The sequence below is a fragment of the Pseudomonas sp. Marseille-QA0892 genome, from assembly GCF_054950135.1.
Map to the genome: position 1 here is coordinate 858,771 of NZ_CM143104.1, position 57,164 is coordinate 915,934.

General features: G+C 60.2%; 52 protein-coding genes and 1 pseudogene (2 of these 53 cut by a window edge). 29 read left to right on the forward strand and 24 right to left on the reverse strand.

Translation table 11 applies throughout. The features are described from left to right. The 12 genes from hscA to der all read left to right on the forward strand — a co-directional run. Positions 1-1,657, forward strand: partial view of a Fe-S protein assembly chaperone HscA gene (gene hscA, locus ACY8D3_RS03870; RefSeq protein ID WP_462381794.1) — the 3' portion only. The gene continues 209 nt to the left of window position 1, outside the view; only the last 1,657 of its 1,866 coding nucleotides appear in the window; the start codon falls outside the window, past its left edge; the stop codon is at positions 1,655-1,657. Beyond that, a complete protein-coding gene (fdx, locus tag ACY8D3_RS03875; RefSeq protein WP_462381795.1) occupies positions 1,658-1,996 on the forward strand; it encodes an ISC system 2Fe-2S type ferredoxin in 339 nt (112 codons plus the stop codon). A 15-nt stretch (positions 1,997-2,011) separates the two neighbouring features. Then, positions 2,012-2,212, forward strand: a complete 201-nt coding sequence (iscX, locus tag ACY8D3_RS03880; protein ID WP_462381797.1) for a Fe-S cluster assembly protein IscX — start codon at positions 2,012-2,014, stop codon at positions 2,210-2,212. An 87-nt stretch (positions 2,213-2,299) separates the two neighbouring features. Next, positions 2,300-2,731 carry a nucleoside-diphosphate kinase gene (gene ndk, locus ACY8D3_RS03885; RefSeq protein ID WP_462381799.1) on the forward strand — a complete coding sequence of 144 codons (432 nt, stop codon included), beginning with the start codon at positions 2,300-2,302 and terminating at the stop codon, positions 2,729-2,731. Positions 2,732-2,749: 18 nt separating this feature from the next. Then, positions 2,750-3,892: a dual-specificity RNA methyltransferase RlmN gene (rlmN, locus tag ACY8D3_RS03890; protein WP_462381801.1), complete on the forward strand. Its 1,143-nt coding sequence runs from the start codon at positions 2,750-2,752 to the stop codon at positions 3,890-3,892. A gap of 14 nt (positions 3,893-3,906) precedes the next feature. Next, positions 3,907-4,671: a type IV pilus biogenesis/stability protein PilW gene (gene pilW / locus ACY8D3_RS03895; RefSeq protein ID WP_462381803.1), complete on the forward strand. Its 765-nt coding sequence runs from the start codon at positions 3,907-3,909 to the stop codon at positions 4,669-4,671. Next, on the forward strand, positions 4,668-5,684 hold the full coding sequence (locus ACY8D3_RS03900) for a RodZ domain-containing protein (protein ID WP_462381805.1): 1,017 nt from the start codon (positions 4,668-4,670) through the stop codon (positions 5,682-5,684). Before pilW ends, ACY8D3_RS03900 begins: the two co-directional genes overlap by 4 nt. A 7-nt stretch (positions 5,685-5,691) precedes the next feature. Next, complete coding sequence (ispG, locus tag ACY8D3_RS03905) at positions 5,692-6,804, forward strand: flavodoxin-dependent (E)-4-hydroxy-3-methylbut-2-enyl-diphosphate synthase (RefSeq protein ID WP_462381807.1); 1,113 nt, start codon at positions 5,692-5,694, stop codon at positions 6,802-6,804. Between the two features lie 12 nt (positions 6,805-6,816). Continuing rightward, positions 6,817-8,106, forward strand: a complete 1,290-nt coding sequence (gene hisS / locus ACY8D3_RS03910; RefSeq protein ID WP_462381809.1) for a histidine--tRNA ligase — start codon at positions 6,817-6,819, stop codon at positions 8,104-8,106. A gap of 27 nt (positions 8,107-8,133) precedes the next feature. Beyond that, entirely contained in the window at positions 8,134-8,772 is a 639-nt protein-coding gene (locus tag ACY8D3_RS03915; protein WP_462381811.1) for a tetratricopeptide repeat protein, read from the forward strand. Continuing rightward, positions 8,765-9,913: an outer membrane protein assembly factor BamB gene (gene bamB / locus ACY8D3_RS03920; RefSeq protein WP_462384229.1), complete on the forward strand. Its 1,149-nt coding sequence runs from the start codon at positions 8,765-8,767 to the stop codon at positions 9,911-9,913. The genes ACY8D3_RS03915 and bamB overlap by 8 nt, the downstream gene beginning before the upstream one ends. A gap of 108 nt (positions 9,914-10,021) precedes the next feature. Beyond that, entirely contained in the window at positions 10,022-11,503 is a 1,482-nt protein-coding gene (der, locus tag ACY8D3_RS03925; protein ID WP_462381813.1) for a ribosome biogenesis GTPase Der, read from the forward strand. A 45-nt stretch (positions 11,504-11,548) separates the two neighbouring features. Here the strand turns inward: der and cysE are convergent, their stop codons facing one another. Further along, positions 11,549-12,337 (reverse strand): serine O-acetyltransferase, encoded by a 789-nt coding sequence (cysE, locus tag ACY8D3_RS03930; RefSeq protein WP_462384231.1) that lies wholly within the window; start codon positions 12,335-12,337, stop codon positions 11,549-11,551. Between the two features lie 188 nt (positions 12,338-12,525). Between cysE and ACY8D3_RS03935 the strand changes: the two genes are divergently transcribed. Beyond that, positions 12,526-13,674, forward strand: coding sequence for a pyridoxal phosphate-dependent aminotransferase (locus tag ACY8D3_RS03935; protein WP_462381815.1), 1,149 nt, complete (start codon positions 12,526-12,528; stop codon positions 13,672-13,674). Positions 13,675-13,725: 51 nt separating this feature from the next. On the opposite strand, the gene ACY8D3_RS03940 is transcribed toward ACY8D3_RS03935, so the two are convergent. Further along, positions 13,726-14,784 (reverse strand): NAD(P)-dependent alcohol dehydrogenase, encoded by a 1,059-nt coding sequence (locus ACY8D3_RS03940; protein ID WP_462381817.1) that lies wholly within the window; start codon positions 14,782-14,784, stop codon positions 13,726-13,728. 233 nt (positions 14,785-15,017) lie between these two features. On the opposite strand from ACY8D3_RS03940, the gene ACY8D3_RS03945 reads away from it, so the two are divergent. Continuing rightward, entirely contained in the window at positions 15,018-16,580 is a 1,563-nt protein-coding gene (locus ACY8D3_RS03945) for an APC family permease (RefSeq protein ID WP_462381819.1), read from the forward strand. Between the two features lie 209 nt (positions 16,581-16,789). On the opposite strand, the gene leuA is transcribed toward ACY8D3_RS03945, so the two are convergent. The 3 genes from leuA to ACY8D3_RS03960 form a co-directional block, all read right to left on the reverse strand. Beyond that, positions 16,790-18,460 (reverse strand): 2-isopropylmalate synthase, encoded by a 1,671-nt coding sequence (leuA, locus tag ACY8D3_RS03950; protein WP_462381821.1) that lies wholly within the window; start codon positions 18,458-18,460, stop codon positions 16,790-16,792. A 388-nt stretch (positions 18,461-18,848) separates the two neighbouring features. Beyond that, positions 18,849-19,418, reverse strand: a complete 570-nt coding sequence (locus ACY8D3_RS03955) for a hypothetical protein (RefSeq protein ID WP_462381823.1) — start codon at positions 19,416-19,418, stop codon at positions 18,849-18,851. 123 nt (positions 19,419-19,541) lie between these two features. Then, the gene (locus tag ACY8D3_RS03960) at positions 19,542-20,489 is read right to left on the reverse strand and encodes an AEC family transporter (protein WP_462381824.1); all 948 of its coding nucleotides are present in this window, start codon (positions 20,487-20,489) and stop codon (positions 19,542-19,544) included. A 246-nt stretch (positions 20,490-20,735) separates the two neighbouring features. Here ACY8D3_RS03960 and ACY8D3_RS03965 point away from each other — a divergent pair, with 246 nt between their 5' ends. Further along, entirely contained in the window at positions 20,736-21,806 is a 1,071-nt protein-coding gene (locus tag ACY8D3_RS03965; RefSeq protein WP_462381826.1) for a GGDEF domain-containing protein, read from the forward strand. On the opposite strand, the gene ACY8D3_RS03970 is transcribed toward ACY8D3_RS03965, so the two are convergent. Genes ACY8D3_RS03970 through ACY8D3_RS03980 form a run of 3 tightly spaced genes read right to left on the reverse strand, consistent with a single transcriptional unit; the run spans position 21,775 to position 24,726 of the window. Then, complete coding sequence (locus ACY8D3_RS03970) at positions 21,775-23,097, reverse strand: TRAP transporter large permease (protein WP_462381828.1); 1,323 nt, start codon at positions 23,095-23,097, stop codon at positions 21,775-21,777. The genes ACY8D3_RS03965 and ACY8D3_RS03970 overlap by 32 nt on opposite strands. Further along, on the reverse strand, positions 23,094-23,621 hold the full coding sequence (locus ACY8D3_RS03975; RefSeq protein WP_462381830.1) for a TRAP transporter small permease: 528 nt from the start codon (positions 23,619-23,621) through the stop codon (positions 23,094-23,096). Before ACY8D3_RS03975 ends, ACY8D3_RS03970 begins: the two co-directional genes overlap by 4 nt. Positions 23,622-23,664: 43 nt before the next feature. Further along, entirely contained in the window at positions 23,665-24,726 is a 1,062-nt protein-coding gene (locus ACY8D3_RS03980; RefSeq protein WP_462381832.1) for a TRAP transporter substrate-binding protein, read from the reverse strand. Between the two features lie 247 nt (positions 24,727-24,973). Between ACY8D3_RS03980 and ACY8D3_RS03985 the strand changes: the two genes are divergently transcribed. The 4 genes from ACY8D3_RS03985 (at position 24,974) to ACY8D3_RS04000 (ending at position 29,428) form a co-directional block, all read left to right on the forward strand. After that, entirely contained in the window at positions 24,974-25,522 is a 549-nt protein-coding gene (locus tag ACY8D3_RS03985) for a TetR/AcrR family transcriptional regulator (RefSeq protein WP_462381834.1), read from the forward strand. Next, the gene (locus tag ACY8D3_RS03990; protein WP_462381836.1) at positions 25,519-26,673 is read left to right on the forward strand and encodes an MFS transporter; all 1,155 of its coding nucleotides are present in this window, start codon (positions 25,519-25,521) and stop codon (positions 26,671-26,673) included. Before ACY8D3_RS03985 ends, ACY8D3_RS03990 begins: the two co-directional genes overlap by 4 nt. Before the next feature lie 230 nt (positions 26,674-26,903). Then, on the forward strand, positions 26,904-28,868 hold the full coding sequence (gene betT / locus ACY8D3_RS03995) for a choline BCCT transporter BetT (RefSeq protein ID WP_462384233.1): 1,965 nt from the start codon (positions 26,904-26,906) through the stop codon (positions 28,866-28,868). A gap of 122 nt (positions 28,869-28,990) precedes the next feature. Next, positions 28,991-29,428, forward strand: coding sequence for a hemerythrin domain-containing protein (locus ACY8D3_RS04000; RefSeq protein ID WP_462381838.1), 438 nt, complete (start codon positions 28,991-28,993; stop codon positions 29,426-29,428). A 77-nt stretch (positions 29,429-29,505) separates the two neighbouring features. Here ACY8D3_RS04000 and ACY8D3_RS04005 read toward each other — a convergent pair whose 3' ends face one another. Continuing rightward, complete coding sequence (locus ACY8D3_RS04005; RefSeq protein ID WP_462381840.1) at positions 29,506-30,828, reverse strand: aryl-sulfate sulfotransferase; 1,323 nt, start codon at positions 30,826-30,828, stop codon at positions 29,506-29,508. A 509-nt stretch (positions 30,829-31,337) separates the two neighbouring features. Between ACY8D3_RS04005 and ACY8D3_RS04010 the strand changes: the two genes are divergently transcribed. Together ACY8D3_RS04010 and ACY8D3_RS04015 are read left to right on the forward strand one after the other, a co-directional pair. Further along, positions 31,338-31,712, forward strand: a complete 375-nt coding sequence (locus ACY8D3_RS04010; protein ID WP_462381841.1) for a winged helix-turn-helix transcriptional regulator — start codon at positions 31,338-31,340, stop codon at positions 31,710-31,712. 122 nt (positions 31,713-31,834) lie between these two features. Further along, entirely contained in the window at positions 31,835-32,851 is a 1,017-nt protein-coding gene (locus ACY8D3_RS04015; protein ID WP_462381843.1) for a UV damage endonuclease UvsE, read from the forward strand. Between the two features lie 149 nt (positions 32,852-33,000). On the opposite strand, the gene ACY8D3_RS04020 is transcribed toward ACY8D3_RS04015, so the two are convergent. Then, positions 33,001-34,716 carry a sensor domain-containing diguanylate cyclase gene (locus ACY8D3_RS04020; RefSeq protein WP_462381845.1) on the reverse strand — a complete coding sequence of 572 codons (1,716 nt, stop codon included), beginning with the start codon at positions 34,714-34,716 and terminating at the stop codon, positions 33,001-33,003. 397 nt (positions 34,717-35,113) lie between these two features. Here ACY8D3_RS04020 and ACY8D3_RS04025 point away from each other — a divergent pair, with 397 nt between their 5' ends. Continuing rightward, positions 35,114-35,881 (forward strand): SDR family NAD(P)-dependent oxidoreductase, encoded by a 768-nt coding sequence (locus ACY8D3_RS04025; protein ID WP_462381847.1) that lies wholly within the window; start codon positions 35,114-35,116, stop codon positions 35,879-35,881. An 11-nt stretch (positions 35,882-35,892) separates the two neighbouring features. Next, positions 35,893-37,077 carry an acetyl-CoA C-acyltransferase gene (locus tag ACY8D3_RS04030; protein WP_462381848.1) on the forward strand — a complete coding sequence of 395 codons (1,185 nt, stop codon included), beginning with the start codon at positions 35,893-35,895 and terminating at the stop codon, positions 37,075-37,077. 183 nt (positions 37,078-37,260) lie between these two features. Here ACY8D3_RS04030 and ACY8D3_RS04035 read toward each other — a convergent pair whose 3' ends face one another. From ACY8D3_RS04035 to ACY8D3_RS04065, 7 genes and pseudogenes are all read right to left on the reverse strand, one after another. Then, complete coding sequence (locus ACY8D3_RS04035) at positions 37,261-38,028, reverse strand: methyl-accepting chemotaxis protein (protein ID WP_462384235.1); 768 nt, start codon at positions 38,026-38,028, stop codon at positions 37,261-37,263. Between the two features lie 135 nt (positions 38,029-38,163). Further along, positions 38,164-39,201 (reverse strand): annotated as a pseudogene (locus ACY8D3_RS04040) (cache domain-containing protein); the annotation flags it as partial. A gap of 300 nt (positions 39,202-39,501) precedes the next feature. Beyond that, positions 39,502-40,755 carry an AraC family transcriptional regulator gene (locus ACY8D3_RS04045; RefSeq protein ID WP_462381850.1) on the reverse strand — a complete coding sequence of 418 codons (1,254 nt, stop codon included), beginning with the start codon at positions 40,753-40,755 and terminating at the stop codon, positions 39,502-39,504. Further along, positions 40,739-42,142, reverse strand: coding sequence for a dihydrolipoyl dehydrogenase (gene lpdA, locus ACY8D3_RS04050; RefSeq protein ID WP_462381852.1), 1,404 nt, complete (start codon positions 42,140-42,142; stop codon positions 40,739-40,741). The genes ACY8D3_RS04045 and lpdA overlap by 17 nt, the downstream gene beginning before the upstream one ends. A gap of 4 nt (positions 42,143-42,146) precedes the next feature. Beyond that, entirely contained in the window at positions 42,147-43,556 is a 1,410-nt protein-coding gene (locus ACY8D3_RS04055) for a dihydrolipoamide acetyltransferase family protein (RefSeq protein ID WP_462381854.1), read from the reverse strand. Positions 43,557-43,663: 107 nt separating this feature from the next. Then, a complete protein-coding gene (locus ACY8D3_RS04060) occupies positions 43,664-44,701 on the reverse strand; it encodes an alpha-ketoacid dehydrogenase subunit beta (RefSeq protein ID WP_462384237.1) in 1,038 nt (345 codons plus the stop codon). Between the two features lie 26 nt (positions 44,702-44,727). Further along, complete coding sequence (locus ACY8D3_RS04065; RefSeq protein ID WP_462381855.1) at positions 44,728-45,960, reverse strand: thiamine pyrophosphate-dependent enzyme; 1,233 nt, start codon at positions 45,958-45,960, stop codon at positions 44,728-44,730. Between the two features lie 335 nt (positions 45,961-46,295). Between ACY8D3_RS04065 and ACY8D3_RS04070 the strand changes: the two genes are divergently transcribed. After that, complete coding sequence (locus tag ACY8D3_RS04070; protein WP_462381857.1) at positions 46,296-46,757, forward strand: Lrp/AsnC family transcriptional regulator; 462 nt, start codon at positions 46,296-46,298, stop codon at positions 46,755-46,757. Positions 46,758-46,896: 139 nt separating this feature from the next. Continuing rightward, positions 46,897-47,481, forward strand: a complete 585-nt coding sequence (locus tag ACY8D3_RS04075; protein WP_462381859.1) for a flavin reductase family protein — start codon at positions 46,897-46,899, stop codon at positions 47,479-47,481. Positions 47,482-47,508: 27 nt separating this feature from the next. Here ACY8D3_RS04075 and ACY8D3_RS04080 read toward each other — a convergent pair whose 3' ends face one another. Continuing rightward, positions 47,509-47,718: a DUF2934 domain-containing protein gene (locus ACY8D3_RS04080; RefSeq protein ID WP_462381861.1), complete on the reverse strand. Its 210-nt coding sequence runs from the start codon at positions 47,716-47,718 to the stop codon at positions 47,509-47,511. Between the two features lie 440 nt (positions 47,719-48,158). Here ACY8D3_RS04080 and ACY8D3_RS04085 point away from each other — a divergent pair, with 440 nt between their 5' ends. Next, complete coding sequence (locus tag ACY8D3_RS04085) at positions 48,159-48,932, forward strand: SDR family oxidoreductase (protein ID WP_462381863.1); 774 nt, start codon at positions 48,159-48,161, stop codon at positions 48,930-48,932. 95 nt (positions 48,933-49,027) lie between these two features. On the opposite strand, the gene ACY8D3_RS04090 is transcribed toward ACY8D3_RS04085, so the two are convergent. Together ACY8D3_RS04090 and ACY8D3_RS04095 are read right to left on the reverse strand one after the other, a co-directional pair. Further along, positions 49,028-49,528, reverse strand: coding sequence for a response regulator (locus ACY8D3_RS04090; RefSeq protein ID WP_462381865.1), 501 nt, complete (start codon positions 49,526-49,528; stop codon positions 49,028-49,030). A gap of 413 nt (positions 49,529-49,941) precedes the next feature. Continuing rightward, entirely contained in the window at positions 49,942-51,219 is a 1,278-nt protein-coding gene (locus ACY8D3_RS04095) for a glucarate dehydratase family protein (RefSeq protein ID WP_462381867.1), read from the reverse strand. Positions 51,220-51,334: 115 nt separating this feature from the next. Here ACY8D3_RS04095 and ACY8D3_RS04100 point away from each other — a divergent pair, with 115 nt between their 5' ends. Next, positions 51,335-52,234, forward strand: a complete 900-nt coding sequence (locus ACY8D3_RS04100; protein WP_462381869.1) for a LysR family transcriptional regulator — start codon at positions 51,335-51,337, stop codon at positions 52,232-52,234. Positions 52,235-52,268: 34 nt separating this feature from the next. Here the strand turns inward: ACY8D3_RS04100 and ACY8D3_RS04105 are convergent, their stop codons facing one another. The 3 genes from ACY8D3_RS04105 to ACY8D3_RS04115 are packed head-to-tail and all read right to left on the reverse strand — an operon-like array spanning position 52,269 to position 54,432. Continuing rightward, positions 52,269-52,754 (reverse strand): arsenate reductase ArsC, encoded by a 486-nt coding sequence (locus ACY8D3_RS04105; RefSeq protein WP_462381871.1) that lies wholly within the window; start codon positions 52,752-52,754, stop codon positions 52,269-52,271. Positions 52,755-52,777: 23 nt separating this feature from the next. Further along, positions 52,778-54,061: an arsenic transporter gene (locus tag ACY8D3_RS04110; RefSeq protein ID WP_462381872.1), complete on the reverse strand. Its 1,284-nt coding sequence runs from the start codon at positions 54,059-54,061 to the stop codon at positions 52,778-52,780. Further along, positions 54,061-54,432 (reverse strand): metalloregulator ArsR/SmtB family transcription factor, encoded by a 372-nt coding sequence (locus tag ACY8D3_RS04115; RefSeq protein WP_462381874.1) that lies wholly within the window; start codon positions 54,430-54,432, stop codon positions 54,061-54,063. The genes ACY8D3_RS04110 and ACY8D3_RS04115 overlap by 1 nt, the downstream gene beginning before the upstream one ends. A gap of 231 nt (positions 54,433-54,663) precedes the next feature. Here ACY8D3_RS04115 and ACY8D3_RS04120 point away from each other — a divergent pair, with 231 nt between their 5' ends. Next, a complete protein-coding gene (locus tag ACY8D3_RS04120; RefSeq protein ID WP_462381876.1) occupies positions 54,664-55,761 on the forward strand; it encodes a carboxynorspermidine decarboxylase in 1,098 nt (365 codons plus the stop codon). 64 nt (positions 55,762-55,825) lie between these two features. Beyond that, on the forward strand, positions 55,826-57,070 hold the full coding sequence (locus ACY8D3_RS04125) for a saccharopine dehydrogenase family protein (protein ID WP_462384238.1): 1,245 nt from the start codon (positions 55,826-55,828) through the stop codon (positions 57,068-57,070). Positions 57,071-57,121: 51 nt separating this feature from the next. Here the strand turns inward: ACY8D3_RS04125 and ACY8D3_RS04130 are convergent, their stop codons facing one another. Next, positions 57,122-57,164 carry the final stretch of a LysR family transcriptional regulator gene (locus ACY8D3_RS04130; RefSeq protein ID WP_462381878.1) on the reverse strand. 851 nt of this gene lie beyond the right edge of the window, so 43 of the gene's 894 nt are visible here — the last part of the coding sequence; its start codon lies beyond the right edge, outside the window — the gene reads right to left on this strand; the stop codon is at positions 57,122-57,124.

Here is a 57,164-nt window from a genome sequence, read left to right on the forward strand (position 1 = left end):
CAAGGCGGCTGCCTCGACTGACCCCTTCAATACCATTGCATCGGTCAAGCGGCTGATGGGGCGCGGCCTTGCCGATGTGACTCAGCTTGGTGAGCAACTGCCTTATCGCTTTGTCGAGGGCGGCTCACATATGCCCTTCATCGATACGGCGGCGGGCCAAAAGAGCCCAGTCGAAGTGTCAGCCGATATTCTCAAGGTGCTTCGCCAGCGCGCTGAAGCCACACTTGGTGGCGATCTGGTCGGCGCCGTCATCACGGTGCCGGCCTATTTTGATGACTCGCAGCGGCAGGCTACCAAAGACGCGGCGCGTCTCGCCGGGCTCAATGTTCTACGTCTGCTCAACGAGCCGACAGCCGCTGCAGTGGCGTACGGCTTGGACCAGGAAGCGGAAGGCCTGGTTGCCATCTACGATCTGGGTGGCGGCACCTTCGATATCTCGATACTGCGGCTGAGCCGGGGCGTGTTCGAAGTGTTGGCGACAGGTGGCGACAGTGCGCTAGGTGGTGACGATTTTGACCATGCGATTGCAGGCTGGATCATTACACAAGCGGGTGCTTCATCGGATCTTTCGCCTGCACAGCAACGCGAATTGCTCAAAGTGGCATGCGATGCCAAGGAAGCGTTGTCCGCTACGGATGCAGTCGAGGTGAGTTTCGGCGGCTGGACAGGTCGGCTGGACCTGAATCAGTTTCATGAGCTGATCGAGCCGTTGCTGGCGCGCAGCCTCAAGGCCTGTCGTCGTGCCGTTCGCGATGCAAACATTGAGATCGAAGAGATCGGAGCCGTCGTCATGGTCGGTGGCTCGACGCGCGTGCCCCGCGTACGGCAGGTGGTCGGTGAGCTGTTCGGCCGTGAGCCACTCACCAACATCGATCCTGATCAGGTAGTCGCCATCGGGGCGGCAATCCAGGCGGATCTGCTGGTTGGTAACAAGCGTGACGGTGGTGAGTTGCTTCTGTTGGACGTCATTCCATTGTCGCTCGGTCTTGAGACCATGGGCGGACTAATGGAAAAGGTCATTCCTCGCAACACGACAATACCCGTTGCGCGTGGGCAGGAGTTCACGACCTACCGGGATGGGCAGACTGCGATGATGATCCATGTCCTTCAGGGTGAGCGAGAGCTCGTCAAGGATGCGCGGTCTCTGGCTCGCTTCGAACTGCGGGGCATTCCGCCGATGGTGGCCGGTGCGGCTAAGATTCGCGTGACATTCCAAGTGGATGCCGATGGTCTGCTAAGCGTTTCAGCGCGCGAGCTCGCGTCTGGAGTCGAGGCAAGCGTCGAGGTCAAGCCATCCTATGGCCTCACCGACAGCGAGATATCCCAAATGCTTCAGGATTCGTTTGCCAACGCAGGCGAAGATAAGAACGCGCGTGTATTGCGCGAGCAGCAGGTGGAGGCTCAGCGCTTGCTGGAGGCAGTTGCAGGTGCGCTCGCGGCAGACGGCGAGCGACTGCTAAGTTCAGAAGAGCGCGCCGCGATCGAGATGCAGATGAATGAGCTACAAGCGCTTATCGAGTCATCCAATGCGGAGGCGCTTGAAATCCAGACAAAGCGTCTGTCGCAGATTACGGACGCGTTTGCCGCTCGCCGAATGAATGAATCGGTCAGGACCGCGCTTGCCGGTCGCAATGTGAATGAAGTTGAGGATCACTGAATGCCCCAAATCGTCTTTCTACCCCATCCGGACCATTGCCCGGACGGCGCGGTGATCGAAGCAAATGAGGGAGAGAGCGTTCTGAATGCCGCCCTTCGTAATGACATCGATATCGAGCATGCCTGTGAAAAATCCTGCGCATGTACTACGTGTCACGTCGTGATTCGCGAAGGCTTCGGTTCGATGGAGCCCTCGGACGAACTCGAAGACGACATGCTGGACAAGGCCTGGGGCCTTGAGCCGCAGTCGCGCCTTTCCTGTCAGGCGATGGTGGGCAAGCAGGACCTCGTGGTCGAGATTCCGAAGTACACGATCAATCAGGTGTCGGAAGGCCACTGACGGAAGGAGTCGAAGATGGCATTGAAGTGGGCGGATGTGCTCGAGATTGCGTTGGCCCTGGCTGAATCCAAGCCTGACGTCGATCCGCGTTATGTGAACTTCGTAGACCTGCACCGCTGGATCATTGCATTGCCGGATTTCGAGGACGATCCCTCCCGAGGAGGTGAGAAGGTTCTCGAAGCCGTGCAGGCGACCTGGATCGAGGAGATGGACTGACCGACCTTGAGTCCTCGCAATTGATCTGAACCCGCGTATAATTCGCGGGTTTAATTTTTCGTTTAATCCTATTTTTCGGAGCACCCAATGGCTGTCGAACGCACCCTTTCCATCATCAAGCCCGATGCTGTTAGCAAGAACGTCATCGGCGAGATCCTGTCTCGCTTCGAAAAGGCCGGCCTGCGCGTCGTTGCTTCGAAGATGGTGCAGCTGTCCGAGCGCGAAGCCGGCGGTTTCTATGCCGAGCACAAAGAGCGTCCTTTCTTCAAGGATTTGGTTGCGTTCATGACGTCCGGCCCTGTCGTTGTGCAGGTGCTCGAAGGTGAAGGCTCCATCCTGAAAAACCGTGAGCTGATGGGCGCTACCGACCCGAAGAAGGCCGACGCTGGCACCATTCGCGCCGACTTCGCCGTTTCCATCGACGAGAACGCAGTTCATGGTTCGGACTCCGAAGCGTCTGCTGCTCGCGAAATCTCGTACTTCTTCGCCTCCACCGAGGTGTGTGCCCGCATCCGTTGATGCCGAGCAGGTGATTCCATGACACAGACAGCCGGAAAGACCAATCTGCTGGGCCTGACCCAGCCGCAGATGGAGCAATTCTTCGAGTCCATCGGAGAAAAGCGCTTTCGCGCCGGTCAGGTCATGAAGTGGATTCACCACTTTGGCGTCGATGATTTCGATGCCATGAGCAATCTTGGCAAGGCCTTGCGCGAAAAGCTCAAGGCCTGTGCCGAGATTCGCGGACCAGAGGTCGTGAGTGAGGACATCTCCAGTGATGGCACACGCAAGTGGGTCGTTCGGGTGGCGTCCGGCAGCTGCGTCGAAACGGTCTATATTCCTCAGGCAGGCCGGGGCACCCTCTGTGTGTCATCCCAGGCCGGCTGCTCGCTCGATTGCAGCTTCTGCTCGACGGGCAAACAAGGTTTCAATAGCGATCTGACGGCGGCCGAAGTCATCGGCCAGGTCTGGATCGCCAACAAGTCTTTCGGGACGGTGCCCGCCAAGATTGACCGCGCCATTACCAATGTGGTGATGATGGGCATGGGCGAGCCGTTGCTGAACTATGACAACGTGCTGGCGGCCATGAGCATCATGATGGATGACCTTGGCTACGGTATCTCCAAGCGCAAGGTCACGCTTTCGACGTCTGGCGTGGCACCGATGATCGATCGACTCGGGGGCGATATCGACGTCTCATTAGCGCTGTCGCTGCATGCGCCCAATGACGAACTGCGCAACAAGCTTGTTCCGATCAACCGCAAGTATCCGCTAGCGGTAGTCCTGGAGGCCTGTAAGCGTTACATCGCGCGTCTGGGTGAGAAGCGAGTACTGACTATTGAATATACGCTTCTCAAGGATGTGAACGATCAGCCAGAGCACGCCGAACAGATGGTTGCTCTGTTGGCAAAGATCCCATGCAAGATCAATCTGATCCCGTTCAATCCGTTTCCTTTCTCCGGCTATGAGCGTCCCAGCAATAATGCAATTCGTCGCTTTCAAGACTTGCTGCATAAGGCCGGACATAACGTGACAGTTCGGACCACGCGCGGTGATGACATCGACGCGGCGTGTGGGCAGCTGGTAGGGCAGGTAATGGACCGTACCCGCCGTAGCGAGCGCTATATTGCCGTGCGCCAATTGAGCAGCGAGCCATCCGGCCACGTCGCTGGTAGCAACTGACAGAGAGGATGTTCATGAAGGCGCGCGTGGTACTGCTCTTTTTGCTATCGGGGATCCTGTCTGCGTGCGTCAGTTCAGGTCAGGTCAATCCGCTGGAGACGCAGAAGGGCCGCAGTGAAGCACGCGATGCCTACATTCAGCTCGGCATCGGCTATCTACAAAAGGGCTACACCGAGCGGGCAAAGGCTCCGCTTTCGGAAGCCCTCAAGATCGATTCGCGTAATGCCGATGCGCACGCAGCGCTCGCACTGGTCTTCCAGACTGAGGCCGAGCCCAATCTGGCCGACAAGCACTACCGTGAAGCCCTGTCTTCACGCCCGCGCGATGCCCGCATCCTGAACAACTATGGCAGTTTCCTGTTCGAGCAGAAGCGATACCAGGAAGCCCTCGAGCGCTTCGAACGGGCCTCAGAAGACACGCTTTACGGTGAGCGGTCACGCGTGTTCGAGAATCTGGGTATGACTGCCCTCGCGCTTGGTCATCGTGACCAGGCAAAGGACTACTTCGCACGCACGCTCCGGATGAATCGGCAGCAACCCAGGGCGCTGCTTGAGATGGCTGTGCTCTCCTACGAGGATCGCGAATTCGTCCCGGCGCGTGGCTATTTCGAACGCTATAGTCAAATCTCCGGGCAACAGACGGCGCGTAGCTTGCTGCTCGGCATTCGTTTGGCAAACATCTTTGACGATCGCGATACGGCCGCCAGCTACGGCTTGCAGCTCAAGCGACTCTACCCCGGTTCGCCGGAGTACCAGGCCTATCTATCGGAGCAACGATGAAACCGGCGCAAACCGAGACGCTTGCGGGGAGCCGCAATCCGGGCGAGACCTTGCGCAATGCGCGCGAGGCAAGAGGCGTAACGACGGCAGAAGCCGCTCGACAGCTAAATTTGACGGAAACTTCCGTACACCACATCGAAGCCGGAGCCTTCGATCGTCTCCCTGGTCATACATTCGCGCGCGGCTATGTCCGGGCATACGCAAAGCTGCTGGGCCTGGATCAGGCCGACATCGTGCGCGAATTCGACCAATTCACGGGTACAAACGCTAGCGGTGCTGCGGTGCATAGCCTTGGACGTATCGAGGAACCTTCGAGGCTTTCCCAAAACCTGTTACGACTCGTGAGCTTCGGTTTGCTGCTATTGCTTTGCCTGGCTGGTTTCTTTTGGTGGCAAGAGCAGGGCAATGGCGTTGCACGCGACGCATCGGGCCGAATCGGTATGGAACATGTCGAGGTCGATGGTGCCGACGGCAAGACCGAAATTCATACGCTCGATGAGCCCGAAGACCAAGCGGTCATCGACGCTCAAGCGCCTGAAGGCGAGCCTACGGTGGCGGCGCCTTCGGTTGATTCTGGCGAGAACGACGAAGGTGGCAGTGAGTTGCCTTTGCAGCCGCAGGGTGCCTCCACGGAAACCCTGCCCCAGGCGCCTCAATCATCTTCCGGTACCAGCGCCGAGCAGCCTACGGAGCAAACGCCAGCGACGCCTGCCCAATCGGCTCCGGCTGCTCCACAGCAGCCGAACGCTTCCGCAGCTGCTCCGGCAGCCGGCCAGGGCATGGTGAGGATCAGCTTCACAGCGGACTGCTGGACGCAGGTCACTGATGCGGATGGGAAGACATTGTCGAGCCGGCTGCAACGTCAGGGTGACGTGCTTGAGTTGACCGGGCGAGCGCCGCTCCGTGTCCGCCTTGGCTATGCTCGAGGCGCCGAGGTTACCTATAACGGTCAGGCTGTCGATGTGATGTCGCGCGCCCGTGGCCAAACCGCAACCCTCACGCTGGGGCAATAGGGTATATATGCATTCCGAATCTCCTATCAAACGTCGCATATCGCGGAAGATCTGGGTCGGTTCGGTTCCGGTGGGCGGCGATGCGCCGATTGCCGTGCAGAGCATGACCAATACCGAGACGTGTGACGTCGACGCCACTGTCGCGCAGATCCAGCGGCTGGAGCAGGCTGGGGCGGATATCGTTCGTGTATCCGTGCCTGACATGGACGCTGCCGAAGCCTTTGGGCGTATCAAGCAGCGCGTTCAGGTCCCACTCGTTGCAGATATTCACTTCGACTACAAGATCGCGTTACGTGTGGCTGAGCTTGGCGTCGATTGTCTGCGGATCAACCCAGGCAACATTGGCCGCGAAGACCGGGTGCGTGCCGTCGTGGACGCGGCGCGGGATAAAGGTATTCCAATTCGTATCGGCGTGAATGCCGGTTCGCTCGAGAAAGATTTGCAGAAGAAGTATGGCGAGCCCACACCGGAAGCCCTACTTGAGTCTGCAATGCGCCATGTCGAGCATCTCGATAGGCTCGACTTTCAGGATTACAAGGTCAGCGTGAAGGCGAGTGACGTATTCATGGCCGTCGCCGCCTACCGATTGCTGGCCAAGCAGATTGAGCAGCCTCTGCATCTGGGGATCACGGAAGCCGGTGGGCTGCGCTCTGGCACGGTAAAGTCGGCTGTTGGGCTTGGGATGTTGCTGGCCGAAGGTATCGGCGACACCATACGCATCTCGCTCGCTGCCGATCCGGTCGAAGAGATCAAGGTTGGCTTCGATATCCTGAAATCGTTGAGGCTCCGTTCTCGGGGTATCAACTTCATTGCCTGTCCAAGCTGCTCTCGGCAAAACTTCGACGTCGTCAAGACCATGAATGACCTCGAAGGTCGGCTCGAAGACCTGCTGGTGCCAATGGACGTAGCGGTTATCGGCTGCGTAGTGAACGGGCCAGGTGAGGCGAAGGAAGCCCACATCGGTCTCACGGGCGGTACGCCGAACAATCTGGTGTACGTCGACGGCAAGCCCGCACAGAAACTCAACAACGAAAATCTGGTGGATGAGCTCGAGCAACTGATTCGCCGCAAGGCGGCTGAGAAGGCCGAAGCCGACGCCTCCCTCATTGCGCGCGGCTGATAAGGAATATTCGTGAGCAAGACGTTGCAAGCCATTCGCGGGATGAATGACATCCTGCCTGAACAGACACCCGCCTGGCGTTATCTCGAGTCTACGTTCGCGTCCCTGCTGGATGCCTACGGTTATCGGGAAATCCGACTCCCTATCCTCGAGTTCACCGAGCTGTTCGCCCGCGGGATTGGCGAAGGTACGGATGTGGTCGACAAGGAGATGTACACCTTCCGCGATCGCAATGATGAGTCGCTGACACTGCGTCCCGAGGGTACAGCGGGCACTGTGCGCGCCGTGCTCGAGCACGGTATGACGGGCGGTGGGCAAGTCCAGAAGCTTTGGTATACCGGCCCGATGTTTCGCTACGAGAAGCCCCAGAAGGGTCGCTATCGTCAATTCCACCAGATCGGCGTAGAGGTCTTCAACCTGCCGGGGCCGGACATCGACGCCGAGCTTATCGCGCTGACATGGCGGCTGTGGAAACGTCTGGGTTTAGCCGACTCGGTTAGCCTCCAGTTGAACAGCCTGGGGTCGAGTGACGCGCGTGCCGTTTATCGCGACGCCCTTGTGGCTTACCTGCAGGAGCGTTTCGACCAGCTGGACGAAGACAGTCAGCGCCGTCTGACGACCAATCCGCTGCGCATCCTCGATAGCAAAAACGCCACGACACAGGCCCTGCTTGCGGATGCACCCACGCTGGCTGACTACCTTGACGAAGAATCCAAGGCGCATTTCGAGGGGCTCAAGGCTCGCCTCGATGCGATGGGCATCAAGTACGAAATCAATTCCAAGCTCGTTCGTGGTCTGGACTACTACGGCCGGACGGTGTTTGAGTGGGTCACCGACAAACTCGGTGCTCAGGGCACCGTATGTGCCGGCGGCCGATATGACGGACTGATCTCTCAGTTCGGTGGCAAGCCTACACCTGGCGTAGGTTTCGCCATGGGTGTTGAGCGTCTGGTGTTGCTGCTGGAAACACTCGACCTGATCCCCAGCGAGCTCAATGCCCCCGCGCATGCCTACCTTCTGGCGTTTGGCGAAGCGGCGGAGCAGGCGGGTATAGCCTTGGCCGAGCGCCTGAGGGACGAGGTTCCCGACTTGCGGCTCCTGGTCAATGCCGGCGGGGGCAGTTTCAAGAGCCAGTTCAAGAAGGCTGACAAGAGTGGCGCTGCCTACGCACTGATTCTCGGGGACGACGAGCTGGCCACTCGCGTGATAGGTTGCAAACCGCTTCGCCACGATGGCGAGCAACAGACAATTGCCTGGGATGCGCTTTCCGCGCATCTGGCGGCCTGCCTCGAGCAGGCTTGAGAAAACCCGCAGGAGTAACGGATCAAGATGCAAACGGAAGACGATCAGCTCGCGCAGTTGAAAGAATGGTGGCAGCGCAACGGCAAGCCCCTGGTCTTCGGCGCTATCGTGGCTCTGGCTGCGGTAACTGGCTGGCAAGCCTGGCAGAAGCACAAAGCCAATCAGGAGCAGGGCGCTTCCTATCTCTATCAGCAGTTGGTAGAGGCTGCGCTGGTACCGAATGGACAACCTGACGTCGCCAAGGTGAGCGCGCTGGGTGCGGATCTGAATGATCAGTATTCTGGAACGGCGTATGCGCAATATGGAAAGCTTTTCGTGGCGAAGGTTGCCGTTGAAGAAGGAAAGCTCGATGACGCCGTTTCGGAACTGCGCTCGGTCGTCGACAAACCGGTAACTGAAGAACTGGGCGAGCTGGCTCGGCAGCGCCTCGCTCGCATTCTGAGCGCACAAGGCAAGACGGACGAAGCGCTCTCGTTGCTTGATGGCAGGGCGCCCAAGGGTTTTGCCGCTGGCCGGGAAGAGCTGCGCGGTGACCTGCTGGTTCGGCTCAACCGTAACGACGACGCATTGGCTGCCTATCAGAAGGCCCGTGATGCGCTTGCTGACGAAGCCGCCGTCGGCGGTCTCCAGATGAAACTCGATGACCTTGCAAAAGGGGATGCGTGACGTGATGCGTTTCAAGAATTTCGCACTCTGCGCCCTAGCCGCGCTGGTCGTTGGCTGCAGCAGCAATACCAAGGAGCTGCCGCCAGCCGAGCTGCCCAAGTTCCAGCCGGAGGTACAGCTCGAGAAGCAGTGGAGCCGCTCCATTGGTGATGGTCAAGGTGACACGTACAACATGCTCACGCCAGCGGTCGAAGGCGAGAACATCTATGCAGCGGATATTGACGGCCGTGTGATGTCGATGGACCGCACGACAGGCAAGGTGAACTGGCGCAAGGACACCAAGCTTCGCGTCTCCGGTGGCGTTGGCATCGGCGCCGGTGAGGTGCTTCTCGGCACGCTCGACGGTGAGGTGGTCGCGCTTGATGCCGATAATGGTGAAGAGCGCTGGCGCGCACGGGTTCCGAGTGAAGTGCTCGCTGCTCCGTCGAGCAATGGTGACGTCGTTATCGTCCAAACCCAGGACGATCAGATTGTCGCACTGGAAGCTGGCACCGGCACGCAACGCTGGATCTTCGCCAATACGCCGGCCGTGCTTACCCTGCGTGGAACGGGTTCCCCAGTCGTGACCAGCCAGCTTGCGATTGCAGGTTTGTCTTCCGGTCGCGTTATCGCGCTCGATACTCAGCGTGGTTTGCCCGTATGGGAGCAGACCATCGCTGTGCCGACCGGTCGTTCCGAGCTGGAGCGTATGGTCGACATTGATGGCGAGATGCTCCAGTCCGGTAGTACGCTTTATGTCGTGACCTACCAGGGCCGGCTTGCAGCGCTTGACCTGAACTCGGGGCGTATCCTCTGGCAGCGCGAAGCTTCAAGCTACAATAGCCTCGCTCAAGGATATGGCAGCATCTACCTAAGCGAAGCGGACGGCAAGGTGTCAGGTATCGATGAGGCGTCCACCTCCGCCTTGTGGAGCAACGACCAGTTGGCTCGTCGTCAGGTATCGGCTCCTGCGGTGTTCTCAAGCTACGTCGCCGTCGGTGACTATGAAGGTTATCTACACCTGCTCAGCCAAGTAGATGGTCGTTTCGTTGGCCGTGTTCGCGTAGATCGGAATGGCCTGCGGGCCCGCCCTGTCGTTGTCGGTGACTGGCTCTATGCGTACGGCAACGGTGGCGAACTGGCGGCCTATACGCTTCGTTAATTTACTCGCACGACAGGCGAGCGGCATGTGTGCCGACTGCTTGAATGTACGGCCGCTGCGTAAGCAGCGGCCGTCGTGTTTCCTGGATTCAAATTCTGGAGGAGCCCCATGGTTCCCGTAATCGCCCTGGTGGGCCGCCCAAACGTCGGCAAATCGACACTGTTCAACCGCCTGACGAGAACCCGCGACGCGATTGTTGCCGAGTTCGCCGGGCTGACGCGCGATCGCCAGTACGGCGAGGCCAAATGGCAGGGTCGTACGTACATCGTCGTCGACACCGGCGGTATCTCTGGCGATGAGGAAGGCATCGACGCCAAGATGGCCGAGCAGTCGCTACAGGCGATCGAGGAAGCCGATGCCGTGCTGTTCATGGTCGATTCTCGTGCATGCCTGACAGCAGCTGATCAGATGATTGCCGAGCACCTGCGTCGTCGTAACAAGCGCTGCTTCCTGGTGGCCAACAAGGTGGATACGGTCGACCCTGACATCGCGCGCGCCGAATTCAGCGTGTTGGGTTTGGGAGACGCGATTCCGATCGCGGCTGCGCACGGCCGCGGTGTGAGCCAGCTGCTTCAGGAAGCATTGGGTGTGTTTCCCAAGGATGATGATGCCCAAGAGCTTGGTGAGGACGGCGAAGAGCCCGAAATCGTTGCCGAAGGCCAGGAGATGGCACGCATTCCTGGGCCGAGTGAAAAGGACGGCATCAAAATCGGCATCATCGGGCGTCCCAATGTCGGCAAGTCCACCTTGGTCAACCGGATGCTTGGAGAAGAGCGGGTCATTGTCTATGACCAGGCTGGCACCACGCGCGACAGTATCTATATCCCGTTCGAGCGCGATGACGAGCGGTATACGCTGATCGACACGGCGGGCGTGCGTCGGCGTGGCAAGATCTTCGAAGCGGTCGAGAAGTTCTCGGTCGTAAAGACGCTCCAGGCGATTCAGGATGCGAACGTCGTCATCTTTGTCATGGATGCCAAGGAAGGGGTCGTCGACCACGATCTCAACCTGCTTGGCTTCGTGCTCGAAACAGGGCGTGCGCTGGTCATCGCGCTGAACAAGTGGGACGGCATGGAGCCAAGCCAGCGTGATTTCGTGAAGACCGAACTCGAACGCCGCCTGTTCTTCGTCGACTTCGCCAATATTCACTTCATATCAGCCAAGCACGGCACGGGTGTTGGGCACCTCTACAAATCCGTACAGGACTCGTTCCGTTCTGCAGTGACCCGCTGGCCCACGAGCCGGTTGACGCAGATTCTCGAAGACGCCGTGCAGGAACATCAGCCGCCGATGGTGAATGGCCGTCGCATCAAGCTGCGCTACGCTCACCTTGGTGGCGCCAACCCGCCACTTATCGTGATCCACGGCAATCAGGTCGATCAGGTCCCGCGGTCTTATACCCGTTACCTTGAGAACACTTATCGCCGCATACTGAAGCTGGTTGGTACGCCGATCCGTATCGAGTACAAGGGCGGCGACAACCCGTACGAAGGTCGTAAGAACAAGCTCACCGAACGCCAGGTGAACAAGAAGCGGCGCTTGATGAGTCACCACAAGAAGGCAGACAAGAAACGTCGCGACAAGCGCTGACGCTGCCAGGCGCACCGGCCGGGGTGCGCCGCTGACGTCCTTCGATCAGAGGTCCTGATCGAAGGACTGGTCCATGTCGAGTGCTGGCTGCGGGTGACGCGGTTTTCCCACTGCCCGCGCCGGATTGCCCACGACTGTCGTGTGAGGCTCCACTGGTTCGAGCACGACACTCCCGGCGCCGACCTTCGCGCCTTCCGCAATCTCGATGTTCCCCAGGATCTTCGCGCCAGCGCCAATCATCACGCCGCGACGCACCTTGGGGTGACGATCGCCGCAAACCTTGCCTGTTCCCCCCAGCGTTACGCCTTGAAGGATAGAGACATCATCCTCGATCACGGCCGTCTCGCCGATGACGATGCCTGTCCCGTGGTCGAACATGATCCCTTCCCCGATCCGGCTTGCAGGGTTGATATCGATGGCAAGCCGTTCATTGCATCGTGATTGGATGAACATGGCCAGCAAGCGGTGGCCGTCGCTGTGCAGCCGGTGCGCGAGGCGATAGGCCTGGAGTGCCAGAAAGCCTTTGGAGAAGAGGAACACTTCGAGCTTCGACTCGAACGCCGGATCGCGCGTAGTGCTGGCGTCGAGATCAGCCCAGGCGCTATTCGCGAGGCTTGGTGTCTGGCGATGTATCACCACGAAACGCTCGGCAAGGGTCTGAGCCTGCTCCGGTGTATTGGCGAGATTCCTGCCTATACGGTAGGCAAGCGCCGAACCCAGGTCGCTGTGAACCAGCACGGCCATTCGAAGTAGCTCGGTCAGCGCGGGTTCTGCGACGATGGCATGTTCGGCTTCGGTTCGAATGTCCTGCCACGCAGAAGAAAAGGGAGGCATTGCGTTCATGGACTTCGCTCCTTTGATGCACGTTCGCACAGAATAGGTCAGCTGGCAGTGGTGGCAAAGTCGTACTGACGGGTGCCGTATCGGTCATGAAGCCCCTATCCAGCGTCCTCGAAAGGCGGAGGGGAATTTGGGTATGCTGTCTGGCTTACCTGTTTCGAACGATTCCCGGACATTTCGCCATGATTGCCAGCAAGCTGCCGAATGTCGGCACTACCATCTTTACCACCATGTCCCAGTTAGCAGCCCAGACGGGTGCGATCAATTTGTCCCAGGGATTTCCCGATTTCGATGGGCCTGACGCCTTGCGCGAGGCTGTCGCTCGTCATGTGAATGCTGGCCACAACCAATATGCGCCGATGATCGGTCTGGGTGCGTTGCGTGAGCAGATCGCAGCGAAAGTGGCGCGCCTGCATGACCGCATGTTGGACGCCGAACACGAGATCACCGTGACTCCGGGGGCGACACAGGCCATTTATTGCGCGGTACAGGCCGTTGTCAGCGCAGGAGACGAGGTTATCGTGTTCGATCCCTGTTATGACAGCTATGAGCCTGCGGTCACGCTGGCTGGTGGGCGCTGCGTGCATGTACCGCTGTCGCCATCCGGGTTCGCCATAGATTGGGACGCGTTCGATGCTGCGCTTTCCGACCGGACGCGGCTGATTATCCTGAATACGCCGCACAACCCCAGCGGTGCACTGGTATCGCGTGAAGAACTGGATACGCTCGCGTCACGCCTGCGTGACCGGGACATCTACCTGGTCAGTGACGAGGTTTACGAGCATCTGGTGTTCGATGGTCACGCCCATGCAAGCGTGCTTGGCCATGAGGAGCTTTATGCAAGGGCATTCGTGGTCAGTTCGTTCGGAAAGACCTACCACGTTACGGGCTGGAAGACCGGCTATGTCGTAGCGCCGGCGCCGCTGTCACGGGAGTTGCGCAAGATTCACCAATACGTGAGTTTCTGTGGTGTGACGCCGCTGCAGCATGCACTTGCCGACTTCATGGCAGCGCACCCCGAACACGTTGATGAGCTTCCGGCGTTTTATCAGGCCAAGCGTGACCTGTTCTGCGATCTGCTTTCGCAGTCACGCTTTCGCTTCAAGCGCGCCGCGGGCACGTACTTCCAGGTTGTCGATTATTCAGCGATCCGGCCCGATCTCACGGATGTCGACATGGCGCACTGGTTGACCCGTGAGCATGGCGTCGCGGCGATACCGGTGTCCGTGTTCTATGAAACTGCGCCGCTGGGTCAGCGCCTCGTGCGTTTCTGCTTCGCCAAGCGTGAACAAACGTTGCGCGAGGCTGCGATGCGTCTTTCGGGGATCTGAGGGACAGGGGAAGAGCAGGGCGCCATTGCGGCCACCCTGCCTATGTGCAGATCAGGCCGCGTCTGCTTTCAAGGTCTTCATATCGATCACAAAGCGGTACTTCACATCGCTGCGCAGCATACGCTCGTAGGCATCGTTGATGTAGTCCATCGAGATTTCTTCGATGTCGGAGACGATGCCATGCTCGGCGCAGAAATCGAGCATCTCCTGTGTTTCAGCGATTCCGCCGATCAATGACCCGGCCAGGCGGCGACGCTTGAAGATTAAGCTGAATACTTCAGGAGATGGGTGCGGCGATTCAGGCGCGCCGACCAGTGTCATGGTGCCGTCACGCTTGAGAAGGCCGAGCAGCGCGTCGAGGCTGTGCGGCGCTGCGACGGTGTTCAATATGAAGTCGAAGCTGTTGGCATGAGCATTCATCTCGTCTTCGTTCTTCGAAACCACGACTTCAGCCGCGCCCAGGCGTAGTGCATCATCACGCTTGTTCGGTGAGGTGGTGAACAACACCACATGAGCGCCCATGGCTGCAGCGATCTTCACGGCCATGTGGCCGAGGCCGCCAAGGCCGACGACACCCACCTTGTGGCCGGGCTGGACGTTCCACTGCCGTAATGGCGAATAGGTTGTGATACCGGCGCAGAGCAGCGGTGCGACAGCCGCCAGGTTTTCGGTGTGGCGAATATGAAGGACGAACTTCTGATCGACGATGATGTTGTCCGAATACCCGCCGAATGTATTTTCGCCGCCAAAAACCGGACCGTTGTACGTGCCAGTGAATCCGTTCTCACAATATTGCTCGAGCCCTTCGCCACAGGACGCGCACTGCTGGCAGCTGTCGACCATGCAGCCGACACCGGCTACATCGCCGACCTTGAAAGCGCTGACGTTTGATCCGACGGCAGTCACCTTGCCTACGATTTCGTGGCCTGGGACCGAAGGGTAAAGCGTGTTCTTCCATTCGTTTCGAGCCGTATGCAGGTCCGAATGGCAAACCCCGCAGTACAGGATGTCGATCTGCACGTCCTCAGGGCCGATCTCGCGCCGTTCGAAGCGGTAGGGCGCCAGCGGCGAGTGTGCATCTTGCGCGGCGTAGCCGATTGTCATGGTCATATGGTGGTCCTTTCGGATAGCGGCTGGGTGAAGAAAGGGTAACGGGCGCAAGGGATCGGGCGATTGCACGATCCTGCCATGCTCTGGCCCAATGCTGTGCGGCCCGGTGCAGATGGGACTCGCTCAAGTACGTTTTGATCCTGCCGCCGGGCGCCAGCTGGTCCATCCGGGTATGAACCGACAGGCGTGCGACTCGCTCTGAATGTAAGACAAGACGATCCGGTGAAGGGCTTATGAAGGATTCGACGGATGCCGCAGCATCCTCCGTTGGCGCAAACAAGGGCGGAGAGAATGCGTCATCGAAGGGGTTGGCACAGGGACAAGTTGGGCTGCTCGCCTGCGTCGTGTTGGGCATTTCCACGATTGCGCCTGTTTACACCCTTACAGGCGCACTGGGCCCGACCGTCCGAGAGGTGGGCGTGCATCTGCCAGCGGTCTTCATCGTGGGATTCCTGCCAATGCTGCTCGTGGCGCTGGGCTATCGAGAGCTCAACGCGGTCGAGCCGGACAGTGGAACATCTTTCACCTGGTCTACCCGCGCCTTCGGCCCGATGATTGGATGGATCGGTGGGTGGGGGCTCGTGACGGCCACGACCATCGTCTTATCCAATCTCGCAGGCATCGCGGTGGACTTTTTCTACCTGTTCCTCTCGCAGCTTACTGGCGTCGAGGCCATCGCGGTGCTTGCACAAAATCTCTGGGTGAACGTCATCACGTGTTGTGCCTTCATCGCGTTGGCAGTGTGGGTGTGTTGTCGCGGTATCGGGATGACGATGGGCGTCCAATACGCCCTGGTTGCGCTGCAGTTGGCCGTATTGATTGGCTTCGCAGTGGCTGCGTGGGGTGAAGCGCCCACAGACACGACGGTCTCGTTCGATGCCCAGTGGCTCAATCCCTTCAATATCAATTCCTTTTCTGCATTCGCGGCGGGGCTGTCCCTCTCGATATTCATCTTCTGGGGCTGGGATGTCTGCCTGACAGTCAGCGAAGAATCGGTAGGCAGCGAAAAGGTACCCGGAAGGGCCGCGACCATCACCGTGCTGGCCGTACTTGCCCTTTACCTCTTCACGGCTGTCGCGACACTTCAATTCGCCGGTATCGGCGATAGCGGCCTTGGGTTGGGCAATCCGCAGATCCAGGAGAATGTCTTCGCACATCTCGCCGGACCTGTGATGGGGCCGTTGGCCATTCTGATGTCGATTGCAGTGCTCGCGAGTACCGCCGCTTCACTCCAGGCAACATTCATCTCACCCGCGCGTACGCTTTTGGCAATGGGCTATTACCGTGCCGTCCCAAAGCGCTTCGCACGCATTCACCGCGACTTCCAGACCCCACACTACGCGACGATCGCAGCAGGCATTGCGACAGCAGTGTTCTATGTCACGATGCGCACGCTGAGCGAGAACGTCCTGGCAGACACCATCACCGCACTGGGCATGATGATCTGTTTCTACTATGCGCTCACTGCATTCGCGTGTGTCTGGTACTTCCGCCACAGCCTGATGGATACCGCACGACACTTCTTCATGCGTGGGCTATGCCCGCTGATTGGCGGCGCGATGCTGTGTGTCATCTTCTGGCAGACGGTGATCGATAGCATGTCACCAGACTTCGGAAGCGGCTCGCACGTCGGAGGGCTCGGGCTGGTGTTCGTCATCGCAGTCGTCATACTGCTGCTGGGGCTGGTCTTGATGTTCGTTGCACGTTGGCGGCGGCCAGCCTTCTTCCTAGGGCAAACACTTCAACGGCAATCGAGACCGCTCATTGCCACATCCAGCAAACTTACGGAGCCTTAAGCAAAAGTCTTTCGTAAGTGCTACCGGTACCGCTCAAGATCGACCCAGCTCACACTAGTGTTCGGGTACTCCGCTATACAGGCGATCCGCAGATTCCTGTCACTGCCCTCCGCTCCGGCAGATAAGGTGCTTGGCCACGGCATGTGGCCTGCGCCGGCATGAAAAAAGGGACGCCTTGGGCATCCCTTTCGGTGGTGCAGGTGCCGTGATCAGGCAGCCTTGGCCTCTGCCTGAGTAACGGCCCGGTTCAGCGCGCTGATCAGCGCTCGGAAACTAGCCGTCGTGATGTTTTCGTCGATACCGATGCCATGGAGCGGTCGTTCCCCTTCCAGTCGCAGCTCGATATAGGAGGCGGCTTTCGCCTGTGCGCCGGCACCGATCGCATGCTCGTGGTAATCCATGATTTCCGCGCTTACCGGCAATGCAGATACCAATGCCTCGAGCGGACCTTTGCCTGTCCCTTTCCAGCGTTCGGTTTGGCCCTGGTAGATGACGTCCACTTCTACCGTAGAGATGCCGTTTTCCTCATTCAGGCGATGACCCTTGAGCGCGTAGGGCTGGTCGGCTTCAAGATATTCGCGTTGAAGTAAGTCATGAATCTGCTTGGCTGTCATTTCCAGACCAAGGCGGTCAGTTTCACGCTGCACAACCTGACTGAACTCGATCTGCATGCGGCGGGGCAGGCTGATACCGTACTCCTGCTCAAGCAAGAAGCTGATGCCACCTTTGCCTGACTGACTGTTGACTCGGATAACGGCTTCGTAATCGCGGCCAATATCTGCCGGGTCGATCGGAAGGTACGGGACTTCCCAGAGCGTATCGGGCTTCTGCTGCGCGAAACCCTTGCGGATCGCATCCTGGTGCGAGCCGGAAAAAGCGGTGTGTACAAGATCACCGACATAGGGGTGACGGGGGTGAACCGGAAGCTGGTTGCATTCCTCGACGACCTTGCGCACCGCATCGATGTCCGAGAAGTCCAGTTCGGAGTCAACGCCCTGGGTGTACAGGTTCAAGGCAAGCGTTACCAGGCAGACGTTGCCGGTGCGCTCGCCATTGCCAAACAGGCAGCCCTCGACACGGTCCGCGCCGGCCATGACAGCCAGTTCCGACGCGGCAACGCCCGTACCGCGGTCGTTATGGGTATGGACGCTGATCAGGACGCTGTCGCGCTGGTGAATATGGCGCCCGAACCACTCGATCTGGTCGGCATAATTGTTCGGCGTTGCGCATTCGATCGTTGCCGGCAAGTTCAGGACCAGCTTGTGGGCAGGGGTCGGCTGGAACACATCCACAACGGCGTTACAGACCTCCACGGCGAAGTCGATTTCCGTCGAGCTGAAGACCTCAGGCGAGTACTCGAAGCGCCACTCGGTTTCCGGATGTTGTTCAGCCAGACGCTTGATGGTGCGGCCTGCCGCCACGGCAATGGCTTTCACGCCCGCCTGGTCCTGGTTGAAGACGATCTTGCGAAAGCTCGGCGCGCACGCATTGTAGTAGTGAACGATTGCGCGCTTCGCGCCCTTGAGGGATTCAAAGGTACGCTCTATCAGGTCGTCCCGTGCCTGCGTCAGCACCTGGATCGTCACGTCGTCCGGGATGTGATTGCCTTCAATCAACTCCCGTACGAAGTCGAAATCAGTCTGTGAAGCGGATGGAAAGCCCACCTCGATTTCCTTGAGGCCCACCTGAATCAGTGTCTGGAAGAAGCGCATCTTCTTCTCGGCATCCATGGGTTCGATCAGCGACTGGTTACCATCGCGAAGGTCCGTCGACAGCCAGATCGGTGCCTTTTCAATCGCACGGTCGGGCCAGGTGCGGTCCGGCAGACTGACCGGAGTGAATGCACGGTACTTGCTGGAAGGGTCTTTGAGCATGGTCATGATGGAATCCTTATGGCGGCCCGTCGCCTTGGGGCCGTGTTACGTCAGCGCATTATCGTATCGAGAATCGAAGCGTGATCAGCCACGCAGTCGCGGGCTGACCAGGCGTAGGCAGGCATGCTGACGAAGCAGAATGAGGGTGTGCGGTGTGTTCATGGTTCACACCCTAGCCTCGCTTAATTTCTATCGCAAGCATTGCAGGAAAATTGGTTATACGTGGCCTGAATTTGTAATTTTTCACCCTTTATTTGCGACTAATAACGACTTCTCGCGATTTTATTGCGAGGCGTTCGGCTTATCCGCATCGTCGAATACCCATAACCGCAATGGAATACAGCGCACAAAAAAGCCGGCAAATACGCCGGCTTTCTTATAGAGCTATACAACCTTAGCGAAGGCCCGCTTCGACGCGATCGCCTGCACGGACCGCACCGGCGGCACAATTTGGCGAAACAGTCGCAGAAATGCTGACCGGCTGAAGCCCTCCGGCGGGCGAAGCACCCGTGGGTCGGTGAGCGGCTGCGATACAGGCCGTCTGGTAGGTTGCCGTCGGTGCATAGGGTGATCCGTATCGGCCTGCTGGAAGCAGTCCAGGCGCAGGTCCGAACTGTGAGGCTTCCGCCAATGTGACGGACGAGAGAGGCTGGGTCGCCATACCGTAGGCCAGGGCGCACCCGAAGCAGGCTGCCATGGTCGCGCAGATCAACGGCGGAACGACTTGCCCACCGTGTCGCGACGATCGCATGTAGGTGTGGATAGCGGCGACCGCAAGCGCCACCACCAGTAGTGCAGGAACGAAGAACGTCTGGGTGAACGGGTAGGCGCCGTACCACCAGAGCAGGCCTGCGACCGGCACCGCGCCGACGAATGCGGCACCCGCCACGGAACAGAGGAGATCTCCCACACTGGATAGCACAGGGTGCGGGCGCTGTTCGGCGTGCGTATGGGCGCTGGTCATGATCCGACTCGTTAGGAGATTTGAACGCGCTTGTTATCGCCCGGCCCCGGATGGAATACAAGCTGTAAAGAGGTATTTCAGGTGCCGCTGGTCGTATGACGAGTCAGCCCTCGGCCGTCCCCTCTAGCTATGCGGAATAACCGCTATCAGCGTCGAGATCGTGACCAGCGAGATCAGCGTTGAATAGAGGATGGCGCGTGACATGGTTGTGGCTTCACGCCCATAAAGCTCGGCCAGCATGAAAGGGCCGGTGCCAATGGGGAGCGCACTCAGCAGCACGGCCGTGTAGGCCCATACGGCGGGCACCTCGAACACCCAGAATACGAGCACTGCGGTGACCGCTGGCTGCACAAACAGCTTGAGCCCTACCAGCAGCGAAAGCGTGCCGCGGTGCACGGGCGCGCTGCCGTCGTTTTGTGACGACGCCAGGAACAGGCCGATAGAGACCAAGGCACACGGACTGGCGGCGGCGCCAAGGAAGCGCGCCAGCTCGCTGATCCCGCTGGGCACGGTGAGCCCGGTCGCGGATACCAAGAGGCCCAATAACGGTGCCACCATGATCGGGTTACGCAACAATGCGCGCGCGACCTTCAGCAGCGTTCGGCCTAAATGACCTTCGGCTTGACGTGCCATTTCGATCATGACGATCGCGATGGCGAACAGTAGGCAGGCCGTCAGCAGCATTGCGATCACCACCGGCGGCATGCTGGCATCGCCAAACATCAGCAAGCACAGCGGAACGCCCATATACCCTGCGTTGGGATAGGCCGCGCCCAACGCGTCAATCGTCGCGTCGATGAAGGGCGCTTTCTGGCGTAGCCGCACCATGAGCGTGACGCCGAATACGCATGCCATACCGACCAGAAAGGCAACGATGTACCCAATGTCGAACGCATGGTCGACCGGCAGCCGTGCCATGGCATCGAACAGCAGGGCTGGCAGCGCCAGGTAGATGACGAACCGGTTCAGCTCGGTCGACGCGTTCGCACCGAGGATCTCGCGGCGTCTGCAGAAGAAGCCGATGAAGATCAAACTGAATACGGGAAAGGCGACGTTGAAAACCGCGAGCATGAATAAGGCCGGCTAGCTGAAGAGGTGCTTATTGGAATGTGGCGACGATTGGCCAGAACTCCGACAGCTTAGCAGGGCTGCTTATCAGGTTGCGCATGACAGACAGGGCTGCCGGGGAAACCAGCCCGCGCTACCGAGTTCTGCCTGATTGTGGCTTGCCCGATTGAAACAACCGTTCGGCGTATTCCGCATCACCGAAGCAATAATGGCTATATGATGCCATCGCTTTCTATCCGGTGTTCGCTGATGCAACAACGTGAACCTATTCAACGAATGCTACGCACCCCTCATGCTCTGGCGCAGGCAACGGCCATTGCTGGCTGGGCGGGCAGCATGGCGGTCAATCCGTATCTGCTTGATCCTGTCTGTCTTTCCGGCTGGGTCGCATTTTTTTGCATGCCCATTTTGCTGATGGTCTGTTTCACAGCCACTTCACTGAAGGCATGGCGAATCTGCGTTCTCCTGTTCGTGGCCGCGCAAGCCTACGCGTTTCGCCAGCAGGCGTTGGCAATGGGGCCTGAGGTTGCCCAGTGGATCCTACCGGTTGGGCTCCTCAGCACGTTCGGTGTAATCACCTTATACGTCCGCCTCGTCGATTACGTGATTGGGGTGTTGCTGGTATGGGCTTCGCTCTGGGTCGGGCTTACCGATCACGTGGCCGACCGCTCCTGGCCATTGTTTGTCCTGGTTGTCACGACAAGCGTTGTGCTTGGCGCTGTGCTGAATACCGTCTTCATGAGGGCGATCCTCGACTCATTACGATTACAGGAGGATTACCGCCGCCAGGCTCGTTCTGATTCGTTGACAGGTATCGCAAATCGGCGAGCGCTCATGGAAGCCATTGAAGAGGCGCATGCCACAGGTGATGCGGCGTGGGCATTCGTCATGCTCGACATCGATGACTTCAAGGTAATCAATGACAGGCATGGGCACGACGTGGGCGACGCCGTACTGTGCACGGCAGCCCGTACGTTTGACCGTCACTTCGGCGGAGAGCATTACGGTCGGCTCGGGGGCGAAGAGTTCGGCGTGCTGTTGAGGATTGGCTCCACGTCGACTTTGGCTATGCGACTGCAGTTGCTTTTCGATGACATCGCTCAGTTGCGTTCTGAGGAGATGCACTTCACTTTCAGCGCCGGCGCGGCCTATCTGCAGCCGTCCGGCACGGTAAGCGATTGGTTGAAGGCAGCCGATTGCGCACTCTACCTTGCGAAACGCGCCGGCAAGCGGCGCGCGTATTGCGGGCAGCAGGAGCTCTGTCGGTTCCAGCCGTGCGATGCGCCGGTCACGTCAGCCAACGCACCAGGCAGAGGGTGATCGACGGGAACATTACCAGGATCACGACTCGGGCGATGTCTGAAATCAGGAACGGCACCACGCCCTTGAAGGCGTCGCCGAGCGGAACGTCTCGCGCCATGCTGCTGATCACATAGACGTTCATACCCACCGGTGGCGTGATCATGCCGATCTCAACGACCATCAATGCCAGAACGCCAAACCAGATGGCCTTTTCAGTCTGGTCCAGGCCGTAGAAATCCAGGCCCATGATCAGCGGAAAGAAGATCGGGATGGTCAGCAGGATCATGGACATGGTGTCCATCACGCAGCCGAGCAGCAGATAAAGAACGAGGATCCCAGCCAGCACGACGAAGGGGCCTACGCCGCTATTGGTAATGGCTTCGGCGAGTGCAACCGGCAACTGGGAGACGGCGAGGAATGCGTTCATCACGTCGGCCCCAAGTAGGATCATGAAGATCATTGCCGTGGTGATTGCGGTGCCATAGAGCACCTCCTTGAACGCGGCCCAGCGCATCCCACCAAGCGCTACAGCGAAAATGCCGGTACCCACCGTGCCGATGGCGGCGGCTTCGGTCGGCGTGAACCAGCCGCCGTAGATGCCTCCGAGCACAACGATGAAGATCAGCAGCACGGGCCAGACGCCGGCTTGCGCGGCCAACCGTTCGCGCCAGCTCAACCTGGGCTGGGCTGGCCCGGCATTCGGGTTGAGGCGCACGTAAATGGCGATCGAGATCATGTAGCCAACGGCAGCAAGCACGCCTGGAATGAACGCGGCCATGAACAGCGCCGAGATGTTTTCCTGGGCGAGGATCGCGTAGATCACAAGCACCACCGAAGGCGGGATGAGGATGCCCAGCGTACCGCCAGCCGCCAGGCAGCCTACCGACAGAGGTCCTGAATAGTTGTACTTGCGCAGCTCGGGAAGCGCGACCTGTCCCATGGTTGCGGCTGTCGCTATCGAGGAGCCGCACACCGCGCCAAACGCGGCGCAGGATCCTACGGCAGACATCGCAAGCCCGCCGCGCCAATGACCAATCATGGCAGCCGCTGCCTTGAACAGCCCTGTCGCAAGCCCGCCGCGGGATGCGAACTGACCCATGAGGAGGAAGAGAGGGATCACGGACAGGTCATAGACCGTGAAGCGTGCGAAGGACACCGTCTTCAGGTAACTCAACAGCGGTGCCCAACCGCTGATCGCTACATAGCCGCCGATACCGGTCAGTAACATGGCGATCGCAATAGGGATGCGAATGACGAGCAGGATCAGAAGGATGACGAGGAACAAACCGCCGGTTTCGACACTGCTCACGATTGCTGTTCCTTAGTGCGTATGTCCTGCCAGCCGGTGTAGAGCGCCACGATCGCGAGCAGCCCAAGCGCCGGCACGAAGGCACACATCGACCACCAGATCGGTAGCCCCATGATCACGGTTTCTTCGCCTGTACCGTACGCATCGAGGGTGCCAATCAGGGACCGCCAGGCGAGCAGGGCGCCGGCCAGGGCCATCAGCACGCTGCCAAGCGCATCGAGGATGCTTCGAACCCACGGGCTTGCGCGAAGCGTGAACACGTCGACGATGACGTTGCCACGCCGTAGCTGGCATAGCGGTAGGAAGAACACGATGGCGATGCCGCAGCCCATCTGTACGAGTTCGACATCGCCGAGCAAGGGCTCATCGAAGAAGGCGCGCATGAAAATGCTGTAGGTGGTAGTCAGTGTGAGGCCGACGAGCAACAGCCCGCCGACCAGTGCCAGTACTCGGCACGCGCGATCGAGGGTGCGGCCAAGCGGATCCGCGGCCCCGGACGCGGCCTGGACGACAGAATCAGTCATTGAAGGTCTCCGGAATGCCGTGCGAGCACGGCTCCCTTAAGGCTTACTGGGTGCGTTGTACGTTGTAGTGATCGATCATCTGGCGAGCTTCCTCAAGAAGCGCTTCACCGTTCTCGTAACCCTTGCCTTCAACATCCTTCACCCAGTCCTTGCTGACCGGAGCGGTCGCCTTCATCCATTTTTCCTGTTCGTCAGCCGGAAGCACGTAGAGCGCGTTCTGGCGGGACTCGGCCAGCTTATGGCCCGTCTCGATCACCTGGTTGTCCCAGATAAGGCCGGCTTCCCTGGAAAGGGCGCGACCACTGTTGTCGTCGATGACCTTCTTGAGGTCCTCCGGCAGCTTCCCGTACACATCCTTGTTCATCGCGACGATCAATGCGGTGTGCATCAGTGCAGGGGTACCGGGCGCGGTTTCGGTGTGATATTTCACCAGCTCGTGAAGCTTGAGCGCCGGAACAACGTCCCAAGGAAGAACGGCGCCATCCACGACGCCCTTCGACAGAGACTCAGGCACCTGCGGTACGGGCATGGCGACCGGTGTTGCACCAAGCAGGCCTATCGTCTTGGCAGCAGTGCGGTTCGCCGCGCGCAGCTTCTGTCCGCGGAAGTCCTTGAGCGTGTGAATCGGCTTCTTCGTGGTATGGACCAAAGCGCCGTCGGTGAGGTGGGTCGCCAGCAAATGCATGTCCCCGAATTCCTTCTGGCCATGCTTTTCCACGAAATCCCACATGGCCTGACTGCCCGCTTCCGACGAGCTGTTCATGAAAGGTAATTCGAACGCCGCTATCAAGGGAAATCGACCGCTGCTGTAGCCCGGAAGCGTCCAGACGATGTCGGCTACGCCATCCCGAACCTGATCGACCAGCTGGGGTGGTGTACCGCCAAGTTGCATCGACGGATAGAACTGGAACTGGATTCGGCCGTTGGATTGCTCAGTGATTCGCTTGGTCCAGGGCTCTAGGAACCTTGCCTGTGTCACGGAATGGGCCGGAAGGAAATGGGCGAGCTTAAGCGTGACGACAGGCTCCTCCGCCCGGGCTTGGCCTTGAACGAGGAGGGTGCCGGCCACGAGCAGGGCGGCCAGGGACTTCGAGAGCTTCAGCATGAGCACGTCTTCCATTCTTATCGTTGTTATGGTCCGGGCGGTACGACGCCGTGCAGACATCTGCCGCTTTGCGCCAGCCATCGTGCAAGCTGCTGACACCGCAATCAATTGGCAATCTAGCGTAGCGTGCGATTATCGAACGGCATTGCTGACGCCTGTGGCCCGCTGGTCTGAACCACCAATCTGGCAGTGGCTTCAGAAGACCGCACTGCTTGACTTGTAAAGCGATCGTTTTACATTGAAGCCTATGGACAAGCGCAGAGAAATGATCGCGGGTGCATCCCGCATATTCGATCTGGAAGGCTTCCGAGGCGTCGGCATCGACCGCGTCATAGAGCCTTCTGGGGTATCCACCCGCACGCTGTACAAACACTTCGGGTCACGTGATGGGCTCGTCCTTGCCGTTCTGGAGGCTCGGCACACCAGCTTCATGCAACAGCTGGCCGCGCAGCCCGAGGGTCACGATCCGGTCGGATCACTCTTCGATACCCTGCGTCAGTGGATGGCGGACCATGGTGCTCGGGGTTGCATGCTGCTGCGGGCGCGTAGCGAGTATGCCTCGGCGAGCGAAGCCGTGGTCACGCTGGTGCAGCAACAGAAGCAGGCTTTCCTCGAGGAAGTGGCGAGGCGTGTAGGCCTTGCCATCGGACGGTACGACGAATCGCTCGCGTTGCAGATCTGGCTTTTGTTCGAGGGCGCCACGGCATCCGCGAGCGTGGCACCGATAGCCGTCATCGACGAGGCGAAGCGGGCAGCCCTACTGTTGGTAAATCTGACGCGGAGTAACCCAGCATGAGGCGAGGCGTGAACCTTGTAGCGGCGGCATTCGCGCTTACCGCGCTTTCCTACGGTCTGGCGCGATTTGCCTATGGCTTGTTGCTGCCGCAGATCCGTGATGACCTTTCTCTGAGCGTCACGGCGGCGGGCTGGGTTGGAGGAAGTGCATTCGCCGCGTATTGCGTTGGCATCGTGGCCGCGTTCTGGGGGACGACCCGTTTTGGACCGCGAACCGTTGTGCTGGGGGCGGCACTCGCCGCAACCGCCGGCATGGTGCTGGTGGCCCTCGCCACATCCGCCTGGCCACTTGGTGCGGGGATCGCGCTGGCGGGACTGAGCACAGGGCTGACGTCGCCACCGCTGGCCGCTGCCGTCTCGGCGCGATTCCAGGACCATGACCGGCCCAAGGCAAACGGGACGATCAACGCGGGCACGGCCGCGGGCATCGTCTTTTCCGGTATGGCGGCATTAGCCGCGGCGGGAGCTTGGCGCGAGCTATACCTCCTATTCGCCGCCATCGGCGCTGCCGTGACGGTGTGGCTGTGGTTTTCCATTCCAGCCAGGGCAAGCCAGCGTGGGCACTCGTTTTCGCTTGGCACATTGAAACGGCCCGGCCTGTCGCCGCTTTGTATCAGTGCGTTCCTGATGGGCCTCGCGAGTACGGCCGTATGGACATTCGGCGCGGATGTCCTGCGTGCGCAGTACGGCTTCTCGAATGGTGAGATTGCCGGCGTCTGGATCATTCTGGGCGTCGCAGGTATCAGCGGTTCGCTGACGGGCGTGCTGACGAATCGCTTCGGATCGCACCGTATTCACGGCATCGCCTTGGTCGCGATGGCGATTGGCACGTTGATGCTGGCGATGACCTCGGTGGCTGTTCCGTTCGCCTACGGGGCAATGGCTCTGTTCGGCGGTGCGTATATCGTTTCCTCGGGCACGTACCTGATTCAGGGTATCGAGCTGTTGCCTGATCGACCGGATCTGGGCCTAGGCGTACCGTTTCTGCTCATCGCACTGGGACAAACTGCCGGTACCCCACTGTTCGGCATGGTCCTGGCGCAGGCCGGTACGCTTGCCGCGTTGACGGCGTTTGCTGCGGCGGGCTGCGCCGCCATCTTCATCCGGCCCCGCCGGGGCTCGTCCAGCGGCGCGCTGGCGACAGGTCAATGATCCCAAACGTTCCCACCGCCGAACCGAAGCGGCGCCGCAGGTCGGTCGGGTTGGCCGATGGCAGGTGCTCCGTGTTTTAATTGAACGCGTGTTCAATAAAAAGCAACCCGCCGGGCGCTTTGGAGGTAACCGCGTTTGGATCATCCCTGTTTTGATGTCGTACAGGCTTTGACAATAGCCGGAGGGCCAGCATGAATATGCCGCCGGCCCGGGACCTCGACAAGGTCCGCATGAATCCTCCCGTTTTCTACTTCGCTGCCACCGCCATCCTCCTGTTCGCGATCACGGTCATCGCGATGCCGGAAGCTGCAGGAATATGGCTGGCCCGAGCCCAGGAATGGGCAGCGGACAGCGTCGGCTGGTACTACATGCTGGTGGTGAGCGTGTATCTGGTCTTCGTGGTTGTCATCGCACTGTCGGGCTACGGCAAGATCAAGCTCGGTGCCGACCATGACGAGCCCGAGTTCAGTTACCTCTCTTGGGCAGGTATGCTTTTCGCGGCGGGAATCAGCATCACGCTGTTCTTCTTCTGTGTCTCCGAACCCCTTACGCACACGCTTCAACCACCCATAGGGCAGGGAGGGAGCGAGGCAGCCGCCCGGCAGGCCATGCAGCTGCTCTTCTTGCACTGGGGTTTGCACGGCTGGGGTGTGTTCGTCCTTGTCGGCATGGCGCTCGCGTACTTTGCCTACCGCCACAACCTTCCGCTCGCGTTGCGTTCGGCGCTGTATCCGCTGATCGGCAAGCGCATCAACGGCCCAATCGGCTACGCCGTCGATGCCTTCGGCATCATCGCCACCATTTTCGGTCTGGGCGCCGACATGGGGTTCGGCGTGCTGCACCTGAACGCAGGCCTCGACGTCCTGTTCGGCTTGCCCCACAGTCAGTGGGTGCAGGTTTGCCTGATCGTCCTCATGATGGGCGCAGCGATCACCGTCGCGGTTTCGGGTGTCGACAAGGGCGTACGGGTCATGTCTGACCTGAACATGCTGTTCGCCTGTGGGCTGCTGCTGTTCGTACTGTTTGCCGGCCCGACGCAGCACCTGCTAAACACGCTGGTCCAGAATTTGGGCGACTATCTGGGCGCGCTCCCCGGCAAGAGTTTCGATCTCTACGCGTACGAGGAGTCCAGGTCCTGGTTGGGTGGATGGACGGTGTTCTATTGGGCATGGTGGATTGCCTGGTCGCCATTCGTAGGCCTGTTCATCGCACGCATCTCACGGGGTCGGACCATTCGTGAGTTCGTCTTCGGTGTTCTGTTCATCCCGCTGGGCTTCACCCTTGCCTGGATGTCGATCTTCGGCAACAGCGCGCTGGTTCAGGTGTTCGATCATGGCGCGACGGCGCTCGCCCAGTCCGCGCTGACCGACCCGTCGCGCAGCCTTTACCTGCTGCTCGAAGCGTATCCGTGGAGCAAGGTGGTCATTGCCGTGACGGTGTTCGTCAGTTTCGTGTTCTTCGTCACCTCGGCCGATTCAGGGACCGTGGTGTTGTCGACGCTGGCGTCTCACGGTGGCGGGCCTGACGAAGATGGTCCGAATTGGTTGCGCGTATTCTGGGGCGGGGTGGTCGCGCTGGTCACGATCGGCCTGCTGGCATCTGGCAGCATTGACTCGCTGAAGTCCGCGGTCGTGCTCACGTCATTGCCATTCTCGCTGATTCTTGTCGGCATGATGTGGGGGCTGCACAAGGCGTTCTATCTGGAATCGCAGCGCCAGATCGCGCGGCTGCACTCCCTGGCGCCCATCCAGATGCCGACCCGCAGAGGCCGTGGCGGATGGCGTCAGCGCGTCGCGCAGGCCGTGCATTTCCCCTCACGTGATGAGGTCTACCGGTTCATGGATGACACCGTGCGCCCTGCGATTGGTGACGTGACCGGAGTGTTCGCAGACAAGGGCCTGACGGTGCTCTCCGAGGAGAACGCTGCCCACGACACCGTCAGCCTGCAGATCGACCACGGCGAGGAGCACCCCTTCATCTATGAAGTGAGAATGCGGGGCTATTTCACGCCATCGTTTGCCCGTGCGGGTGTGGGCAACCAGGAGTTCCGGAATCGCCGCTACTACCGTGCCGAGGTTCACCTGAGTGAAGGCAGTCAGGACTATGACCTGACCGGCTACACCCGCGAACAGATCATCAACGACGTGCTGGACCAGTACGAGCGTCATATGCAGTTCCTGCATCTGGTTCGTTGATCCGTCCGGGCCAGGCTGGGCCATCCAGCCTTGCAGGCCTACCGGAACCGTCATTCTGCCGGTTGGGTCTGACATAGCGAAGCGGCCACGCGTGGTCGAAGTATTCCACCAAGGAGCGACCCATGCAGATTTTCGAAGCGTTGCGTGAAAGCCATGACCGCCAGCGGGCATTGGCCGAGCGCTTGATTGCCACTCACGGCGCCTCCGAAGAGCGTGCCGAGCTATTTGAGCGCCTCAAGGACGAGCTCCTGGCACACGCCCGCGCCGAGGAGCGCTTCTTCTATTCACCATTGATGCAGGATGACAAGGGTGTCGACCTGTCTCGCCACGGTGTGGCCGAGCACCACGAAATGGATGAAATGTTGGAAACCTTGGAAGAGACCGACCCGTCCAGCCCGTCCTGGATCGCCACCGCGAAGAAACTCAAGGAGAAGATCTTCCACCACCTTGAAGATGAAGAGCACACCTTCTTCCAGCAAGCCGGCAAGATCCTGACCGATGGGCAGAAGACCTCGCTGGCCAAGGAGTACTTGCGGGATTACGAAGACGCGTTGGGTTAGGGCGGCTGAACGGCCGTCATCACACGCGGAGCGCTTGGACCGGCATCTGTTGAGTCATAGGCCGGTGTGCGCACCGCTCAGTCGTGCTCATTATCGCGTGTTTTACACCGCTGGCTTTTTCCTTCAGGAACCCAATCCTTGTCCACCATCTCGGCACGATAGATACGATTGGTTTCGTAGCGGTCGGTAGGCATGGTTTTGCCGGTGTATGGGCTGACGTATTCCCAAGCGATCTCGCCGTCCGGCGTGACCTGGAACACCCTTCCATTTTGCCCCTCATTGATCAGGGTATTACCGTTCGGCAAGCGGCGGGCGTTACTGATGAAGGCGCTGAAAAATGTCCAGGGCGCTCGACCCGAGTCGATGGCGGTGTACTGCCAGACGATGTCCATTGACTGCGGATCGATCTCGAGAATGCGAGATGCCGAGAAGATACCCTTGTACGCCGGGGGGAAACCGGCATTTCCCTGGTTATCGAAGATCAGGATATTGCCCGCGCCCGGCAGGCCGGGAGGAATCATATGAACATCATGCGCGCCGACGATCTGGTCGATGGGGCGCGGTACCGGGCCTGCCAGTCTGGCTTTTGGATAATTGGGCCCAAGTCGCCAGACGATCTCTCCCGTGCGACGGTCGATGATGAGCGCAAGGTTCGCGCTGCGCGAATTGACCATGAGATTGTCCGGTGCGAAACGCGCGTCGCCCGCATCGAACCAACGGTTGGGCCCTAGCGGCGCAAGCGTATTGAGGTGCATGAAGTCCGGATCGTCCCAGCCTTTCACGAGTGCAAGCTGCTCGGGTGTAAAGCCCAGCGCGTCGAGATGATCTGAAAGTCGCCACTGCCAGACTTCACGGCCCTCGGCATCAACCTCGCGGATCACATCGTCAATGACCTCGGGCACTGCGAAGCCTTCAAGCGGGGTCAGCGCACTGGTGAGTATCAGTGTGTTCCCACTTGGCAGCTTCTGCATGTCGTGGTGCTGGTAGGCTGGCTTCGCTTCGTCGCCCCAGCGCCAGATGACGTTGCCGTTCCAGTCCACTTCGCCCACGCTGCGGTTCAGCAGGCCGTTACCTGCCGCCGCGAGTTCATGGGGCTTCGAGACGTCGCTCAAGCGCACAAGCACGTGGCCCTTCGCGCCATGGGCCCGCTGGGGTGGAACAGGCACGGACGGAAAGCCACTATAAGGCCAGCGATTGACTTCCCGTCCGGTAAGATCAATCAGGTGAGTCTTGCCATCGCTGCCGTCGAACAGGACGAAACCATCGAAGGCCTTGTTGCGATCATGGACCAGGGTACTGCGACTGTCGGGACACGAGTCGACAGCGCCGACCGCCGAGTGACTCATTGTCATCACGAGTAGGGTCGAACAAACGAGGCTTTTCGCCAGGCGGACATTCATGACAGGAGACTCCCTCCGGCGAATGTCCATGTGACACGATGGAACAGCAGGAGGTTGTCGGTACGCGGCTGCCGACTGACCGGCGGGGCATGCGCGCCGACACCCACGTCCAGGTGCCTGGAACACCGTTCTAGCCCTAGCTGGAGGTATTCTGGATAACCCAAATGCTCGGTAACTGCGCCGTGCTTCACTGCGAAGAGATCGACCACAGCCCGCCGCGATCACCTTGGCCATTGCCGGGGTGGATATGCAGATCGGTCAGCCTTGATCGGCTGCGCTCGGTATGACCGGCGACGTGGCACACGAGCCCCCCTGGTGAACCGAAAGCAACCCCAGCGGCGCCTTGCCACACGCCCCGGCAGCGCCATGATAGGTTCTGGTGGGCTGAAGGTCTTTTTTGAAGACCGAGACTTCGGGTGATGCTAGGTTCGCTGCCGCGTCGCTATCGGAAGCCACACATTCCCGCGACCACGTCATCCCCGGCGACCATCAGCTTGAGATTCAGATCCATGCGCAATGAACTGCAGAACATCGTTTTCGAACAACCCTGCCCGATTCGCGACGTGCTGGACCGTATCGGCGATCAATGGAGTCTACTGGTGCTGGAGGCGCTGGCGGAGCGGACACTTCGTTTCAACGAATTGGGCCGCGTTGTCGAGGACATTTCCAAACAAATGCTGTCCCGAACGCTCAAGCGCCTGGAGATGGACGGTTTCGTGCACCGTACGGTTTATCCGGAAGTCCCGCCGCGAGTGGAGTATGCGCTTACCGAGATAGGTCATTCCTTCCTCGTACCCATGAAAGCACTCGTTGAATGGGCGGATTCGAATCACGCGGCCGTTTGCCTTGCTCGCGACGCATTCCAGCAACGGGAGCAGGGCTAACGGCACTGGACGCGCCATCCCACAAGGCGGTGCAACGTCCTTCATGCATTCAGCGGTATTGCAGGGCACCGAAGCGGGCTCGGGGCACACTAAGCACTATCACCTGCTGAGGAATTGCCTTCATGTATCGCATCGGTTTCGCCTGCCAGTATCGTCATCCCGGGCACAGCGAGTCACTCAAGGCGCTGGAGGCAATCGAGCGCACCTTCAATCCGCGCACGACCACGTTACGCTGGATCAACAGTGTGAAGCGCGAAGCCGCCGAGGCGAAGTTGCGGGACGTGGTCGAGCATAATCTGGATGCTCAATTGCGCCTGCTGGAGTACGTGGGTGGCTTGCCCGCGCCGCTTCGCATGCTCAGATTGAGCAGCGATCTGTTGCCGCTTTACAGCCATGACGAAGTGGCTGCGTATTACCAGCAACCGGAGATACAGGACTGGCTGGCCGGGCGCTTCAGCGACATCGGCGCGCTGGCGCGACACAACGGTATACGGCTTTCACTTCATCCCGGTCAGTATTGCGTGCTTGGATCGGACCGCCCTGATGTGGTCGAGCGCAGCATTGCCGAATTCGAATACCACGCCGACATGATCCGCATGATGGGCTATGGCCGGCAGTTTCAGGATTTCAAGTGCAACATCCATATCGCCGGACGTCTGGGCGCAGACGGTATTCGCGCGGTGTGGCCACGGTTGTCGCAGGAGGCACGCAATTGCATCACCTTCGAAAACGAAGAAAAAACCTATGGCGTGAACGACTGTTTGGGGCTTGCTGACCTGGCGCCGGTGGTGCTGGATATCCACCACTGCTGGATCAATGAAGACGAATACATCGATCCCTACGAGGAGCGCGTCGAACGAATTCTGGAAAGCTGGCGTGGCGTGCGGCCCACCATGCACTACTCGCAGCCACCGGAGAAGCTCATCGAGCTGGGCTTCTGGCCGACCCGCAAGCTGGAAATGCCGACTGTGCTGGAGAAGGTGGGCAAGCGCGACCTCTACGGTCACAGCAAGCGCATGTGGAACGACTGGACGAACCGCTACGCCTGCGAGTTCCTGGACCGTTTCGACCTCATGATCGAGGCGAAGGACAAGAACCTTGCCTCGCTTGATTTCTACAACGAATACCTGGCGGCGTGACGTCGCCGCAATAGGCTCGATACGAGCCGTGTTCGGCGGCTTCGTACGGCATGTTTCTCGGCTGCGCTAGCGGCGTCTTGACCCTTTCAAATCCTGCCCAGGGACCACTGACCCAGGGGAGCGGGATATTGCAACCGTAGCGTGCTGGGTCAAGTCACTTCCTTGGTAGTTATATCCAACGACGGATCAAAGTGGATTACCCGGTTCCGCCCTTCACGCTTTGCCCGATACAGTGCGAGGTCGGCTTTGATCCGAAGCTCATTATTCTCCGTCCCGTCCGAAGGGAAGGTCGCGATCCCGATGGACGCGGTTACTGTAGGCAAAGTCTTGCCAGCCAGCTCTACGACCATGTGCTGGATGCGCTCACGGATCCGCTCCGCCACGACTTTCGCTTGCTCGCTGTCGGCATCAGGCAAAGCGATGGCGAACTCTTCGCCACCATATCGACAGGAAATATCTTCGCTGCGCAGGGTCGCCATGAGCTTCCCGACCTCTACCAACACCGCGTCGCCTCCAGCGTGGCCGAACGTGTCGTTGAAATTCTTGAAGTGATCGATGTCGAGCATCAAGAGCGAATACGGTTTCTCATGCCGGACACTACGCGAGTGAAGCTGGTCAAATGCATCTTCCAGATAACGCCGATTGTAGAGACCAGTCAGTTCATCCCGTGTGGACTGGTACTTGAGCTTCAAACGGAGCTGGAGGCTGCTGACCGATAGTGCGAGTTGCTCCACACCAGCCTCCAGTATCGACGAGCGCTCATGAACGCGCTCGCTGGGCCCTTGTAGAACAACTACGCCAAGTTGTACCCCCTGGCTTGCCATCTCTACGCATAGCCAGGTTTCACCAGAAGCTAATGTGGGCGTCACATGCGCGCAGTTCGGTGAATGACTGATGAGCTCGGAGAAGTGATGCTGACCACGCCGGAGGCACCAGCACTCATTTGGGTACATTATTTGCGATACAGGATAGGTACACGGCCCCCACTGACTCGTAAGCTCGAGATAGTTCTTCGACGCTTTGGTGAGATAGACAAAGCCACTGATATCAGGCGCTAGGCGTGTCATTAACTGGGCGGTTACAACCAGCGCCTCGTCGACGTTCTCGCAGCTTTGCAGGTAGCCCGAATAATCGCCCAGGGCGTTCAGATCGCTGGACGTCGCCTGGAGTTGCTGGATAGTAGTCTGTAAGTGTGCGGAGCTCGATGCCGTTGTGTGCTCGGCAAGGATGCGACGTTTCAGCTCCCTGGAAAGTAGCGCGTAGACCAGTGCGACGAGGCACAGGCCGAGCGGTATTCCGCCCAGGGAGGCGGCCATCAGCCAGCTGGCACTTCGGTTCGACGCTTCCATACGCTCCTCAAGAAGCTCCTTTTCGACCCGGATCATATTGTCGATCTGGGCGCTTAGTGCTTCGTTGGTCACCAGCGCATCGCGGGGTATGCCGGTTCGAGCATGTTCGAAGCCGCCTTCATCGAACGCTTCGATAGTGATGCCGACCTGTGTCAGTCGCTTCTCGATCAGGGTTCGGAGCGTTTCAAGGTTCGCCCTTTGTCCAGCACTCTCCGACACCGCAGCAGTTAACCGGTTAATGGCCGCTGGTAGCTGCCCAAGCGCTTGCAGGTACATCAATCGATGCTCAGCCTGGCCACTTACGATGTAGCCACGCCCCGCAGCCATGATTGAAAGGACGCCGATATGCACTTCATTGATTCTGGTGATCGCCTGTTCGGTGTGCGCGACTCGCGCAGCATCGTTCACAGTGAGCCTCGCACTGATATAAAACGCGACGCCAATGGTTATGAAAAGCATAACCGAGGCGGCGAGCATAAGGTGGACGTTGCGGCGTGTCTTATTCAGGGTGGGCATATCGCGCGATCTCCGTGACCCGATCTTAGCGGCAGCGAAGCCTTAATCTTTAGGTTTACCGGCACCACCGAAACTTCAAACCGCAAAAAGCAATAGACATTCATGCTGGCCTTGATGCATTGCAATCCCCGATAGAGGCTCGAACTGCGGTGTGCTTCAGTCTTTGGCGAACGTCGCCTGTGCTATTTCAGTGGACCCGCTACCAGGGCAGGGGGAATTTCCCCACATAAAGGGGCAGGCACCGATTCATGCGGACAATGCTCTGCGAGCGAGCAGTGCCAGTTCCGGTGCACATCGGTGGCCGTATCGCTCAAGTGAGCAGAGCGCTAAGGCCATTGTTCTGCGCTGTGCATTTCCTGATTATGGCCGACAGGCACACAGCGCGGGGGTAGCGGCGATGGATGTAACTGGCAAAGTGATCTTGGTTACGGGCGCTGGGTCGGGTTTAGGCGCAGCCACAGCTATCGGTCTTGCCGAGCAGCATGCACACGTAGTGATGCTGGACGTGAACGCGCAAGCGCTGGATCAGCAGGCGCTCGCCGTAGCGGGTAACCCACTTCGGATCGTTGCCGATATAACGGAAGATCGAGCGGCTCGTGACGCGATCGAAACAATAGCCCGCGAGCGTGGCGCCCTGCATGGGCTCGTCAACTGCGCTGGTGTCGTGGGCGGGGAGCGCATTCTTGGCCGGGCAGGTCCGCATGGTCTGGACAGCTTCGCCCGCATCGTCAATGTCAACCTCATTGGCAGCTTCAACATGCTGAGGCTGGCTGCTGAACTCATTGCGCGCTCGGAGCCGGAAGGGGATGGCGAGCGAGGGGTGATCATCAACACCGCCTCGATTGCGGCCTACGACGGCCAGATCGGGCAGGCTGCCTATGCCGCCTCCAAGGGCGCGATTGCTTCGTTGACGCTGCCGGCAGCGCGGGAGCTGGCTCGGCACGGCATCCGCGTCGTCACCATCGCACCGGGGATATTCGAGACGCCAATGATGGCGGGAATGACCCAGGAGGTGCGGGATGCACTGGCGGCGGACATCCCCTTCCCGCAGCGGTTGGGGCAGGGCAGCGAGTACGCCGCGCTGGTGAAACACATCTTCGAGAACACCATGCTCAACGGTGAGGTCATCCGGCTGGATGGCGCCTTGCGCATGGCGGCCAAATGAAGGAGAGCACTATGGACGATCCCGTCGTGATCGTGGCAGCGGCCCGTACCCCTATGGGTGGTTTTCAGGGCGATCTTGCCGCCAGGACATCGCCCGAGTTGGGCGCCACAGCCATCGAGGCTGCCATGTCCCGCGCGGGTATTGCGCCGGACCAGGTGGATGAAGTCCTGATGGGCTGCGTGCTTTCGGCCGGGTTGGGGCAGGCACCGGCGCGGCAGGCGGCGCTGGGCGCAGGCTTGCCGACGCGCGTGCCGTGCACGACGTTGAACAAGATGTGCGGTTCCGGCATGCAGGCGGCGATCTTTGCCTACGACATGCTGCGTGCCGGCAGCGCGGACCTTCTCGTGGCCGGCGGTATGGAAAGCATGAGCAACGCACCTTATCTGCTCGAGAAGGCTCGTGCAGGCTACCGCATGGGCCACGGCAAGGTGCTGGATCACATGTTCCTGGACGGCCTTGAGGATGCCTACGACCGGGGTCGATTGATGGGTACCTTCGCCGAAGACTGCGCTGATCGTTTCAGCTTCACCCGCGAGCAGCAGGATGCCTACGCGATTGCCTCGCTGGAGCGGGCCACGCGTGCGATTGCGGAAGGCGATTTTGCGGAGGAGATCGTTCCGGTCGATGTCACCACACGAAAAGGCACCGTGCGTATCGACAGCGACGAGCAGCCGCCCAAGGCCAATCGCGACAAGATCATGACCCTGAAGCCGGCGTTCCGGCCGGATGGGACAGTGACTGCCGCCAATGCCAGCTCGATCTCGGATGGCGCCGCAGCACTCGTCATGACGCGTCAATCGGTGGCTGATCGGTTAGGGTTGAAGCCGCTCGCCATCGTTCATGGGCATGCCGCCCATGCGCGTGCGCCCGGCGATTTCACCACCGCGCCTATCGGTGCCATCCAGCGGCTGTTCGAGAAGACGGGTTGGTCCCGCAATGACGTGGACTTGTATGAGATCAACGAGGCGTTCGCCGTCGTCGCCATGGCCGCGATGCGCGAGCTGGATATTGATCACGCCAGGCTGAACGTCAATGGCGGTGCCTGTGCGCTCGGCCACCCCATCGGCGCATCCGGTGCTCGCATTCTGGTCACACTGATCCATGCCCTGCGTCGCCGTAACCTGAGTCGTGGTGTAGCCGCTGTCTGCATCGGGGGTGGAGAAGCGACGGCCATGGCGGTCGAAGTGGTTCGGTAGCAGCGCGATCGACCCATGTAAGTTGCTCGACCGCGAGAGGAATTCGCTGCCGTGTCGATCGCTGCGGTGGGTTACGCTTCGCTAACCCTATCTCCGGGCGCTGGGCTCCGGTGAGTCGTAGGGTCGATACCGCGAAGCGTTATCCACGCCTGCATTCAACTGCAGCGGTCCGATCAGTCCTCGTCACGTCTTGAACCGCCCAACAAGCCCGTGCAACTCCTCCGAAATGGCCGACAACGTTTGTGAGTCGGCTTTGGCGGCGGTCGCGAATTGTTCGACGAGCAAGGCGTCCTCGTGGATTTGCGCGATGTGGCGATTGATGTCCTCTGCGACCTGGTGCTGCTCTTCGGCGGCCGTGGCGATCTGTGTGTTCTGGTCGCGGATCTGGTCGACCGAACCGCGTATGCGCTCGAAGCTCTCGCGGGCCTCGCTGATGCGTTCGACGCTGGTCTTGGACATGCTCAGGCTGTTCTGCATTTGGCGCGTCACTTCCTGTGTACGGCGGGCGAGGCCGCCAAGAAGGCTGTCGATCTCGCCGGTCGAATCGGCGGTGCGCTTGGCCAAGGCACGTACTTCGTCAGCCACCACCGCGAACCCGCGACCCTGCTCGCCGGCACGGGCCGCTTCGATCGCCGCGTTCAAGGCGAGCAGGTTGGTCTGCTCGGCGATCGACCGAATGGTGTCGAGGATCGCGTTTATGTTCTGGCTGTCCTGCTCAAGCACCTGCATGGCTTGGGTCGCTTGCAGCAGGTTTTCGCTCAGCTGGGAAACGCTGCCTGTCGCTTCGTCGATCTGCAGTTGGCCATCCTGAACCTGTTGTTGGCCGGCGTCAGCCGATGAAGCCGCATGGCTGCACGAGCGGGCGACTTCGTTGGCGGTCGCGACCATCTCATTGAAGGCGGTGGAAACGAGTTCTACCGCTTCGCGCTGCCGGCCCGCCGCATTGTTCATATTCTGTGCGACTTGGGTTGCGTGGTTGGACGCGCTTTGCAGCGAATCCGAAGCCCCGCTAATGCGCTGTACGAGTTGGCGGATGGCGCCAAGGAACTGATTGAACCAGCGCGCCAGCAGAGCCGTTTCGTCTTTGCCTCTGACGTCCAGGCTACGCGTGAGATCGCCTTCGCCCTGTGCGATGCCTTCCAGTCCACCTGCCACACTGCGGATGGGGCGGACGATCAGACCGGCGAACGCAGCTCCGGCGATGGCAAATACCACGGCCAATACGGCGGCGATCACGACAATTTGCCAGGCCAGCGAGTTGGCATCTGCCATGACTTCACTCCGCTCGATCAGACCGATGAACTGCCATCCCAGCGCATCCGATGTCCAGACGTTGGCCATATAGACCTTTCCATTCAGTGTCACTTCAGCCAGGCCACTGGTCTTGGCAAGGTCAGTGTAGCCGTCGCCGAGATCCTGCAGGACTTTGAAGGTATGGGCTGGGGCGGCTGGGTCGACCAGGACGTTGCCACTCTTCTCGACCAGCATGACGTAACCACTTTCACCGAGCTTGATCCGCTTGATGAGGTCCATCAGCTGCTTGAGCGAAACGTCGACCCCAACGACGCCGGCCGGCTGCCCGGCTGCGCCTCGGATGGTGCTGACGGTACCGATGAGCACGGCATCGTCCGCTGCCCAATAGTAAGCGCCGGTGCGTACGGTCTGGCCGGGTGAGGCCATTGCCGTCTTGTACCAAGGGCGAACCCGTGGATCATAACTGCTGAGTTTCGGATCGTCCGGCCAGATGCCGTAGGTGCCATCGGGCCGGCCCAGGGAGAGGTAGGCGGTGGTCGGATGCGTCTTCGCGAAGCGGTCGAACGCCTGCAACAGCTGCTGGTTCGCTTCCGGTAACGGAGAAGTGGCGGCATCGGCACCGACATAGCTTTTCAGAGGGCCTGCGTTGGTAATCTCAGGACTCTGTGCAAGGTAGGCAACGTTCTGCGTAATGCCGTCGAAGAACAGCTTCATCGCGTTCTCGATCTGGCGAATCTCGCGGCTGCTGCTGTCTTCGAAATTATGCGTCGCCTGATTCCTGACATTCAGGATGACCACGATGGCCACCAGGATGACTGGAATGGAAGCGATGGTTGCGAAAGCCCATGTCAATTTTTGCTTGATATTCATGGAAGCGACCCTGAAGTCTTGAGACCGGTGACCGCCTCACCGGTGGTTGCCGCGCACAGCGGACAACCCTGCTATCGGCTTGGCCATTGCGGACTTGAAACCGCGCGAGAGGAATTCTTTAAGTAGTTAAGCTGAACCGTTTCAGGTTGACTTGAAGTCGACAAGCGGTCGATCCGTGCGCAGCGCTATGTGAAATTCGCGAAGCGGCTGGTTCGGTTTCGGTAGTCAGGAAACCCAGCGCGGGTTTCACCCGCCCTACGGTGCATTCGGATCGGCAGAGCCGGGGGGCTAAAGCCCTTGCTACGAAGGCAGTGTGTTCCTGCAGGTGATTGCAGCGTCCCTGTCCGAAACGATACGAACGGTGTTGAGTGGCACAGAAGCCGCCGCTGAGTTCGCTGAGCCCAGTCGCTGCTGGTGGGCGCCCGGCGTAGTGCCGGTCCACTTGCGAAAAGCCTTGTAGAACGAGCGCAAATCCGCAAAGCCCAGGCGCGCGGCGATTTGCGCGTGGGTAACCCCAGGGTCTGCAAGCGAGGCAAGCGCCATGTCGCGACGAAGACGGTCTTTGATTGCCTGATAGGGTTGCCCGGCTTCCGCAAGCCGACGACGCAAGGTGGCAGGGGATACGTCCTGTTCGGCTGCCATGGTATCCAGATCCGGCCAGTCGGCAGGCGGTAGGGCACGAAGGTGGGCCGTTACGCGCTTGGCGAGGCTGTCATGGTCCTGATAGTGAACGAGCAGGTTCGCCGGGGCCTCGTTGAGGAACTGATCAACTGGCGCAAGGCCTTGCGATCGCACGCCTGCCTTTCGCGTCTTGGCTGTATAGGCCAGTTCTACGTCAGTCACGCCAACACTGCGCAGGACACCAGTGGGTTCGCCATTGATGGGTAAGGACAAAGCGGCTTTGACTGGGCCAGGCCGGTGCGCCAGCCCCTTCCGGACGGGCAAGGCAAGCGCATCCACCGGTAATGCCAGCCAGCCTTGCGGTGCATTGAAGTGTAGGTTCTCACCAAAGCGAGTCCTGTAGTCGCTGAGATCCGCCGGTGCCGATGCCCGCAGCCGAACCTCATTGATGGGTACCCGCCGCCCGACGAGCCAGCACGCCAGGCCATGCACGATCAGCCAGAAGGTAAAGCCGGTGAATGCTCGCTGCGTATTGTCAGCAAGCGTGAGCCGCGCCTCTGAGCCGGAGATCCGCAATTCCGCCTGCAGACCAGTCATCAGGCGCAGGTAGTCCAACGTATGGCCTAGCGCCTGGCCAAGGTCGGGCTGCAGGCAGGCGGTGCGCGCCATGAAGGAAAAACTGCCCGCGCGTAATGGCCTCGGCGCCATGCCGAAGAACTCATCATCGAACCGCCGCGCGAGTCGTTTCCAAAGCCGACCGAAACGCTCGGCGGGGATGCGGCCATCCTCGTCGACGAACGTCTCGGGCCGAAACCCAGCTCCGTCGAGTAGCTCTTCGCGCGAACGCCCCGCCTGCACATAGGCAAGCAGGGCCTCGTCGAGGATCTGTGCGGAGATGGTCCCCGGACGCAGCAGCTCAGATGTGTAGCGCATGGCCCAGGGCTTTGAGTGCTGCCTCTTGCACCGCTTCACCCAGGGTCGGGTGCGGATGGATGGTGCCGGCGATGTCCTCGAGCTGGGCACCCATTTCAAGCGACTGCACGAACGCGATCGACAGCTCCGACACGCTTGCGCCTGTCGCTTGCCAGCCGACGATGCGATGGTTGTCGGCGCGCGCAACCACACGCACGAAGCCATCCGTCGAGCCTAGCGTCATGGCGCGACCGTTCGCCGCGAACGGGAACAGACCGACTTTCACCTCCATGGCCTTTTCCTTCGCTTGCTCCGGTGTCAGCCCGACCACGACAACCTCCGGATCCGTGAAGCACACGGCGGGGATGGCTGCTGGTGTGAAGTGCCGCTGTTTACCGGCAATCAGCTCCGCGACCATCTCGCCCTGCGCCATGGCGCGGTGTGCGAGCATCGGGTCACCGGCCAGGTCACCAATTGCCCAGACGTTACGCATGGAGGTGCGGCATTGATCATCCACTTTCAGCGCCGGGCCATCGGTGTCGAGCATCAGCGCCTCGAGGTTGAAGCCGCCTGTGCGCGGCCGTCGACCCACCGCCACCAATACGGCGTCCGCAGGCAATTCGATCGGCTCCTGACCTTCGCGGCTCAGGCGCACGCCATCGCCTGCTGCGTTCAACCCTTCGACGCGATGGCCGAGATGCAGGGAAACGCCCAAGCGTTCGAGATTGTTGAGGACCGGTCGCGTCAGCTCTGCGTCGTAGCCTGGCAGGATTCGCGGCAGGGCTTCGACAATGCTGACCTCGGCGCCAAGCTTGCGATACGCGATGCCCAGTTCCAGGCCAATGTAACCGGCGCCGACCACGACCAGCCGCTCCGGGATACGCGTAGGCGAAAGCGCTTCGGTGGCGGACATCACGATGCCGCCGAAGGGCAGGCTGGGCAGTTCGACCGACTGCGACCCGGTGGCAAGCAGCAGGTGTTCGCATTGGATGCGCTGAGGCTCGGACTGGCCATCGACGGAAACGTCGACCGTCTTGCCATCCACGATGAGAGCCCAGCCCTGTATCACCTGTATGCCGTGTTTTTTCATCAGGCCGGCGACACCCGTGGTCAGCCGGTCGACGATGCCGTTCTTCCAGTTGACCGCTTGGCCAATGTCGAGCGTGGGCGACTGCACGCGAATGCCCAGTTCCGCGCGGCTCGCCTGCTGGCACGCCCGTGCGTATTCGTCAGCCACGTGTATGAGGGCCTTGGAGGGAATACAGCCAATGTTGAGGCAGGTGCCCCCCAGCGACTGGGCTTCGACCAGCACGGTCTGAACGCCGAGTTGGGCGGCGCGGATAGCCGCGACGTATCCGCCAGGGCCACCGCCAATGATGAGCAGATGGGTATCGAGCGAAGGCGTCATTGGTTTACTCCAGGAACAGGGTAGCGGGGTGTTCGAGAAGCGCACGCACGGCCTGGATAAAGGCGGCGGCGTCCATCCCGTCCACCACGCGGTGATCGAAGGACGAGGAAAGATTCATCATCTTGCGAGCCACGACCTGACCATGCCGGATGACGGGGCGCTCGACGATCCGGTTTACGCCGATGATGGCGACCTCCGGGTAGTTGATGACGGGCGTGCTGACGATGCCGCCCAGCGCGCCAAGGCTGCTGATGGTGATGGACGAACCGGACAGTTCCTCGCGGGTGGCCTTGCCACTGCGAACCGCGGCGGCGAGGCGCGACACCTCGGTCGCGCTTTCCCAGAGATCCAGCGATTCGGCATGGCGCACGACCGGTACGCTCAGGCCCGCGTCGCTCTGGGTGGCGACGCCGAGGTGAACGGCGCCGAAGCGCGTGACAACGCCCTTGTCATCGTCATACCGGGCGTTGAGCTGCGGAAAGTCACGCAGGGCGACGACCATGGCGCGCATCAGAAAAGGCAGCAGTGTCAGCTTCGGGCGGCGACCCTCCCACTGATGGTTGAGATGGATGCGCAGGGCTTCGAGGTCGGTGACGTCCAGCTCTTCAACATAGGTAAAGTGAGGAATGCGACGTTTCGCTTCCTGCATCTTCTCGGCAATCTTGCGCCGCAGGCCGATGATCTGAACCTGCTCTTCATCATCACGCTTGCGATACAGCGCCTTGTGGTCGCCGCTGGTGGTGACAGGCTCGTGCCGCTGCTGGAGATAGCTGTCGAGGTCTTCGTGGAGAATGCGCCCACCGGGGCCGCTGCCCTGGACATAGCGCAACTCGATACCCAGATCCCATGCGTGCTGGCGTACGGCAGGCGAGGCCAGCGGCGGCTCGCCCGGCGCACGCGTCGGTGCAGATCGCGCATCGTGACGGGCGCCTGACTTGATCCCGATATCCCGCCCTTCACCGGTAGCGGATGCGGCAGGCTTCGTACTGTCCGTAGCGCTGGCGCCGGGCTTGGGGGTCGACGGTGCGGATAGCGTACCTTCGCTGGCGCCGTCATTTGGTTGGCCGCCGGCGCCACTCGCCGGCTCTTGGGATTCGGCCTGCGCTGCGGGGCTCGAAGGCCGCTGGGCAGCCAGTTGGTCTTTGGAAACGCCTGGCTTGAGGTTGCCCGCGCCTTCGACTTCCAGGCGGATCAACTCGGACCCGACGGCCATGACCTCGCCGGGCTGCCCGCCCAGCGATACGACCGTCCCGATGACAGGGCAGGGGATTTCAACCATGGCCTTGTCTGTCATGACGTCAGCCAGGTGTTGGTCCTCGGTCACGGTATCGCCGACAGCGACATACCATTTGACCAGTTCGACTTCAGCGATCCCTTCGCCGATGTCGGGCATCTTGATGACATGCGTACCCATGTAACGCCTCGTTCTGTAATTGTTATGGCTGTCTGGAACGGTGCCCGGCGCGAGCACTTCAAGTGATGCTGCGGTGTACTTCAACCCACTGGGTCAACCGATCCGGCTCAGTGCTCCGCCATTGTTCGTTTCAGCGCGTCGGCAACGCGTGCAGGGCCGGGGAAATAGTCCCATTCCTGTGCATGCGGGTAAGGCGTGTCCCAGCCTGTGACCCGCTCGATGGGCGCTTCGAGGTAGTGGAAGCAATGCTCCTGGATCAGCGAGACGAGCTCTGCGCCGAATCCACAGGTGCGCGTCGCTTCGTGGACCACGACGCAGCGTCGAGTCTTCTGCACGGAGGCGACCAGCGTATCGAGGTCCAGTGGCCAAAGGCTGCGCAGGTCGATGACTTCCGCATCGATGCCGGTCTCTTCTGCGGCGGCCATTGCCACCCAGACGGTGGTGCCATAGGTCAGAACGGTCAGGTCGTTGCCCGGCCGCACGACGGCGGCGCGATCGAGCGGCACGTTGTAGTAGCCGTCTGGCACCGCGCTCATGGGATGCTTCGACCACGGTGTCACGGGGCGGTCGTGATGGCCATCGAAGGGCCCGTTGTAGAGACGCTTTGGCTCGAGGAAAACGACGGGGTCGTCGCACTCGATCGACGAGATGAGCAGCCCCTTGGCATCGTAGGGATTCGAGGGCATGACAGTGCGCAGGCCGCACACCTGCGTGAAGAAGGCTTCGGGGCTCTGGCTGTGTGTCTGCCCGCCATAGATGCCACCGCCGCACGGCATGCGGAACACCAGCGGCGAGGTGAACTGGCCGACGGAGCGATAGCGCAGGCGAGCGGCCTCGGAGACGATCTGGTCCACGGCGGGGTAGACGTAGTCGGCGAACTGGATTTCGGCGACGGGGCGAAGGCCATAGGCGCCCATGCCCACGGCGGCACCGGCGATCCCGTTCTCGGAAATGGGCGCGTCGAATACCCGCGAGCTGCCGTACTTCTTCTGAAGGCCATCGGTGCAGCGGAAGACGCCGCCGAAATAGCCAACGTCCTGTCCGAAGATCACCACGTTATCATCGCGCTCGAGCATCACGTCCATCGCCGAGCGCAGCGACTGGATCATGGTCATGGACGAGCGCGTGCCCTCGGCCAGCGGCATGTCGGTCTTGGTTTGCGTGTTCATGTTCATTTCCCGAGCTGTTGGCGTTGGCGGCGCAGGTGGACGGGCATGTCCTTGTAGACACCCTCGAACATGTCGGCGGCGCTGGGGATATGGTCGCTGGTGAAGTTGCCGTGGCTCTCGGCGCGCTTCTGGGCATCGGCCACTTCGGCCTCGAGCGCTTTTCGCGCTTCCTCGTGCTGCGCGTCGGACCATGCACCCTTGTTGATGAGGTGCTGTTTGAGCCGCTCGATCGGGTCTCCGAGCGGAAACTTTTCCCAGTCATCGGCAGGCCGGTATTTGGAGGGATCGTCCGACGTCGAGTGCGGGCCTGCGCGGTACGTTACCCATTCGATCAGGGTAGGTCCGAGGTTGCGGCGGGCACGCTCGGCCGCCCATGTTGAAGCGGCATGCACGGCGAGGAAGTCATTACCATCCACGCGCAATGACGCGATGCCGTAGCCAAGGCCGCGGTTGGCCAGGGTGATGCCTTCGCCACCGGCAATGGCCTGGAAGGTCGAAATCGCCCATTGGTTGTTGACGATGTTGAGTATCACGGGCGCCCGGTAGACGTGGGCGAAGGTGAGTGCGGCGTGGAAATCGCCTTCTGCCGTCGCACCGTCACCGATCCAGCCGGCGGCGATCCGGGTGTCGCCCTTGATCGCGGAGGCCATGGCCCAGCCGACGGCCTGAATATACTGGGTGCCGAGGTTGCCCGAAATCGAGAAAAAGCCCAGGTCACGGTAGGAATACATGACCGGTAGCTGACGCCCCTTGAGGGGGTCCTTCTCGTTGGAGAGCAGCTGGCAGATCATCTCCTCCAGAGGCGCTTCGCGCGCAATGAGAATGCCCTGCTGGCGGTACGTCGGGAAATGCATGTCGTCCGGGCGCAGCGCCATCGTCTGGCCGATGGCGATGGCTTCCTCACCCAGGCACTGCATGTAGAACGAGAGCTTCTTCTGCCGCTGTGCGGTCATCATGCGGGCATCGTAGATGCGGGTCTTGAGCATGGCCTTGAGGCCGGCCTGTAGCTTCTCGACCGGAAGGTCTTCAGCCCAGGGACCGACGGCGTTGCCGTCATCATCGAGTACGCGAATGAGTTGCGAGGCGAGCGTTGCAGTGTCCACCGGCAACACATCGACCGGCGGCCTTTCCACGGCGCCGGCAGGCGACAGCTGAAGATAGGAGAAATCGGTATGGCAGCCGGGACGTCCGCTCGGTTCGGGAACGTGCAGCTGGAGTCGTTCGGCGTTGCTCATGGTCGCCATCCTTCCGGCTTTTGGCCGGAGGAAATGGCGTCGCTGCCTGGGTAAGACATGCTTCAGCCCTCGATTCGTCGAGCCTTCCAGCACCCGGCTTGCAGTGGTCGTGGCGACGCGGTGCAGGGCCGGACGGCTCGTTATTGTTGTTGTGCTGTTTCGAGTATAGGCCTGCTTCGCTAGGCTTTTTGCGTCAAAGTGAAGCCGTTTGTTGCGTCTTTTGAGTACGATTGCGCTGCCACTCGACAGTTTCGTAGGTTGCCGACGCCAATGCCTGATAGAGGCTGGACGGATCGCACTACGGCAGGCCCCAATAACAAGAGCATGACTGCACCATGGCTGAACTGGACCGGATCGACCTGAAGATTCTCTCGGCGCTGGCTGAAGACGGCCGCATCAGTTGGCGGGATCTCGCGCAGAAGATCGGGCTGTCGCTGACGCCAACACTGCGCCGGATCAAGCGGCTGGAAGAGGAGCACTACATACAGGGCTACTTCACGCGCTTGGATGAGGCCCGCCTGGCTGGCAGTGTCAGTGTGTTCGTCTCGGTAAGGCTCGAGAAGCAGTCGACGGACTATCTGGCCGCGTTCGAGCGTGAGATCGTGAAGGCACCACAGGTCATGAGCTGCTTCCAGATGACGGGCGATCATGACTACATCCTGCGGGTCGTCGTCCGGGACCTGAATGCTTATCAGCAGTTTCTCAACAACACACTGACGGCCATACCAGGCGTGGCGAGCGTAACGTCTGCCTTTTCCTTGAAACCGGTGCTGCTGCGGGCGTCCTTGCCGCTATGAATCCAGGGGGGGTTCCTGTATCGACGCTGATCGTTCCACGTCGTTATCTGTCCGAACGTGATAGTCGACCGCGTCGCACGGCGGGCCAGTGGCGCACCTTCGTACGCGGAAACCTTTCACCTCGAATCCTAGGAGCCATATGTCTTCGCTCATTGCCCCCGTTCCCCTCGATAAAGCCTACCGCCTGGTCAATCACGGCCCTACGATTCTGGTATCTGCGCGCCACGGTGGGGACGAGAACGTCATGGCGGCGGCATGGGCCTGTGGCCTCGATTTCGCCCCGCCTAAACTGACAGTCGTCATCGACAAGATCGCGCACACGCGCAAGCTGGTCGAAGGCAGTGGCCGTTTCGTCGTCCAGATTCCGACCGCCGCTCAGCTCCAGCTGACACAGATCGTCGGTACCCGCTCATTGGCGGATTCGCCCGACAAGCTTGAGCGGGCAGGGGTGCAGTTCATTGATTTCGAAGGCCAGGACCTGCCTTTTGTGGCAGGCTGCTCGGCATGGCTGGCTTGTAGGTTGATCCCTGAGCCGCATATCCAGCAGACCTACGATCTGTTCATTGCTGAGGTGGAGGGGGCGTGGGCCGACACACGGGTATTTGCCAACGGGCGCTGGACGTTCGAAACAGCCGACCCTTCGCTGCGCAGCCTGCACCACGTCGCCGGCGGGCATTACTACCTGATTGGTGAAGCGCGGGATGCCGAACCGCTTGAGGAATAAGGCAGCGGTTCGGCCAAGTCGGCGCTTTTACTCGTCGCCGGGTTTGCGCCCGCTACCGGGCTTTGGCATTGGCGGTGCGACACTGCTTTCGATGCCGCCCGTCAAACCGTCGCTGCCGCTATCTTCCCTGTATTCGTCCTGAGCTTGCGCCCAGTGATCATCATGTTTGCCTTCGGGGCGGCCTTCCGATTCCCAGATCGCGTAAGCCCGCTCGCGTGTACGTTCTTCATCGGCCATGGTGTTCACCTTTCGTTTGGAGGCACCTTCGCAGGTGCGGATGACTGCCGCTCGCCCATTGCAGGATCCCTGCGCCGAGCATCAGTGGCAGGTAGTACGTAGGAGTGAGTCCGCCCGATGAGCACGGTTCCAGTCGGTCTAGGTATTCCGACGAAAGCCGCCGCGCTTGGCGGCAGATGCATCTTGTAGTCCCAACCGGCCGGTACCGCGATGAGCGGCGCGCATCGTCTGTGAGCAGCTGGATAGGCCTGGAGGCGAGTGATACCGACCTTCATAGCAGAGCGGGGTGCCGCCTCGCTGGGCTGGCCTTGCGACGGATGGAAGGCGTAAATGGTTGTCTGGCGAAGGTCCACTGGACCAGGCGCGGTATCGCATGCAGTTGCTTGCAGTGCGGTATTAGGCAATCGATTCATACGGCCAATCGAGAGGAGGCGACACAGATGGGCAAGCTCGACGGCAAGATCGCCATCATTACGGGTTCCGATTCGGGAATGGGGCAGGCCATGGCCATCGCCTTCGCGCGGGAGGGTGCGAAGGTTGCCGTGACGTATCGTAGTGACGAAGAGGGTGCACAGGAGACGCTGCGCCTGATTCGCGAAGCCGGTAGTCAGGGCATGGTGAAGCAGGTCGATGTGATCCAAGAGCAGCAAGTCGTCCAGCTGTTCCAGGCCGTAGCGGACATCCTCGGTACGCCGGACGTGCTGGTTAACAACGCAGGCACGGGTAAGAGCGCACCACTGCGCGACCTGAGCTATGAGGAATTCGACAAGGTTGTAAAGACCGATTTGTACGGGCCATTCTTTTGCGCCCGTGAATTCGTCAAATACCGTGAGCGGGCCGGCGGCGCTGGAAAGATGATCAATGTGACGTCGGTTCATGACTCCATTCCGAGCCCGAATAACGTGCCTTACGGCGCGGCGAAGGGTGGTCTGCTCGCCATGACCCGTAGCCTTGCGCTGGAGCTGGCGCCGATGAAGATCAATGTGAACGCGATCGCCCCAGGGCTGATCTATACGCCAATGACGTCACAACGGCTGGATGATCCGGAGGAGCGCGATAAAGAGCTTCCGAACATCCCTTGGAAGCGTGCCGGCAAACCGGAGGAAATTGCTTCCATGGCGGTATACCTCGCGAGCGAGGCAGCAGATTACGTCACCGGGCAAAGCTTCGTGATTGACGGTGGTCTGGAGATGAACTGGGGGCAGGGCGCCTAGGTGAAGATTCGTCGCGCGCCATTGCCCTGTACGATAACGGCGATCTGCCGCGGGCGCCCCCGGAGGTTGCATCGAGCAGGCCGGGATAGAACTGCTCAGTGGACAGCTTTATCGCTGTAATCCTGCTCGATGGCGCTGCGGTGAGCCGGGCGACGGACCAAGCAGCGCTCGGTTGGCACTTCGTTGAGTGCACCGTAGATGTGGCCAATATCTGATAGCGCTTCGATATACGCCTTGTAGTTGTGCGGTTTCACCACGTAGCTGTTCACCCCAAGCTCGTATGCCTGACGAATGTCGTCATCGAGGTTGGACGAGGTAAATGCTACGAAGGGAACTGCCTTCAGCTCTGGGGTATTGCGGATGCGCTTGAGTACTTCCAGGCCATTCAGGCGTGGCAATTTCAGGTCCAGGATGATGACGTCAGGCAGCCGGTCTGGGCGACTGGCAAATTTGCCTGTCCGCGTCAGGTAGTCGATGGCTTCGACGCCATCGCACACATGATCCAGTTTGTTCAGCATCTTGAACTTCTCGAGCGCCATGGCTGCGAGTTCCACGTCCCTGGGATCATCTTCGATCAGTAGTATCGATCTAATCACGCTTCGATCCTCCAGTTGGTCATTCACGGTACAGGAAGAGCGTTTTCAGAGATACCCGTTTCGCTTTCTCACGATTAATTTTTAGTGTCAGTTATATGATGGCATCGCCAGAGCAGAGACAGGAAGTGAGTCTGCGGCGGAGGTTAACAGGCGCGTGAGTTGCAGTGATAGCGACCTGTAGCGGCGTCTGGTAACGGCGGTGTGCTCGCCACCAATCAGTCGCCGCGCTCAGCCTTCCCAGCATGCAAACCGCTCACTGAAGCACCTCGCGAGCTTCGTTCAAGCTCGAACACGGTATGAAGCCCCGGCGAGGATTCCTGATGGTGGGTTCAGATTATTAGGGCCATGTCGGTGCGCGTGGACGACCCCGGCCAAAGGGGCCGAAGTCGTAGGGTGCCCTGCGTTACCTTAGGTCAGAAACGCGGCTTCATGGCCTTCCAGTCCGGGCGGTACTTCTGCATCTGGCGGACATCATCGCGGCTGCGAATGTCGATGCGATTGAATTGCTCGTGCAGTTTTGCCAGTTGGTCGTAGTCCAGCTCGACGCCAAGGCCGGGCGCGTCGGTGATCGCAACGCACCCGTTACGGATCTTCAGCTTGCCGCCCTTGATGACTTCCTCGTCTTCCTCCTGCCACGGGTAATGGGTATCGCAGGCGTAGGACAGGTTGGGTACTGCGGCGGCGACGTGGGTCATCGCCATCAGGCTGATACCCAGGTGCGAGTTCGAATGCATCGAAACGCCAAGGCCGAAGGTTTCGCACATATGCGACAGGATCTGCGTATCGCGCAGACCGCCCCAGTAGTGATGGTCCGCCAGCACGATCTGCACACTGTTCAGGGCGACGCTACGCCGGAATTCGTCGAAGTCGGTCACCACCATGTTGGTGGCGAGCGGGATGCCAGTGCGGCGATGCAGTTCGGCCATGCCTTCCAGGCCCGGGCAGGGGTCTTCGTAGTACTGCAGGTCGTCGCCCATGAGCTCCGCCATGCGGATCGCGGTTTCGAGCGACCAGTTGCCATTGGGGTCGATTCGCAGCGGCGCGTTAGGGAACGCCTTTTTCAGCGCCTTGATACAGGCGACTTCATGTTCGGGACCCAGCAGCGTCCCTGCCTTGAGCTTGATGCTCTTGAAACCGTTCTCGTCGATCATCTTCTGCGCCTGAGCAACGATCTGCTCGGGGCTGATGCCTTCGCCCCAACGATCCGGCGCGTAGGGCGAGTCGACGTGTTCCGCGTACTTGAGAAAGAGGTAGGCGCTGAAGGGGACCTCCTGTCGCACAGCCCCGCCCAGCAGATCTACCAGCGGCATATCCAGCGAGCGCGCCTGCAGATCGAGGAATGCCACTTCAAAGGCCGAGTAGGCATTCGCAACCTGCTTGCTCGGATGTGATCCTGGCGCCAGCTCGGCACCCGCCTGGTTGCCCGGTTGAATACGGGCGACGGTCTGCTTGACGCGCGCCCTTAGGCCGTTCAGATCGAAGGGGTCGAGGCCAACCAGGCTCTCCGTCATCGCCTGCAGTACGCTCAGGACAGGCGCGTCACCGTAGCTTTCCCCGAGGCCAATGAAGCCATTGTCGCTTTCGACCTCGATGATCGAGCGCAGCGCATACGGTTCATGGATACCGCTGGCATTGAGTAATGGAGCATCACGGAAGGCGATAGGGGTAACGCGGACGTGCTTGATCTTCATGACGGCTTTCCCAGACCTCGATGACCGTTTTGGTCACACCTCTGACGGATCATGTATGGCCCGATTGTTCCAGTCCAATCTAGAATGACGCTCGATTGATACAGTGGATATATCAATGTTTGAGCTCGCCCAGCTTCGATGCTTCACGGCAGTCGCGACGGAACTCAACTTCCGGCGCGCGGCCGAGCGGCTGAACATGACGCAGCCGCCACTCAGTCGACAGATCCAGCTTCTCGAACATGCACTGGGGGTCGAACTTTTCATCCGTAGCACGCGGAGCGTGTCATTGACGGCTGCCGGCCGAGCATTCCTCGTCGAGGCGCAGGCCTTGCTGGAGCGCGCTCACCAGGCGGCAATCGCCGCGCGGCGCTATGCCGAAGGTGACATCGGCACCGTCACCATTGGCTTCGTCGGCAGTGCCGTTTACGAATTCTTGCCACGCGTGATCGCAGAGGCCCGTGTGACGCAGCCCCATGTAAAGGTAGCGCTGACCGAACTCAATACCGTGCAGCAGTACGAGGCATTGCGGGCGCGGCGAATCGACCTTGGCATCGTACGCGCACCCTTCACCGATCCTGGATGCGCCTCGGAGTGCCTGGTAAGGGAGCCATTCGTGCTGGCCGTACCCAGCCCCCATCCGCTGGCATCGGTTGATTCCCTTGAGGTTGGCGATCTTCATTGCCAGCCATTCCTGATGTATGCCCATTCGGCCTATGCACCGTTCTACGAAATGCTGACGGGCATGTTTCGCTCCGCACGCGTGGAGCCGGACTACGTCCAATGGCTGGGTTCATCGCTGACGATTCTGTCACTCGTGAACGCCGGCATGGGCATCGCCCTGGTACCGCGTTGTGCCTCGACAATCCTGTTCAAGAACGTGGTGTATCGAGACATCGATTTGGGCGAGGGCGTCATGACCGATTTGCATCTGGCCTGGCGTACCGACAACGACAACCCGGCGAGCCTGATGCTGCTGGATGCAATTCGAACGGCGGTGCGTAGCGAGGCCGGCTGAACATCATCGTTCGGGCCAACGGATAGGGTTGCCCTCAAAGGTCCCCTTCGTTCCGGCGCCCGATTTCGTCCAATGCGCCCTTCAATCCATCCCGTCCGAGTCGAACCATGTCGAGCGCAAAGAACGCCTGGCAACGCGCTTCTATTATCGCGAGTGTGCGATCGAAGGCGGCGTCGGTTTCCGCTCGATCGCCTTGAACGTGGGATGGGTCCGCAAGTCCCCAATGGCTCCTGACGGCAGGGCCGAAGTACACCGGGCACGCTTCACCCGCGGCCTTGTCGCAAACCGTGATCACGACGTCCGGAGGATCGCTCTCGAAGGCGTCGTTTCCCTTGCTATAGAGCCCTGCTGTATCGATACCGACGCGCTGGAGCGTCTCCAGCGTTTGCGGAAGGACTTCGCCCCTGGGAAAGCTGCCCGAACTCACCGCTTTGAATCCCGCCGGAGCCATATGATTGAAGACCGCTTCGGACAGAATGCTGCGGCAACTGTTGGCCGTACACATGAACAGAACTTTCATCGAATCGCTCCGCAAGGTGTGGTTCATAGGCTGAGGCGCAATGCCAATGCGCAAAGCGTAGCCAGCAGGACCGGCAGCGTCAGGACGATGCCCACCCTGAAGTAATAACCCCAGGTGACAGTCACGCCTTTGCGCGCCAGTACGTGGAGCCACAGTAACGTCGCGAGACTACCAATCGGTGTGATCTTCGGCCCCAGATCGCAGCCGATGACATTGGCGTAGACCATCGCGTCGCGGACGACGTCGGTTGCGCCGGACCCATCGATGGCCAGTGCTCCGATCAGTACGGACGGCAGGTTGTTCATGATCGAGGACAGTCCGGCGCTCAGCAGGCCGGTGCCGATGGCGGCGCCCCAGATGCCGTAGCGCGCGAGCCAGTCCAGGGCAGATGAGAGCAGGACGGTCAGGCCGGCATTGCTCAAGCCATAGACCACCAAGTACATGCCCAGCGAGAAGATGACGATTTGCCAGGGCGCGTCCTTCATCACGCGTTTCGTCGAGATGACATGACCGCGCCCGGCAACGATGAACAGCACCGCGGCGCAAGCCGCTGCGATTGCGCTTACGGGGATGCCGAGCGGTTCCAGCACGAACAGTCCGATCAGCAGCACGACCAGCACCAACCAACCCACCTTGAATGTGGTGGCGTCGCGGATGGCTTCTCCGGGTCCCTTCAGATCGGCCAAGGCATAGGTGTCCGGAATGTCTCGCCTGAAGAATGCATAGAGCACAGCCAGCGTAGCCAGGACACTGACCGCATTCACCGGCATCATCACCGATGCGTATTCGCCGAAGCCGAGGCCGAAGAAGTCCGCCGAGACGATGTTCACGAGGTTCGAGACCACCAGGGGCAAGCTCGCGGTGTCGGCGATGAAGCCGGCGGCCATGACGAAGGCAAGTGTCGACGCGGGCGAGAAGCGCAGCGCCACAAGCATTGAGATCACGATAGGCGTGAGTATCAGTGCGGCACCATCATTGGCGAACAGTGCGGAAACAGCGGCACCGAGCAGTACCGTAAAGGCGAAAAGCCGAGGTCCGCTGCCATTCGCCCAACGCGCCACATGCAGCGCCGCCCATTCGAAGAAGCCGGCTTCGTCCAGCAACAGACAAATGATGATGATGGCGATGAAAGTCGCGGTGGCGTTCCAGACGATACCCCACACGACGGGGATGTCCCCTGGCCCCACCACACCGGTGAGCAGGGCAAGAACGGCGCCAATTGAAGCGCTCCAGCCGACGCCCAGGCCGCGAGGTTGCCAGATGACCAGTGTGATCGTGAAGACGAACAGGGTAAGCGCGAGCAACATCAGCAGGCCTCTTCCGGGCAGCACAATACATTTCGCCGAGGACGGTCACCCATCGCTGCAAGCCGCTGCAGATCCGGGCGCAGCCAGTCGGCATGCGCAGTCTTTGCGGCGTCGATGACAACGCGCGCCCAGGGAGCGAGGGCGGGGTTCTCGCGGTAATAGACCCACTGGCCCCGGCGTCGGTCTGCGAGCAGTCCGCAGGCACGAAGGTGTGCCAGGTGCCGAGAGATCTTCGGCTGGCTTTCATCGAGCGCTGCTACCAGCTCGCATACGCACAACTCGCCTTCATGCGCGATGAGCAGGGCGATGCGAAGTCGGGTTTCGTCCGCGAGGCATTTGAATAGGGAGGTCGGATCAAGGGCGTCTTGCATGGCAGGCATCCATATTCGCTTTGCCGAATATATGGATTGGCAGATGTGTATGCAATCGCTACGGCAATTCGCCCCTATCGCCGTATGGGTTGCGACAGTAACGCAGGGTAGACGGGCGGTCTTACCGCCAGGTAATGACGTCTATCGTCGAAATCCTCTCCGGGTCTTTCGATCTGTGCGCGGTAACGGCACAATTCGCGTCCTTTTGGGTTGGCTGGCCGGAGCCCCGAGATGATCAAGACGCCGTACTACCTTATCGACAAGCAGAAGCTTGTGAAGAACCTCGAGAAGATTGCCTACGTGCGGGAACAATCCGGAGCCAAGGCGCTGCTGGCACTCAAGTGCTTCGCGACATGGTCCGTATTCGACCTGATGCAGCAGTACATGGACGGCACCACCTCGTCCTCGCTGTATGAGCTCAAGCTCGGCCGCCAGAAGTTCGAGGGCGAGACGCACGCGTACAGCGTTGCATGGGCGGATGACGAGATCGACGAGATGCTCGACAACTGCGACAAGATCATCTTCAACTCGATCGGCCAGTTGCAGCGCTTCGCTGCTGCCAGTGAAGGCAAGACACGTGGCTTGCGTGTGAATCCGCAGGTCAGCAGCTCGGATTACCTGCTGGCTGACCCAGCGCGTCCGTTCAGCCGCCTCGGCGAGTGGGACCCAGCCAAGATCGAAGGCGTGATCGACCAGATCTCCGGTTTCATGTTTCACAACAACTGTGAGAACGGCGACTTCGGTCTGTTCGACCAGATGCTCAATCACATCGAAGAACGCTTCGGTGATCTGTTGCACAAAGTGGAGTGGGTCAGCCTGGGCGGCGGCATCCATTTCACTGGCGAAGGCTATGCGCTCGACGCGTTCTGCGCGCGTCTCAAGCGTTTCTCCGATACCTATGGCGTTCAGGTGTACCTGGAGCCGGGCGAAGCCGCCATCACGATGAGCGCCTCGCTCGAAGTGACCGTGCTCGACACCCTCTACAACGGCAAGAACCTGGCGGTCGTGGACAGCTCGATCGAGGCACACATGCTCGACCTCTTGATCTACCGTCAGCCTGCCAAGATGGCGCCCAACGACGGCGAGCACACCTACATGGTTTGCGGCAAGTCGTGCCTGGCTGGCGATATCTTCGGTGAATACTCATTCGAGAAGCCGCTCGAAGTCGGTGACCGTCTTTCGTTCATCGATGCGGCTGGCTACACCATGGTCAAGAAAAACTGGTTCAACGGCGTGAAGATGCCGTCCATCGTAGTGAAACAACTCGACGGTAGCGTCGAGGTTGTCCGTGAGTTCGACTTCGACGACTACCTCTCGAGCCTCTCCTGAGGCTTCTGGGATCTCGACGAAGACATTCACCTGGCCTTCGTGCCATTAAGGAGCAATGAAGCAATTGAAGAAGAACGTTCTTATCATTGGTGCAGGAGGTGTCGCCAAGGTGGTGGCCCACAAGTGCGCGCAGCACAACGACGAGCTCGGTCGTATTGCCATCGCGTCACGGAACATCTCCAAATGCCAGGCCATCATCGAAAGCGTAAAGGCAAAGGGTAGCCTCAAGCAGCCCGCCGACATCAAGGCCTTCTCGCTGAACGCTCTGGATGTCGAAGCGACCAAGGCGCTGATCCGCGAGACCGAATCGCAGATCGTGATCAACGTCGGTTCCGCCTTCCTCAACATGTCGGTGCTGCGTGCATGCATCGATACCGGTGCCGCCTACCTGGACACCGCGATCCATGAAGAACCAGGCAAGATCTGCGAGACGCCGCCCTGGTATGGCAACTACGAGTGGAAACACCTCGAGGAATGCCAGCAAAAGAACGTTACTGCCATTCTGGGCGTGGGCTTCGACCCGGGCGTCGTGAACGCCTATGCCGCCCTGGCGCAACAACAGTATTTCGACCGCATTGAGTCCATCGACATTCTTGACGTCAATGCAGGCTCCCATGGCAAGTACTTCGCCACCAACTTCGACCCGGAGATCAACTTCCGCGAATTCACCGGGCAAGTCTGGAGCTGGCAGAACAGCCAGTGGACGAGCAACACCATGTTTGAAGTGAAGCGTACCGATGACCTGCCGGTCGTGGGCTCGCAGAACCTCTACCTTACCGGCCACGATGAAGTGCACTCCCTGTCGAAGAACCTGGACGTACCGAACGTACGTTTCTGGATGAGCTTCGGCGAGCACTACATCAACGTATTCACCGTCCTGAAGAACCTGGGCCTGCTCTCCGAGCAGCCGGTAAAGACGGCAGAAGGACTCGAAGTGGTCCCGCTGAAGGTGGTGAAGGCTGTCCTTCCCGATCCCGCATCGCTGGCACCGGGTTACACCGGCAAGACCTGCATCGGTGATTTGGTCAAAGGCACCAAGGACGGTCAGCCGCGCGAGGTGTTTATCTACAACGTGGCCGATCACGAGGAGGCATACGCCGAGACGGACAGCCAGGGCATCTCCTACACGGCGGGCGTACCGCCGGTAGCCGCGGCGCTGCTGGTCGCACGCGGCGAGTGGGATGTGCAGCGCATGGTTAACGTCGAAGAGCTGCCGGCTGAGCCGTTCCTCAAGGCACTGGACGTGATGGGCCTGCCCACTCGCGTCAAGGACGAACAGGGCGACCGGCCCTGGGACGCCAACGCCTGAGTGTCACCCAGGACGCGCTGCCCGGCGCGTCCTGTTTCGTTTGAACCTTCCTTACCGTGCTGTCTGGCTCATGGATTCGCTCAATGCATGCTCC

Coding starts and splice junctions, on each gene's coding strand:
- betT (WP_462384233.1), top strand. CDS start 26,904: ATGAATCCTCCCGTTTTCTACTTCGCTGCCACCGCCATCCTCCTGTTC.
- ACY8D3_RS04085 (WP_462381863.1), top strand. CDS start 48,159: ATGGGCAAGCTCGACGGCAAGATCGCCATCATTACGGGTTCCGATTCG.
- ACY8D3_RS04065 (WP_462381855.1), bottom strand. CDS start 45,960: ATGAGCAACGCCGAACGACTCCAGCTGCACGTTCCCGAACCGAGCGGA.
- ACY8D3_RS04025 (WP_462381847.1), top strand. CDS start 35,114: ATGGATGTAACTGGCAAAGTGATCTTGGTTACGGGCGCTGGGTCGGGT.
- ACY8D3_RS03915 (WP_462381811.1), top strand. CDS start 8,134: ATGCAAACGGAAGACGATCAGCTCGCGCAGTTGAAAGAATGGTGGCAG.
- ACY8D3_RS03965 (WP_462381826.1), top strand. CDS start 20,736: ATGCAACAACGTGAACCTATTCAACGAATGCTACGCACCCCTCATGCT.
- ACY8D3_RS03985 (WP_462381834.1), top strand. CDS start 24,974: ATGGACAAGCGCAGAGAAATGATCGCGGGTGCATCCCGCATATTCGAT.
- ispG (WP_462381807.1), top strand. CDS start 5,692: ATGCATTCCGAATCTCCTATCAAACGTCGCATATCGCGGAAGATCTGG.
- ACY8D3_RS04120 (WP_462381876.1), top strand. CDS start 54,664: ATGATCAAGACGCCGTACTACCTTATCGACAAGCAGAAGCTTGTGAAG.
- pilW (WP_462381803.1), top strand. CDS start 3,907: ATGAAGGCGCGCGTGGTACTGCTCTTTTTGCTATCGGGGATCCTGTCT.
- ACY8D3_RS04110 (WP_462381872.1), bottom strand. CDS start 54,061: ATGTTGCTCGCGCTTACCCTGTTCGTCTTCACGATCACACTGGTCATC.
- lpdA (WP_462381852.1), bottom strand. CDS start 42,142: ATGACGCCTTCGCTCGATACCCATCTGCTCATCATTGGCGGTGGCCCT.
- ACY8D3_RS03900 (WP_462381805.1), top strand. CDS start 4,668: ATGAAACCGGCGCAAACCGAGACGCTTGCGGGGAGCCGCAATCCGGGC.
- ACY8D3_RS04005 (WP_462381840.1), bottom strand. CDS start 30,828: ATGAATGTCCGCCTGGCGAAAAGCCTCGTTTGTTCGACCCTACTCGTG.
- ACY8D3_RS03975 (WP_462381830.1), bottom strand. CDS start 23,621: ATGACTGATTCTGTCGTCCAGGCCGCGTCCGGGGCCGCGGATCCGCTT.
- ACY8D3_RS04105 (WP_462381871.1), bottom strand. CDS start 52,754: ATGAAAGTTCTGTTCATGTGTACGGCCAACAGTTGCCGCAGCATTCTG.
- bamB (WP_462384229.1), top strand. CDS start 8,765: ATGCGTGACGTGATGCGTTTCAAGAATTTCGCACTCTGCGCCCTAGCC.
- leuA (WP_462381821.1), bottom strand. CDS start 18,460: ATGACCATGCTCAAAGACCCTTCCAGCAAGTACCGTGCATTCACTCCG.
- ACY8D3_RS04060 (WP_462384237.1), bottom strand. CDS start 44,701: ATGCCGCTGGCCGAGGGCACGCGCTCGTCCATGACCATGATCCAGTCG.
- rlmN (WP_462381801.1), top strand. CDS start 2,750: ATGACACAGACAGCCGGAAAGACCAATCTGCTGGGCCTGACCCAGCCG.
- ACY8D3_RS04055 (WP_462381854.1), bottom strand. CDS start 43,556: ATGGGTACGCATGTCATCAAGATGCCCGACATCGGCGAAGGGATCGCT.
- ACY8D3_RS03940 (WP_462381817.1), bottom strand. CDS start 14,784: ATGACCATGACAATCGGCTACGCCGCGCAAGATGCACACTCGCCGCTG.
- ACY8D3_RS03955 (WP_462381823.1), bottom strand. CDS start 19,418: ATGACCAGCGCCCATACGCACGCCGAACAGCGCCCGCACCCTGTGCTA.
- ACY8D3_RS04045 (WP_462381850.1), bottom strand. CDS start 40,755: ATGCGCTACACATCTGAGCTGCTGCGTCCGGGGACCATCTCCGCACAG.
- ACY8D3_RS04015 (WP_462381843.1), top strand. CDS start 31,835: ATGTATCGCATCGGTTTCGCCTGCCAGTATCGTCATCCCGGGCACAGC.
- iscX (WP_462381797.1), top strand. CDS start 2,012: ATGGCATTGAAGTGGGCGGATGTGCTCGAGATTGCGTTGGCCCTGGCT.
- ACY8D3_RS03980 (WP_462381832.1), bottom strand. CDS start 24,726: ATGCTGAAGCTCTCGAAGTCCCTGGCCGCCCTGCTCGTGGCCGGCACC.
- ACY8D3_RS04020 (WP_462381845.1), bottom strand. CDS start 34,716: ATGCCCACCCTGAATAAGACACGCCGCAACGTCCACCTTATGCTCGCC.
- ACY8D3_RS04095 (WP_462381867.1), bottom strand. CDS start 51,219: ATGAAGATCAAGCACGTCCGCGTTACCCCTATCGCCTTCCGTGATGCT.
- ACY8D3_RS04115 (WP_462381874.1), bottom strand. CDS start 54,432: ATGCAAGACGCCCTTGATCCGACCTCCCTATTCAAATGCCTCGCGGAC.
- ACY8D3_RS04010 (WP_462381841.1), top strand. CDS start 31,338: ATGCGCAATGAACTGCAGAACATCGTTTTCGAACAACCCTGCCCGATT.
- ACY8D3_RS03945 (WP_462381819.1), top strand. CDS start 15,018: ATGAAGGATTCGACGGATGCCGCAGCATCCTCCGTTGGCGCAAACAAG.
- ACY8D3_RS03935 (WP_462381815.1), top strand. CDS start 12,526: ATGATTGCCAGCAAGCTGCCGAATGTCGGCACTACCATCTTTACCACC.
- ACY8D3_RS04000 (WP_462381838.1), top strand. CDS start 28,991: ATGCAGATTTTCGAAGCGTTGCGTGAAAGCCATGACCGCCAGCGGGCA.
- ACY8D3_RS04070 (WP_462381857.1), top strand. CDS start 46,296: ATGGCTGAACTGGACCGGATCGACCTGAAGATTCTCTCGGCGCTGGCT.
- ACY8D3_RS03960 (WP_462381824.1), bottom strand. CDS start 20,489: ATGCTCGCGGTTTTCAACGTCGCCTTTCCCGTATTCAGTTTGATCTTC.
- ACY8D3_RS03990 (WP_462381836.1), top strand. CDS start 25,519: ATGAGGCGAGGCGTGAACCTTGTAGCGGCGGCATTCGCGCTTACCGCG.
- cysE (WP_462384231.1), bottom strand. CDS start 12,337: ATGCCTCCCTTTTCTTCTGCGTGGCAGGACATTCGAACCGAAGCCGAA.
- ACY8D3_RS04080 (WP_462381861.1), bottom strand. CDS start 47,718: ATGGCCGATGAAGAACGTACACGCGAGCGGGCTTACGCGATCTGGGAA.
- fdx (WP_462381795.1), top strand. CDS start 1,658: ATGCCCCAAATCGTCTTTCTACCCCATCCGGACCATTGCCCGGACGGC.
- ACY8D3_RS04075 (WP_462381859.1), top strand. CDS start 46,897: ATGTCTTCGCTCATTGCCCCCGTTCCCCTCGATAAAGCCTACCGCCTG.
- ACY8D3_RS04100 (WP_462381869.1), top strand. CDS start 51,335: ATGTTTGAGCTCGCCCAGCTTCGATGCTTCACGGCAGTCGCGACGGAA.
- der (WP_462381813.1), top strand. CDS start 10,022: ATGGTTCCCGTAATCGCCCTGGTGGGCCGCCCAAACGTCGGCAAATCG.
- ndk (WP_462381799.1), top strand. CDS start 2,300: ATGGCTGTCGAACGCACCCTTTCCATCATCAAGCCCGATGCTGTTAGC.
- ACY8D3_RS04030 (WP_462381848.1), top strand. CDS start 35,893: ATGGACGATCCCGTCGTGATCGTGGCAGCGGCCCGTACCCCTATGGGT.
- ACY8D3_RS04035 (WP_462384235.1), bottom strand. CDS start 38,028: ATGAACAATGCGGCGGGCCGGCAGCGCGAAGCGGTAGAACTCGTTTCC.